The 57,671-nt window shown below is 60.8% G+C and carries 44 protein-coding genes (2 of these 44 cut by a window edge); 17 read left to right on the forward strand and 27 right to left on the reverse strand.

Going from position 1 to position 57,671, the window contains the following annotated elements; translation table 11 throughout:
- The 3 genes from ACVWSC_RS06360 to ACVWSC_RS06370 all read left to right on the forward strand — a co-directional run.
- Window positions 1-1,784: the 3' portion of a CusA/CzcA family heavy metal efflux RND transporter gene (locus ACVWSC_RS06360; RefSeq protein ID WP_442112476.1), read on the forward strand. The gene continues 1,378 nt to the left of window position 1, outside the view; only the last 1,784 of its 3,162 coding nucleotides appear in the window; its start codon lies off the left edge, out of view; its stop codon occupies window positions 1,782-1,784.
- Between the two features lie 101 nt (window positions 1,785-1,885).
- The gene (locus ACVWSC_RS06365) at window positions 1,886-3,208 is read left to right on the forward strand and encodes an OprD family porin (RefSeq protein WP_442112477.1); all 1,323 of its coding nucleotides are present in this window, start codon (window positions 1,886-1,888) and stop codon (window positions 3,206-3,208) included.
- A gap of 98 nt (window positions 3,209-3,306) precedes the next feature.
- Window positions 3,307-3,513 carry a hypothetical protein gene (locus ACVWSC_RS06370; protein ID WP_442112478.1) on the forward strand — a complete coding sequence of 69 codons (207 nt, stop codon included), beginning with the start codon at window positions 3,307-3,309 and terminating at the stop codon, window positions 3,511-3,513.
- Between the two features lie 188 nt (window positions 3,514-3,701).
- Here the strand turns inward: ACVWSC_RS06370 and cmoB are convergent, their stop codons facing one another.
- The 3 genes from cmoB to ACVWSC_RS06385 form a co-directional block, all read right to left on the reverse strand.
- Window positions 3,702-4,658: a tRNA 5-methoxyuridine(34)/uridine 5-oxyacetic acid(34) synthase CmoB gene (cmoB, locus tag ACVWSC_RS06375; RefSeq protein WP_442112479.1), complete on the reverse strand. Its 957-nt coding sequence runs from the start codon at window positions 4,656-4,658 to the stop codon at window positions 3,702-3,704.
- Complete coding sequence (gene cmoA / locus ACVWSC_RS06380; protein WP_442112480.1) at window positions 4,655-5,398, reverse strand: carboxy-S-adenosyl-L-methionine synthase CmoA; 744 nt, start codon at window positions 5,396-5,398, stop codon at window positions 4,655-4,657. The genes cmoB and cmoA overlap by 4 nt, the downstream gene beginning before the upstream one ends.
- A gap of 84 nt (window positions 5,399-5,482) precedes the next feature.
- The gene (locus tag ACVWSC_RS06385) at window positions 5,483-5,881 is read right to left on the reverse strand and encodes a protease inhibitor I42 family protein (RefSeq protein ID WP_442112481.1); all 399 of its coding nucleotides are present in this window, start codon (window positions 5,879-5,881) and stop codon (window positions 5,483-5,485) included.
- Window positions 5,882-6,003: 122 nt separating this feature from the next.
- On the opposite strand from ACVWSC_RS06385, the gene ACVWSC_RS06390 reads away from it, so the two are divergent.
- The 3 genes from ACVWSC_RS06390 (at window position 6,004) to ACVWSC_RS06400 (ending at window position 9,277) form a co-directional block, all read left to right on the forward strand.
- Complete coding sequence (locus ACVWSC_RS06390; RefSeq protein WP_442112482.1) at window positions 6,004-7,167, forward strand: alpha-xenorhabdolysin family binary toxin subunit A; 1,164 nt, start codon at window positions 6,004-6,006, stop codon at window positions 7,165-7,167.
- 10 nt (window positions 7,168-7,177) lie between these two features.
- Window positions 7,178-8,188 (forward strand): alpha-xenorhabdolysin family binary toxin subunit B, encoded by a 1,011-nt coding sequence (locus ACVWSC_RS06395; protein WP_442112483.1) that lies wholly within the window; start codon window positions 7,178-7,180, stop codon window positions 8,186-8,188.
- Window positions 8,189-8,341: 153 nt separating this feature from the next.
- Window positions 8,342-9,277, forward strand: a complete 936-nt coding sequence (locus ACVWSC_RS06400; protein WP_442112484.1) for a hypothetical protein — start codon at window positions 8,342-8,344, stop codon at window positions 9,275-9,277.
- A 67-nt stretch (window positions 9,278-9,344) separates the two neighbouring features.
- Here ACVWSC_RS06400 and lon read toward each other — a convergent pair whose 3' ends face one another.
- The 4 genes from lon to ACVWSC_RS06420 all read right to left on the reverse strand — a co-directional run bounded on the left by lon (window position 9,345) and on the right by ACVWSC_RS06420 (window position 17,985).
- Complete coding sequence (lon, locus tag ACVWSC_RS06405) at window positions 9,345-11,768, reverse strand: endopeptidase La (protein WP_442112485.1); 2,424 nt, start codon at window positions 11,766-11,768, stop codon at window positions 9,345-9,347.
- Between the two features lie 129 nt (window positions 11,769-11,897).
- Complete coding sequence (locus tag ACVWSC_RS06410) at window positions 11,898-14,306, reverse strand: glucose/quinate/shikimate family membrane-bound PQQ-dependent dehydrogenase (RefSeq protein WP_442112486.1); 2,409 nt, start codon at window positions 14,304-14,306, stop codon at window positions 11,898-11,900.
- 30 nt (window positions 14,307-14,336) lie between these two features.
- Window positions 14,337-15,677: a carbohydrate porin gene (locus tag ACVWSC_RS06415; RefSeq protein WP_442112487.1), complete on the reverse strand. Its 1,341-nt coding sequence runs from the start codon at window positions 15,675-15,677 to the stop codon at window positions 14,337-14,339.
- Between the two features lie 262 nt (window positions 15,678-15,939).
- Entirely contained in the window at window positions 15,940-17,985 is a 2,046-nt protein-coding gene (locus ACVWSC_RS06420; RefSeq protein WP_442112488.1) for a TonB-dependent receptor, read from the reverse strand.
- Window positions 17,986-18,165: 180 nt separating this feature from the next.
- On the opposite strand from ACVWSC_RS06420, the gene ACVWSC_RS06425 reads away from it, so the two are divergent.
- Complete coding sequence (locus tag ACVWSC_RS06425) at window positions 18,166-18,387, forward strand: VF530 family protein (protein WP_442112489.1); 222 nt, start codon at window positions 18,166-18,168, stop codon at window positions 18,385-18,387.
- 3 nt (window positions 18,388-18,390) lie between these two features.
- On the forward strand, window positions 18,391-19,044 hold the full coding sequence (locus tag ACVWSC_RS06430) for a Pr6Pr family membrane protein (protein ID WP_442112490.1): 654 nt from the start codon (window positions 18,391-18,393) through the stop codon (window positions 19,042-19,044).
- A 9-nt stretch (window positions 19,045-19,053) separates the two neighbouring features.
- Here the strand turns inward: ACVWSC_RS06430 and ACVWSC_RS06435 are convergent, their stop codons facing one another.
- From ACVWSC_RS06435 to ACVWSC_RS06445, 3 genes are all read right to left on the reverse strand, one after another.
- Complete coding sequence (locus ACVWSC_RS06435; protein WP_442112491.1) at window positions 19,054-19,824, reverse strand: siderophore-interacting protein; 771 nt, start codon at window positions 19,822-19,824, stop codon at window positions 19,054-19,056.
- The gene (locus tag ACVWSC_RS06440) at window positions 19,821-20,390 is read right to left on the reverse strand and encodes a PadR family transcriptional regulator (RefSeq protein ID WP_442112492.1); all 570 of its coding nucleotides are present in this window, start codon (window positions 20,388-20,390) and stop codon (window positions 19,821-19,823) included. Before ACVWSC_RS06440 ends, ACVWSC_RS06435 begins: the two co-directional genes overlap by 4 nt.
- A gap of 169 nt (window positions 20,391-20,559) precedes the next feature.
- Window positions 20,560-23,694, reverse strand: a complete 3,135-nt coding sequence (locus ACVWSC_RS06445) for a transglycosylase domain-containing protein (RefSeq protein ID WP_442112493.1) — start codon at window positions 23,692-23,694, stop codon at window positions 20,560-20,562.
- 437 nt (window positions 23,695-24,131) lie between these two features.
- On the opposite strand from ACVWSC_RS06445, the gene ACVWSC_RS06450 reads away from it, so the two are divergent.
- Entirely contained in the window at window positions 24,132-25,547 is a 1,416-nt protein-coding gene (locus tag ACVWSC_RS06450; protein ID WP_442112495.1) for an amino acid permease, read from the forward strand.
- 153 nt (window positions 25,548-25,700) lie between these two features.
- On the opposite strand, the gene ACVWSC_RS06455 is transcribed toward ACVWSC_RS06450, so the two are convergent.
- The 3 genes from ACVWSC_RS06455 to ACVWSC_RS06465 all read right to left on the reverse strand — a co-directional run bounded on the left by ACVWSC_RS06455 (window position 25,701) and on the right by ACVWSC_RS06465 (window position 33,057).
- Window positions 25,701-26,825, reverse strand: coding sequence for an OpgC family protein (locus ACVWSC_RS06455; protein WP_442112497.1), 1,125 nt, complete (start codon window positions 26,823-26,825; stop codon window positions 25,701-25,703).
- Window positions 26,826-27,000: 175 nt separating this feature from the next.
- Entirely contained in the window at window positions 27,001-28,620 is a 1,620-nt protein-coding gene (locus ACVWSC_RS06460) for an FMN-binding glutamate synthase family protein (protein WP_442112498.1), read from the reverse strand.
- A gap of 141 nt (window positions 28,621-28,761) precedes the next feature.
- The gene (locus tag ACVWSC_RS06465) at window positions 28,762-33,057 is read right to left on the reverse strand and encodes a DEAD/DEAH box helicase (RefSeq protein WP_442112499.1); all 4,296 of its coding nucleotides are present in this window, start codon (window positions 33,055-33,057) and stop codon (window positions 28,762-28,764) included.
- Between the two features lie 187 nt (window positions 33,058-33,244).
- On the opposite strand from ACVWSC_RS06465, the gene ACVWSC_RS06470 reads away from it, so the two are divergent.
- Together ACVWSC_RS06470 and ACVWSC_RS06475 are read left to right on the forward strand one after the other, a co-directional pair.
- Window positions 33,245-33,658 carry an NUDIX hydrolase gene (locus ACVWSC_RS06470; protein WP_442112500.1) on the forward strand — a complete coding sequence of 138 codons (414 nt, stop codon included), beginning with the start codon at window positions 33,245-33,247 and terminating at the stop codon, window positions 33,656-33,658.
- A gap of 27 nt (window positions 33,659-33,685) precedes the next feature.
- Window positions 33,686-34,324, forward strand: a complete 639-nt coding sequence (locus tag ACVWSC_RS06475) for a LysE family translocator (protein WP_442112501.1) — start codon at window positions 33,686-33,688, stop codon at window positions 34,322-34,324.
- 3 nt (window positions 34,325-34,327) lie between these two features.
- Here ACVWSC_RS06475 and metR read toward each other — a convergent pair whose 3' ends face one another.
- On the reverse strand, window positions 34,328-35,245 hold the full coding sequence (gene metR / locus ACVWSC_RS06480; RefSeq protein WP_442112502.1) for a transcriptional regulator MetR: 918 nt from the start codon (window positions 35,243-35,245) through the stop codon (window positions 34,328-34,330).
- Window positions 35,246-35,353: 108 nt separating this feature from the next.
- On the opposite strand from metR, the gene metE reads away from it, so the two are divergent.
- Both metE and ACVWSC_RS06490 read left to right on the forward strand, forming a co-directional pair.
- The gene (gene metE, locus ACVWSC_RS06485) at window positions 35,354-37,663 is read left to right on the forward strand and encodes a 5-methyltetrahydropteroyltriglutamate--homocysteine S-methyltransferase (protein WP_442112503.1); all 2,310 of its coding nucleotides are present in this window, start codon (window positions 35,354-35,356) and stop codon (window positions 37,661-37,663) included.
- Window positions 37,664-37,853: 190 nt separating this feature from the next.
- On the forward strand, window positions 37,854-38,846 hold the full coding sequence (locus ACVWSC_RS06490) for an alpha/beta fold hydrolase (protein WP_442112504.1): 993 nt from the start codon (window positions 37,854-37,856) through the stop codon (window positions 38,844-38,846).
- 70 nt (window positions 38,847-38,916) lie between these two features.
- Here ACVWSC_RS06490 and ACVWSC_RS06495 read toward each other — a convergent pair whose 3' ends face one another.
- The 11 genes from ACVWSC_RS06495 to ACVWSC_RS06545 form a co-directional block, all read right to left on the reverse strand.
- Window positions 38,917-39,243: a GlpM family protein gene (locus tag ACVWSC_RS06495; RefSeq protein WP_442114264.1), complete on the reverse strand. Its 327-nt coding sequence runs from the start codon at window positions 39,241-39,243 to the stop codon at window positions 38,917-38,919.
- A gap of 33 nt (window positions 39,244-39,276) precedes the next feature.
- Complete coding sequence (gene aauR / locus ACVWSC_RS06500; RefSeq protein WP_442112505.1) at window positions 39,277-40,602, reverse strand: two-component response regulator AauR; 1,326 nt, start codon at window positions 40,600-40,602, stop codon at window positions 39,277-39,279.
- Window positions 40,599-42,506 (reverse strand): two-component sensor histidine kinase AauS, encoded by a 1,908-nt coding sequence (gene aauS / locus ACVWSC_RS06505; protein ID WP_442112506.1) that lies wholly within the window; start codon window positions 42,504-42,506, stop codon window positions 40,599-40,601. The genes aauR and aauS overlap by 4 nt, the downstream gene beginning before the upstream one ends.
- Before the next feature lie 69 nt (window positions 42,507-42,575).
- Complete coding sequence (locus tag ACVWSC_RS06510) at window positions 42,576-43,310, reverse strand: amino acid ABC transporter ATP-binding protein (RefSeq protein ID WP_133215490.1); 735 nt, start codon at window positions 43,308-43,310, stop codon at window positions 42,576-42,578.
- A complete protein-coding gene (locus ACVWSC_RS06515; protein WP_442114265.1) occupies window positions 43,307-43,975 on the reverse strand; it encodes an amino acid ABC transporter permease in 669 nt (222 codons plus the stop codon). The genes ACVWSC_RS06510 and ACVWSC_RS06515 overlap by 4 nt, the downstream gene beginning before the upstream one ends.
- Window positions 43,972-44,718, reverse strand: a complete 747-nt coding sequence (locus tag ACVWSC_RS06520; protein ID WP_133215486.1) for an amino acid ABC transporter permease — start codon at window positions 44,716-44,718, stop codon at window positions 43,972-43,974. Before ACVWSC_RS06520 ends, ACVWSC_RS06515 begins: the two co-directional genes overlap by 4 nt.
- Window positions 44,719-44,817: 99 nt before the next feature.
- Window positions 44,818-45,750 carry a glutamate/aspartate ABC transporter substrate-binding protein gene (locus ACVWSC_RS06525; RefSeq protein ID WP_442112507.1) on the reverse strand — a complete coding sequence of 311 codons (933 nt, stop codon included), beginning with the start codon at window positions 45,748-45,750 and terminating at the stop codon, window positions 44,818-44,820.
- A gap of 329 nt (window positions 45,751-46,079) precedes the next feature.
- On the reverse strand, window positions 46,080-47,648 hold the full coding sequence (gene glpD, locus ACVWSC_RS06530) for a glycerol-3-phosphate dehydrogenase (RefSeq protein ID WP_442112508.1): 1,569 nt from the start codon (window positions 47,646-47,648) through the stop codon (window positions 46,080-46,082).
- A 141-nt stretch (window positions 47,649-47,789) separates the two neighbouring features.
- A complete protein-coding gene (locus ACVWSC_RS06535) occupies window positions 47,790-48,545 on the reverse strand; it encodes a DeoR/GlpR family transcriptional regulator (RefSeq protein WP_442112509.1) in 756 nt (251 codons plus the stop codon).
- A gap of 137 nt (window positions 48,546-48,682) precedes the next feature.
- Window positions 48,683-50,182, reverse strand: coding sequence for a glycerol kinase GlpK (gene glpK / locus ACVWSC_RS06540; RefSeq protein ID WP_442112510.1), 1,500 nt, complete (start codon window positions 50,180-50,182; stop codon window positions 48,683-48,685).
- A gap of 66 nt (window positions 50,183-50,248) precedes the next feature.
- The gene (locus tag ACVWSC_RS06545; protein ID WP_442112511.1) at window positions 50,249-51,100 is read right to left on the reverse strand and encodes an MIP/aquaporin family protein; all 852 of its coding nucleotides are present in this window, start codon (window positions 51,098-51,100) and stop codon (window positions 50,249-50,251) included.
- Window positions 51,101-51,428: 328 nt separating this feature from the next.
- On the opposite strand from ACVWSC_RS06545, the gene ybaK reads away from it, so the two are divergent.
- Both ybaK and ACVWSC_RS06555 read left to right on the forward strand, forming a co-directional pair.
- Window positions 51,429-51,899: a Cys-tRNA(Pro) deacylase gene (ybaK, locus tag ACVWSC_RS06550; protein WP_442112512.1), complete on the forward strand. Its 471-nt coding sequence runs from the start codon at window positions 51,429-51,431 to the stop codon at window positions 51,897-51,899.
- Between the two features lie 93 nt (window positions 51,900-51,992).
- Window positions 51,993-52,772 carry a PhzF family phenazine biosynthesis protein gene (locus ACVWSC_RS06555; RefSeq protein WP_442112514.1) on the forward strand — a complete coding sequence of 260 codons (780 nt, stop codon included), beginning with the start codon at window positions 51,993-51,995 and terminating at the stop codon, window positions 52,770-52,772.
- A gap of 60 nt (window positions 52,773-52,832) precedes the next feature.
- Here the strand turns inward: ACVWSC_RS06555 and ACVWSC_RS06560 are convergent, their stop codons facing one another.
- Window positions 52,833-53,942, reverse strand: a complete 1,110-nt coding sequence (locus ACVWSC_RS06560; RefSeq protein WP_442112515.1) for an ABC transporter ATP-binding protein — start codon at window positions 53,940-53,942, stop codon at window positions 52,833-52,835.
- Window positions 53,939-54,859 carry an ornithine carbamoyltransferase gene (argF, locus tag ACVWSC_RS06565; RefSeq protein ID WP_442112516.1) on the reverse strand — a complete coding sequence of 307 codons (921 nt, stop codon included), beginning with the start codon at window positions 54,857-54,859 and terminating at the stop codon, window positions 53,939-53,941. Before argF ends, ACVWSC_RS06560 begins: the two co-directional genes overlap by 4 nt.
- 366 nt (window positions 54,860-55,225) lie before the next feature.
- Here argF and ACVWSC_RS06570 point away from each other — a divergent pair, with 366 nt between their 5' ends.
- Complete coding sequence (locus ACVWSC_RS06570) at window positions 55,226-57,334, forward strand: molybdopterin oxidoreductase family protein (protein ID WP_442112518.1); 2,109 nt, start codon at window positions 55,226-55,228, stop codon at window positions 57,332-57,334.
- A gap of 92 nt (window positions 57,335-57,426) precedes the next feature.
- Window positions 57,427-57,671: the 5' portion of a Grx4 family monothiol glutaredoxin gene (gene grxD / locus ACVWSC_RS06575; RefSeq protein ID WP_028943477.1), read on the forward strand. Its footprint extends 91 nt past the window's final position; the window shows 245 of its 336 coding nt (coding positions 1-245); the start codon lies at window positions 57,427-57,429; its stop codon lies beyond the right edge, outside the window.

Genomic DNA, 57,671 nt, shown 5'->3' on the forward strand with positions numbered 1-57,671 from the left:
TGGTGGTGTACCTGCCGATCTTTGCCCTGAGTGGTGTTGAGGGCAAGATGTTCCACCCTATGGCGTTCACCGTGGTGATCGCCTTGCTCGGCGCCATGCTGCTGTCGGTGACCTTCGTGCCTGCGGCCATTGCCCTGTTTGTCACCGGCAAGGTCAAGGAAGACGAAAACCTGCTGATGCGCAGCGCCAAGCGTGGCTATGCACCGCTGCTGCGTTGGGTCATGGGCCATCGGCCACTGGCGTTCAGCCTGGCTGCAGTGATGGTGCTGTTGTCGGGGGTGCTGGCCAGTCGCATGGGCAGTGAGTTTGTCCCGAGCCTGAGCGAAGGCGACTTCGCCCTGCAAGCCTTGCGTGTGCCCGGCACCAGCCTTAGCCAGTCGGTGGCCATGCAGCAGCAACTGGAGCAGAGCGTGATGAGTCAGGTACCGGAGGTGGAGCGCGTGTTTGCCCGTACCGGTACTGCCGAGATCGCCTCGGACCCGATGCCGCCGAACATCTCCGACAGCTATGTGATGCTCAAACCGCAAGATCAGTGGCCCGATCCAGGCAAGTCGCGCGAGCAGTTGATTGCCGATATCCAGCGTGCCAGTGCGCGGGTGCCGGGCAGCAACTACGAGCTGTCGCAACCCATTCAGTTGCGCTTCAACGAGCTGATTTCCGGGGTGCGCAGTGATGTTGCGGTGAAGGTCTTTGGCGATGACATGGCGCAGCTCAATCGTACCGCCGCGCAGATTTCCGCAACGTTGCAGGCAGTGCCGGGGGCCTCGGAGGTCAAGGTCGAGCAGACCTCGGGCTTGCCGGTGCTGACCATTGAAGTCGACCGCGACAAGGCTGCACGTTATGGCCTGAATGTCGGTGATGTGCAGGACACCATTGCCGTGGCAGTGGGCGGGCGTCAGGCCGGTACGCTGTACCAGGGGGACCGCCGCTTCGACATGGTGGTGCGCCTGTCCGAAACCTTGCGCACCGACATCGAGGGGCTGTCGCAATTGCTGATTCCGGTACCCGCAGGTACCAGTGGCGATGGCCAGATCGGCTTCATTACCCTGGCCGATGTGGCCAGCCTGCAACTGGTTCAAGGCCCCAACCAGATCAGCCGTGAGGACGGTAAACGGCTGGTGGTGGTCAGCGCCAACGTGCGTGGTCGTGATATCGGCTCTTTCGTTGCCGAGGCCGGTGAACGCATCGACGCTCAGGTCAGTATTCCGGCAGGTTACTGGATTCGTTGGGGCGGGCAGTTCGAGCAACTGCAGTCGGCAGCCCAGCGCCTGCAGGTGGTGGTGCCGGTGGCCTTGCTGTTGGTGTTTGCCTTGTTGTTCATGATGTTCAACAACTTCAAGGACGGCCTGCTGGTGTTCACCGGGATTCCGTTTGCCTTGACCGGTGGGGTGGTGGCGTTGTGGCTGCGCGACATTCCGTTGTCGATTTCGGCCGGGGTCGGTTTCATCGCCCTGTCGGGTGTGGCCGTGCTCAACGGCCTGGTGATGATCGCCTTTATCCGTGGCTTGCGTGAGCAGGGGCGCAGCCTGCGCCAGGCCATCGATGAAGGGGCACTGACCCGCCTGCGCCCGGTGCTGATGACCGCACTGGTAGCGTCCCTGGGCTTTATTCCCATGGCACTGGCCACCGGTACCGGCGCCGAGGTGCAGCGGCCGCTGGCCACCGTGGTGATTGGCGGGATTCTGTCGTCTACCGCGTTGACCCTGTTGGTGTTGCCAGCGCTGTACTACCGGGCGCACCGCAAGGACGAGGAGCCTGAGGCGAGTGAAGTGACGAAACTGTAATTTCCCGCTCATCTTCGAGTTATTCAGCCCTTGTCAGGATACCCACGGCGGCCGCATCAGCGGCCGTTGTGCGTATTACGGCGAATAATCAGGAGTTGAAGATGGGGAATAAAACCACAGCCTGTGTAACCGGTGTGCTGGCCCTGGCCAGCTGTGCGGTCAGTAATGCCGCCACGCAGCCTCAGGGCTTTATCGAAGACAGCAGCCTGACGCTGCTCAGTCGTAACTTTTACTTCAATCGCGACTATCGCAAGGGCGAGGTATCACCGACTGGCAAGGCTGGTTATGCCGAGGCCTGGGCCCAGGCGTTCATCGCCCGTTTCCAGTCAGGTTATACCCAGGGCACCGTCGGCTTCGGCCTGGACGCCCATGCCATGCTGGCGCTGCAGCTCGACAGCGGTGACGGCCGCAGTGGCGGGCGCAGTTCGTTCGATATGCTCCCGGTCGACAGTGAGGGGCACACCGCCAATAACTTCAGCAAGCTCGGTGGCGCCGTCAAGGCGCGCCTGTTCGACACCGAAATCAAAGTCGGCGATGTGTTCCCCACCACCCCTGTGGTGCACTTTGGCGACTCGCGCTTACTACCGGAAAGCTTCAGCGGCTGGACCCTTGAGAACACCACGCTGGAAGGCCTGACGGTGCAGGGCGGTCGCCTGCATGCGATGAGCCAGCCACTGTCGAGCAACAACCGCGATGGCTTTGAGACCTTTTATGCCGGCCCGGTCGACTCGCCCTGGCTGGGTTACTTCGGGGGCGATTACCAGGCCACTGATAACCTGAGCCTGAGCCTCTACAGCAGCCGCCTGAAAGATGCCTGGGACCAGTATTACGCCGGGGTCAGCTACCAGTATCCGATTTCCGAACAGCTCAGTGCCTTCACCAGCTTCAACTACTACAAGGCCAAAGACCAGGGCAAGCAACTGCTGGACAGCTTCGACACCGATATCTGGAGTGCGCGGGTCGGCTTCACCTACGGCGCCCACACCCTGGCCTTGTCGCACCAGCGCAACCAGGGTGACAACGATTTTGACTACCTGCGTCAGGCCGATTCGATCTACCTCGACAACTCGATCCAGTACAGCGACTTCAACTCGCCCAAGGAGCGTTCGTGGATGCTGCGCTATGACCTGAACATGGCCAGCTATGGCGTGCCGGGGCTGACCTTCATGACCCGATACGGGCGCGGCAGTGACATTGATTATTCCGACGCCAACTCGGTGTACATGCGCCGTGACGACGCGGGCAACCCGCTGACCGATCAGAAGCGCTGGGAGCGGGATATCGAGGCGAAGTATGTGGTGCAGGAGGGGACCTTCAAAGACCTGTCGTTGCGCGTGCGTCAGGCCACGACGCGGGCGACGGCGTTTGAGTCTGACCTGGACGAGGTGCGTCTGATTGTCGAGTACCCGCTGACCCTGCTGTAGGGCCTTTCTTGCAACACTGTAATGTCCGCCTCACCTTGTCGTTAGCTTGGCCTACGTAAGATTGAACTGTACTGAAATTCAATCACGAGGTGAGCAACATGAGCCTGATCAAGTATGTGTTGATGGGTGTTCTGGCCCTGGGAAGCGGTGCCGCGCTGGCTGAAGGCGGCTCGGAGCGTTCGAAACAGTTCTGGGAGAAGTTTCGCCTGAGCCAGGAGCAGATCCACGGCAAGAAAGATCAGGCGGTTGCTACTTCCGAGGCGCAGAAGCGCAGTGATGCTCAGCAGCAGGTGGCTAAAGAGTAGCTCCATTCACCTTGGTAGCTCCCCGCTCCTTTGGTAAAGGTGAATTTTCGGCGCCCAGATGGGCGCCTTTTTTTTGGGCTCTTCACGGATTGGCTTTGAGGGCTGTGGGCAATTATCCAATTGCTGTGGTGGCACCACTGGCCCCTGCATCCGGCCCTGCCGGTGGGAGCGGGCTTGCCCCGCGATGGCTATTTGCGTGCTACCAACACCGCACGCCGCGGCGCTGGCAGCCCTTCGATGGTACGGCTGTGGTCGTTCGGGTCGAGGAAGTCGCTGAGCGACTGATAACGCATCCACTCGGTGCTGCGCTGCTCTTCAACGCTGGTGACACTGACATCGACGCAACGCACATCACTGAAGCCGGCACGCCGCAGCCAACGCTCCAGCGCCGGTACCGACGGCAGGAACCAGACATTGCGCATCTGTGCATAGCGGTCTTCAGGGACCAGCACCTGATGTTCGTCGCCTTCTACAACCAGGGTTTCCAGCACCAGTTCACCGCCTTTGACCAGGCAATCCTTGAGCGCCAGCAGGTGCTCGATCGGCGAGCGGCGGTGGTAGAACACGCCCATGGAAAACACTGTGTCGAAGCCTTCAAGGTTGGCCGGCAGGTCTTCCAGGGCGAAGGGCAGGTGCCAGGCCGGCAGCTCCGGCAGGTAGCGCTGCACGGCCTGGAACTGGCAGAAGAACAGCCAGTTGGGGTCGACACCAATTACGCTGTCGGCACCGGCACCGAGCATGCGCCACTGGTAGTAGCCGTTGCCGCAGCCGACATCGAGAATGCGCTTGCCCTTGAGGTCCAGGTGCGGGGCGACCCGTGACCATTTCCAGTCTGAACGCCATTCGGTATCGACGTGCACGCCGAACAGATCGAACGGGCCCTTGCGCCAGGGCGACAAGCCCATCAGCGCCTGGCGCATGCGCTCGCGGGTGTCCTGGTCGCAGTCGCAATCAAGGTTCAGGCCATTGACCAGATCGATCTGGCTGGGGAGCAGGGCGGGCAGCGCGTCGAGGGCATTCTGCCAACGCTCCAGGTCACCGTGACCTTTCTCCATTTTCGCGTCGAGTTGCGCTTGCAGGCCTTGCGACCATTGCGCCAGGGGAGTGCCCGCCAGGCGGCGGACCAGAGGGGAAAGATCAATCATGGCAGGGCAATCAACGAGGCAAAGTTAAGGCATTGGAACCACGGCGCGACTTTTGAGAAACCAGCGGCCAGCAGGCGCTCGCGGTGTTCTTCAAGGCTGTCGGGCTTCATCACGTTTTCGATGGCGCTGCGCTTCTGGGCAATTTCCAGTTCGCTGTAGCCATTGGCGCGTTTGAAGGTAACGTGCAGGTCAGTGAGCAGTGCGTGTTCTTCGGGGTCGTTGAAACGCAGTTTCTCCGAGAGGATCAGCGCGCCACCGGGCAACAACGATGCACGGATGCGAGCGAGCAATTGCTGGCGCTGTTCGGGGGCGATGAACTGTAAGGTGAAGTTCATCGCCACCACCGAGGCCGGCTGGAAATCCAGGGCGAGGATATCGCCTTCGATCACCTCGACCGGCAGCAGCTCCTGGAACATCGAGTCCTGGGCCGTGAGGTATTGCCGGCAGCGCTCGACCATGGCTGCCGAGTTGTCGACGGCAATCACCCGGCAACCGTCGCTGCGCACATGGCGGCGCAGGGCTTGGGTCACGGCGCCCAGCGAGCTGCCGAGGTCATACAGGGCGGTGTTGGGCTGTGCAAACTGAGCTGCCAGTACACCGAGGTTTTCGACAATGGTCGGGTAACCGGGCACCGAGCGCTTGATCATGTCCGGAAACACCCGCACCACGTCTTCGTTGAAGGCGAAGTCGGGCACCTGGCCAAGCGGCTGGGCGAATAGGCGATCGGGTTCTTTGCTCACGGGGCAGTCCAGGCGTTGGGCAGTAAAAGGCGGGCATTTTAGCCAAACCGCTCAGTAGATGCATGGTTTGGCTGACCAGCGCAGTTACTTCACGCTGATCACACAGTCGAAGGTCTGCACCGGGCGTACTTCCGGGGCCCAGGGTTGTTGGTACACCAATAGCAAATGCCCTTCACCTGCGGCCTGCGCCTGGAAGCGCCACACCGATTGACCGGCGCTGCCCACTACCCCAGCGTCCTCCGGATGGCTGTACACCTCTGGCCCCAGGCTACGCAGAACGCCTGCCGCCGGATTCTGCACCAGCCAACGATACCCAGTGCTGGGGTTGCTGGGCAGGGTCAAGGTCAGGGTTTGGCCGGTTTCCAGGCGCACAGGGCATTGGCTGAGTTTTTCCAGGACCAGGTTTTCCGGGCGTTCTGGGGTTTGTGAACACGCGGCCAGAAGGGGCAAGCCTAGGGCTAACAACTTGTAGTTGATGTTCATCGACAATCCAGTGGTTCAGGTGGGGATCGGCTTTCAGGAAAACCTGCCCTCTGCAGGGCAAAACCCAGCGCTATTAGTTTGAAGGTCCCGGGCCGTTCTGGCCTATCTGGAGGGACGTGAGCATGAATGATACACAAACTGATTTTGAAACATTGCAGAGCGAGGCTGAAGATCTACCAAAGGCTCTGATTCAGGGGATGGCTCAGCGTGATGGCCCGAATGAAGGCGGCTTGACCCTGACGCGCGAACATATCGTCACCCTAAACCAGTACGCCAATCACGTGTTCAGCCTGCCTGTTGAACAAGCGGAAGTCATTCATTGGTTAGGCTATTCCACCATCGCCGAACCGGACTTGATGCCAGCCAGAATGGCTGAAATGCATCGCCGCTTGCAGGAACATGGGCATCGTTGGACGTCACTGTCCGATAACAGCAAAACACTTGGTTTTCAGTTGGCTACTCATGCCAACAGCATCAATACCACGGGTAACGAGGTGCTGCAGCTTCTCGAAGCGACCAAGACACTGGGCAAGAAGAAGGAGGTATGGGAGACCATTCATTTCGAGCAGCCCATCAGCCTGGGTGCAGACGATAAGCATACCGTCCTGAATCTTGTCGATTACCTGCAAGTGCTGCGTGGTGACGTAGATAGGTTTGCTGAACGCGTACAGACCGTTGGTGATGAGGCCAAACAGTTTCGCGATCAGGCGCGTGAATCGCTGATCCCTTCGGTTGTGAAGAAAACCGAAGCCATCAAGCGACAGCAAGCCAGTGGCCTGACACAGGAGCTGCGTGACGATCTGGCAGAGATCGACAAGGAAATTACCAGGCTTGAAGCCGAGTATGACCAGTATGTCAAAGCGGCGTTGAGTGGTCTGGCAGCCGGCGTGTTGGGTGTTGTGATTACCGGATCAATTTATGGTTCAAAGGCAGAGAAAGCCCGCAAACGCCGCAATGAGTATCAGCAGCGCCGCCGTGAGGTAAGCCAGCAACTGAAAGCCGCCGTCAGGTTGGAGGGACTGGTGGAAGAATTGAGTACGCAGATGGGGCAAATGGAAACACGGCTGCGTGATGTTGTAACGGCTTCCGCTCACTTGCACTCTGCCTGGGCGCTTATTGGTAATTATATTGATGCTTCGATTGAGCAACTCGGTCGAATTGAGTCGAATCAGCAGTTATTTAAGTTTGCAATATTTTTCAAGCGCTTTATCAGTCAGTGGGGCGATATTGAAAGGTTCGCCAAGCACATGAATAAAGTATTTGACGACACTATCGCAGCAAAATGAGGGGCAGGAAATGAATGACAATGTTGCTGTGCTTAATACGGCTTTGCAAAAACCTGATATGACTAAAGTTCTGGCTGCAGCCAGTGCATATGCTGCGTTCTGGGAAAAGAATACCTTTGAGTTTTTACCGCTGCTGCATACCTCGATAGAACGGCATTACAAAGGATTTGTTAAGTATTTTGACGACTTTTCAAAACTTGCCGGAGACCTCGCTACCAGCATCAAGTCTGAACGTGTGGAAGAGTCACTTAGTGCACTTCAGGGGGCAGCGATCGATCAAGATGAGAGGGACTTTTACTTTGAAGAGGTCCAGCGCGCCGCAGGCGTTATTGGTAAAAAACTGGATGTACTGCTAGTGAGTGTCGAGGACTCTACAACGTCGATTGCCAGCCTCCCGGTTTATGACGTGGAGCGCGACCGCGTTAATTATGCGCAGACTCATGAACGCTTGAACAACGCCTTGCAACTGCTCGACAGCACGCTGGCCAGTAAGCGAAATGAACTGGCAGAGCTGGAAAAAGCGATTGCGGTGCTTGAGGCAAATGGCATTGAAAGCCAGTTCGAAGGCCAACTGCCAAGCGTTGAGCAAATTCAGGGGCTGGTGACTCAAGGCGCCACTACCGCAGGCGCGGCCATTGCGATCGAACAAGCCCTGGAGGCAGTGAATAAAATCCTTGGCGGTCTACAGGATGGACTGCGCTATTCACAGCTCCAAGATCAGCGTCGTGCACTGCAGGCTCATGTGCAGGACATGGTCGTCCAGCAGCGCGAACAGCAACAACTCGAACGCCAGGCACGCAGCAATATCGAGGCGCTTGAAGCCTATCTGCCGTTGGTTGCTATGCGTGCAGAATGGCTGGCTGAGAAAAGTAAAATCTATATTCAAATTAAAAATGAACGTAACAAGCTAGGTGCTATTTCGCTGAATGATGTAGAACATGTTCAGGCGTTGATCAGGCTGTTGCTGGGCTTGGTCGAATACGCACAGCATATCGTTAGCGTCTATCGCGAAGCATTCTAATGTCTCTCGGGTGTCGGCTTGCTTGCCGGTGCCCGGGATTGGTTTTTTTTCTAGTGTGGTGGATGTAATAAAAAAGCATTAGGTTGAATAAATATGGTCGTGTACGTGGATGCTAACTGGCAAGTGTGTTCTTCAGGTCTGCCAGGAGATTTTTTGAAACTGATGGATGAAAGCCTGGATACAGGGGCAATGACCTTGTCATCTGCGCATATAAGCAGCCTGAACCAGTATGTATGTGCTGTACGCAAATTACCGCAGTCAACTCAGGATTTGCTGCGCTGGTTGGGTTCAGCTGCAGGGAAAGTTGAAATAATAGTGTTGATTGGCGTGATGTCGAGCAGCCCCCAGCTAAGTCCGGATAATATTCTTTCTTTTATTCGTAACGTGAAGGCGCACGCCAACCGTTGGCAGCCGCTCTTCGCAAAAAATCTGCAACTGGCAATGGCGTTGACCGAGACTGCCGGAAAAATAAGTATGATCGGCCCCGTCATTCTAGAAGTATGCTCAAAAACCAAAGCATTGGGTAAACGACGAGAAGCCTGGGATGAACTGTTAGTTGATACATTGACCCCGCTCAGCCCGGAAGATAAGCAGATCATTTCAACCTTGCCCAAGCAGGTGATCGCGCTCAAGCGCTTGGTGTCCGAGTATGACAGGCAGGTCGAGCATGTGCGCGATGAATGCACGGGGTTTCGCGATGACGCCAGGACGCAATTGGTGCCTGCGGCAGTGAAAATCCTGCAGGCGCTGGACAAGCTCAGAGGGCCGACGAGCAAAGATTTCAGCACTACCACAATGGCGAAAATAGCATTGAAAACGCGCATTGCCGAGCTGTCAGATCCGCTACGGACGCTGGAACAAATGCTCAGAGAGGTGCTGACGGCTTCTTCACATTTTCATTCGGCCTGGCAGAGCTTTGATAGTTACATCGACGCTTCGCAGGATAAAATTCAGGAAATCACCAGCCAGCAGCAGTTGGCGTTTTTCGCGATTTACTTCAGCCAGTTTCTCGGGTTGTGGCGTGACATCGAGCAAAGTACCAAGCAGATGACAGACAAACTGTCTTCGTTGCAGTTGTCTGCGGCATGAAAGGGTTCGCCAGGTTGAGATAAACCTGATGCGAGCTTTGCCGGCCCGCATACAGGTTCAAGCGATCTCAGCCGAACAGTACCTTTGCCACATCACCAAAGCGTTTGGCGAAATGCACGCTCAGGCCTTCCTTGAGGTAGTCAGGCAGCTCTTCGAAGTCGCCGCGGTTGGCTTCCGGCAAGATCAGTTCGAAGATCTTCTGCCGCCGTGCAGCAATCACCTTCTCTCGCACCCCGCCAATGGGCAGCACTTGCCCGGTCAGGGTCAGTTCGCCGGTCATCGCCACGCCTTTCTTCGGTGCCTGGTCGCGGGCCAGGGACAGCAGGGCGCTGGCCATGGTGATCCCGGCACTTGGGCCATCTTTCGGGGTGGCGCCTTCGGGCACATGCAGGTGGATAAAGGCTTCGTTGAAGAATGCCGGTTCGCCTCCGTACTTCTTGAGGTTGGCACTGACATAGCTGTAGGCGATTTCGGCCGACTCCTTCATTACATCGCCCAGTTGCCCGGTCAGTTTGAAACCGCGGTTGAGGGTGTGAATGCGCGTGGCTTCGATCGGCAGGGTGGCGCCGCCCATGCTGGTCCAGGCAAGGCCGGTGATCACGCCTTTGCCCGACAGCACCTGTTCACTGCGGAACACCGGCATGCCCAGCGAAGCTTCCAGATCCTTGGTGCCGATCTTGATTTTCGCCTCGGGGTTTTCCAGCAGTTGCATCACCGCCTTGCGCACCAGTTTGCCCAGTTGCTTTTCCAACTGGCGCACACCGGCTTCACGCGCATAGCCTTCGATCACGGTGCGCAGTGCGCCATCGCTGATACTCAGGCTGGACTTGGCAACCCCGGCTTTTTCCAGCTGTTTTGGCCACAGGTGACGCTTGGCGATGGCGAGTTTTTCTTCAGTGATGTAGCCGGACAGGCGAATCACTTCCATACGGTCGAGCAACGGCCCGGGGATCGAGTCGAGGGTGTTGGCGGTGCACACGAACAGCACTTTCGACAGGTCCAGGCGCAGGTCCAGGTAATGGTCGAGGAAGTCGACGTTCTGCTCGGGGTCGAGGGTTTCCAGCAAGGCCGAGGCGGGGTCGCCTTGGTAGCTCTGGCCCATTTTGTCGATCTCGTCGAGCATGATCACCGGGTTCATCACTTCGACGTCTTTGAGTGCTTGTACCAGTTTGCCGGGCTGGGCGCCGATGTAGGTGCGCCGGTGGCCTTTGATTTCCGCCTCGTCACGCATACCGCCAACACTGAAGCGATAGAACGGACGCCCCAGGGACTGGGCGATGGACTTGCCGATACTGGTTTTACCCACCCCAGGCGGGCCGACCAGCAACACAATCGAACCGCTGATCTCGCCTTTCCAGGCGCCGATAGCGAGGAACTCAAGAATCCGGTCCTTGATGTCGTCGAGCCCGGCATGGTGCTGGTCGAGGACCTTGCGTGCGTGCTTGAGGTCGAGCTTGTCCTTGCCGTAGACGCCCCAGGGCAGGGCGGTGGCCCAGTCCAGGTAGTTGCGGGTGACGGCGTATTCCGGTGAGCCGGTTTCCAGAATCGCCAGTTTGCCCATTTCTTCGTCGATACGCTTTTTCGTCGCGGCCGGCAGGGTTTTGCCTTCCAGGCGCTGTTGGAACTGCTCCAGGTCGGCGCTGCGATCGTCTTTGGTCAGCCCCAGTTCCTGCTGGATGACCTTGAGCTGTTCCTTGAGGAAGAACTCGCGCTGATGCTCACCGATCTGGCGGTTCACCTCGGCGGAGATTTCATTTTGCAGGTGAGCGACTTCGACCTCTTTGCGCAGCATCGGCAGGACTTTCTCCATGCGCTTGAGCATGGGCACACAGTCGAGCACTTCTTGCAGCTGATTGCCGGTGGCCGAGGTCAGTGCTGCGGCGAAGTCGGTCAGAGGTGACGGATCGTTGGGACTGAAGCGGTTGAGGTAGTTCTTCAGTTCTTCGCTGTACAGCGGGTTGAGCGGCAACAGTTCCTTGATCGCGTTGATCAGGGCCATGCCATAGGCCTTGACCTCATCGGTCGGCTCGCTCGGCTGGTGCGGGTATTCGACCTCCACCAGGTAAGGCGGGCGATGGTGTTTGAGCCAGGTACGGATGCGCACTCGGGTCAGGCCCTGGGCGACAAACTGCAGCTTGCCGTTTTCGCGGCTGGCGTGGTGAACCTTGACCAGGGTGCCGTACAGCGGCAAGGCCGAGGTGTCGAAATGGCGGTGATCTTCGGGCGGGGTGTCCATGAAGAACAGCGCCAGGGAGTGGTGCGGGGTTTTGGCTACCAGATCCAGGGTTTCGGCCCAGGGTTCTTCGTTAACGATGACCGGCAGCACTTGCGCCGGGAAGAACGGGCGGTTGTGAATCGGGATGACATAAACCTTGTCCGGCAGTTGCTGGCCGGGCAGGGCGAGATGATGGCCGGTGTGTCGGGAAGCTTCAGGGTGCTCGACTTCGGCGTGGTCCTCGGGATGTTCGGGTAGATCCTGCTGATCGCTCATGGGGCACCTGTGCAAATGACTATGGTGCTTAGATGGGGCGGCTTTCTGGTGGTTTCAATGGTTGGGCAGATCGCGGGGCAAGCCCGCTCCTACAAACGCCTGTAGGAGCGGGCTTGCCCCGCGATGAATTTACTCAGCCAATTTGTAAGCGATTACGTAATCGCCCATTTTGGTTCCCAGCGAACCATGGCCACCGGCGGTAACCAGCACGTACTGCTTGCCGTCCTTGCCGGTGTAGGTCATCGGCGTGGCCTGGCCACCTGCTGGCAGGCGCGATTTCCACAGCTCTTTGCCGGTGTTGCTGTCGTAAGCACGCAGGTACTGATCCAGGGTGCCACTGAGGAAACCCAGGCCACCCGCGGTGACGATCGAGCCACCCATGCTCGGTACGCCAATCGGCAGGCCGATCGGAATCGGCGAACTGTCGCGGCTGGTGCCGTTCTTGTGTTTCCACACCACCTGGTTGGTGGTCAGGTCGATACCGGCCACATAGCCCCAGGCCGGGGCCTGGCAGGGCACGCCCAGCGGCGACATGAACGGGTGCATGATCACCGCATACGGCGCACCGGTGTTGGGTTGCACGCCGCTGGTCTCACTCTCGCGCTTGCTGCCCGCCGCCACTTCTGCGCGCGGTACCATCTTCGAGACGAAGGCCATGTAGTTCGGCGAGGTGAACAGCATTTGCCGCACCGGATCGACCGAGACGCTGCCCCAGTTGAAGACACCGACGTTACCTGGGTACACCAGGCTGCCCTGCAGCGACGGCGGGGTGTACTGGCCTTCATAGCGCAGCTCGCGGAACTGGATGCGGCAGAGCATCTGGTCGAACGGGCTGGCGCCCCACATGGCTTGTTCGGTCAGGTCCGGGCCGAGCAGGTTGAGGTCGGAGCGGGCCTGGGTCGGGGCCGTGTGGTCGCCTTCAACGGCGCCTTGCGGGGCCGGGATTTCGCGGATCGGCACGATCGGCGTGCCGTCACGACGGTCGAGCACGTACAGGCTGCCCTGTTTGGTCGGGGCGATCAGCGCCGGTTTCACGCCGTCAGCGGTTTTCAGGTCGAGCAGGGTCGGCTGGCTGCCGACGTCCATGTCCCACAGGTCGTGGTGGGTGAACTGGTAGTTCCAGCGCACTTTGCCATTGGTCAGGTCGAGGGCAACGATGCCCGCGCTGAACTTCTCGGCGCCCGGGGTGCGGTCGGCGCCCCACTGGTCCGGAGTCTGGTTGCCCAGCGGCAGGAAGACCATGCCGAGTTTTTCATCGACACTGGCCAGCGACCACATGTTCGCCGAGTTGCGGCTGTAGGTCTTGCCTGGCGCCAGTGGTGCGGTGTCGTCCGGGTTGTTGCTGTCCCAGTTCCATACCAGGCGGCCATCGTGTACGTCATAGGCGCGGATCACCCCGGACGGCTCGTTGGTCGACTCGTTATCGGTAACATGGCCGCCGATGATCACCAGTTCGCGGGTAATCGCTGCAGGTGAAGTGGAGTAGTAACCGCCGGCCGTGAACGGGCCGATACCTGTGGTCAGGTCGATCACACCCTGGTTGCCGAAACCTTCACAGACCTTGCCGGTGTCGGCGTTCAGGGCAATCAGACGCGCATCGGCAGTAGGCAGGTAGAGGCGGCGCGGGCAGGCGCGGGCGACGATCTGGCCGGCGTCGGAGATTTTCGGTGCCGGGCTGCCGTCGACGCTGAGGTAGTTGTTCTCGTCGTAGTACGAGACACCGCGGCAGGTCATGTGGGCAAAGCCCTTGAAGCCGGTCGGGCTTTTGATCTGCGGGTCGAAACGCCAGATTTCGGCGCCGGTGTCCGGGTCCAGGGCCAGCACTTTGCTGTGCGCGGTGCAGGCATAGAGCATGCCGTTGACCTTGAGCGGGGTGTTCTGGTTGGTCAGCTCGACCGGGTCGTTGTCGGTCGGCAGGTCACCGGTACGGATACGCCAGGCTTCCTGCAGTTTATGCACGTTGTCCGGGGTGATCTGGCGCAGCGGCGAATAGCGGTCGCCGAATTCGGTACGACCGTAGGCTTGCCACTCGCCATCGGGCATCTGCGGCGCGGTGCTGCTCAGGCCGGTGCTGTCGCGACCCAGCTTGCCTTTGATTTCACCCGGGTGAGTGAATTGGCTGGCCACGGCGGTGGCACCCGACAGGACCACGGCCAGGCTGAGCAGCGCCGGGTTGATTTTCGACGGGTTGCCCAGCAGCGGGCGACGCGCCCAAGGCAGCAGCAGGACCACACCGAGGGCGAACCACAGCGCCAGACGTGGCACCAGTTGCCACCAGTCCAGGCCGACTTCCCACAGCGCCCACAGGGTGCTGCCCAGCAACACCAAGCCGTACAGGCCCAGGCCATGGCGACGCAGGGCAATCAGGAGGATGCCGGACAGGGCGAAGCCGATACCGGCAATCAGGTAATACAGCGAGCCGCCGAGCTGGCTCAACTTGATGCCGCCCGCCAGTAGGGCCAAGCCCATCAGCAGCAACAGCACGCCAATCAGGCGCGGCAGCCAGCGGGTTCTACTCAAGGCACCTTCTGTGCTCATCGTATGTTCTCCGTAAGGTGGAAGGGGTGATTAAAAACTGCTCTGAATCTTGATCCCGCCGATCAGCGCGTCGTCGACCTGGCTCACGCCACCGGGGTGGCGGATGTACTGCAGGTTCGGGCGCACGGTCAGCCAGTCCGCCAGGTGAATGCCGTAATACAGCTCGGCGCTGTACTCGGTGTCCTGGATCGGACGGAACAGGGGATCGTTGTAGTCGCTGACGCCGTTGGCCTGATTGAGCGCTTTGGCGTTCTTGCGATAGGCAGGGTTGACGTGCACGCGGGCCAGGGCGAAGCCGATATCGTCCTGCGCGCGGGCGTCGAAGGGCCCCTTGTACACCACACCTGCCGAAACATAGTTGTCGATGGCATTGGTCTTCTTGTCGTGCACCGTGGCGTTGGCGAACACACTCAGGCCACGGGAGTGGTCGGAAGCCTGCGACGTAACCTGCTGCTGGGCGCCGAGCCAGAAACCATGTTTGCTCGAACTGCTGCGATAAGCCTGGCCGCTCAGCGCTGCCGGTTGGTCGTTGCTGTCTTTGTAAACGTCGGTTGCGTTGGCATTACTGTAGTAGTAACCCGCGCGATATTCCCCTTTCAGGCCATTGAGCGCCGGGCTCCAGACCAACTCGACGGGTATCACGGCACCCTGGGTGCCGCTGCCGCTGAGCTTGAAGCCGTTGTCACGGTCCAGGTTCGAAGGGTTTTGCTCGAAAGCGCCGATTTGCGCATACAGCTCGGGTGTGAGGTTGTATTTGACCCGCAGGGCCCACTGGCTGACGGGCCAGTTGTACCAGATGTCACCGGCCCAGTTGCCCACCTGGGATCCGCAGAACGCCAGGTTCTGGAAGTCGCAGGGGAAGCTGTTGAAGTCTTCACCCTGACCGAAGCGGCCGAATTTCACATCCAGGGCACCGTCGAAGTACTTCTGCTTGATCCACATCTGGGTCAGCCGCCAGGTTTGGCCGCGGCCCCAGACTTCCTGCGCCGAGGTAAAACCGCCGACCCGTGGGTCGTTGATCCGGTCGTTGCTGATGTTGTCACCGTGGCGCTCGGTCACGGTGAGCTGGAACTCAGCGTCGTGCCAGCCAAGAATTTTTTGCAGGTCCAGGTGTGTGCCGAGCGCGAACTGGCCGCTGTAGCGCGCAGTTTCGTCGTCGTCATACCCGCCGTGCAGGTTGGCACCCATTTCGCCGGTGTAGCCGAGGGTGAAGTCGTAGCCGCGCTCGGCCAGTCCGCTGCGCGTACCACCCCAGTCGCCGAGCATCCAGGGGGAGTCGCTGGCAAAGGGCGCGGCGGCTTGGGCGCTGGGGGCCAGGCAAGTGAAGGCCAACAGGGCGGGGAATAGGCGAGAACGATGAATCTGAGGCATGAGATAGCGCTATCTTTTGATTATTGAAAAACGGCAAGCGCGCCGGATCCTGAGGAACTTCGGCGAAAAGGCTTTAGGGATGGATAACTGAAGCGGTTCAGCTTGCGGCGCAGAGGATATAGGTGAATTTGTAATAAAAAAAGTCAAATCAATAAGAGGGACCGTTGCCGGATCGGTAACAGTCCGTAGGCGCGGGCTTGCCCCGCGATTGCGGTGTATCTGGTACACCGCGATCGCGGGGCAAGCCCGCTCCTACTGGAGGTTAGAAGGTGGTGCGCAGGCCTACTTCTACACTGCGCCCCGGCGCCGGGGCGATGTCGCGCAGGATCGAGCTGGCGTAGCGCACAGTCTGGTCCGTCAGGTTTTCACCCCGGACAAACGCCAGCCACTGACTCTGCCCGATGTCAAAGCGATAACCGAGGCTGGCGCCCAGGGTGGTGTAGCCGTCGGTGCTGGTTTCGTTGGCCGGCTTGTGGTGCTGGGCACTGGCATGTTGCACGTCGATCCGCGCCTGCCAACGCTCCAGTTCCCACAACAGGCCGCTGTTCAGGCGCAGCGGGGCAATGCGTGGCAGGTCTTCGCCGGAGTCGAGGTTTTTCGCCCGGGTGTAGTCGCCAGACAGCTCCAGGGCAAAACTACCCAAATGGTTCTGCACCAATTGCCAGCGGTCCTGAGCCTCGATGCCATAGAAGCGGGCTCGCACCCCCTTGTACACATACTCGGGTACCTCGGCGCCGTGGTCATGATCATGATCGTGATCGTGGTCGTGGTCTTCATGGCCATGGTTGTGATCATGCCCCTCGCGCAAGTTGCCACTGGCCAGCAGGCCGATGTAGTTGCGGAAATGGCTGTAGAACACCCCGACGCTGCCTTTGTGTACGCCGTTGTCAAAGCGCAGGGCCAGGTCACTGGAGATGGCTTTTTCTTTGCTCAGGTTCGGATCGCCGACTTCATAGGTGCCGGTGGCGACGTGCGCGCCATTGGCATACAGCTCGTAGAAGGTCGGTGCGCGCTCGGTGTAGCCCAGGGTTGCAGCCAGCGACCAGATCGGCGTCAGCTCATACACCGCGCCAGAAGACAGGCTGGTGGCGGTGAAGCTGCTGGCGCTGTCGGCCTGGGCAAAACGCTCACTGCCCTGGCTGTCGGGGTTGATGCGGGTGTGCTCCAGTCGGCCACCCAGACTCAGATTGAGGCGTTCGCTGGCTTGCCATTGTTCGAGCATGAACAGCGCCAGGCTGTTGGTATCGGATTGCGGCACAAAGGCTTCTTCACCGAGGGCCGAGAATTCGTTGCGGCTGGCCTGAACGCCAATCACACCTTCCACTGCGCCCCAGGGCTGATGGCGCGCTTCAACCCGTGCTTCGTAGCCCTTGTTCTTGAACGTGGTATGTACCTCGCCACCTTCCAGTTCGCGGTGCTGGTAGTCGGTGTAGCCGACATCGAACTTCAGCGCGCTGAACGGGCCATCGAGATCGCGCAGTTCCGAGGCGAAGCCGTAGTGATCCTGTTGCATGTCCAGGCGCACACCCGGCTCAGCCACCGAGCCATAGTTCGAATCGTAGCGGCTGTACGACAGCCCGGTGTAACCATGATCCCAATGATAGGCACCACCGACCGCACCGCCATGCTGGCGGCCATCGCTGTTTTCCAGCGTATGCCGGCTGCCCGGCTCGTCGGTGTCGCGGACCTTGGAACTGCGGGCGTAGCCGGGAATGCGCAGGTCGTTGAACTGACGGCTGTTGGCGTCCACATGCAAGGCGAAACGGCCATCACCGGCCTCGAGTTTGCCCGCACTGCTGCGGGTCGTGTCGGCGCCGCCGTAACGCAGCTCACCGGCGCCGTGAATACCGTCGACCGGTGAACTGGGAATGCGGTTATCGAAACTGTTGACCACCCCGCCAATGGCGTTGCCGCCATACAGCAAAGCCGCCGGGCCACGGACAATTTCGATGCGGTCTACGGTGGCTGGGTCCAGCGGTACGGCGTGATCGTAGGACAGTGACGAGGCATCCAGGGCGCCAACGCCATTGCGCAGAATGCGAATACGGTCGCCGTCCAGGCCGCGAATTACCGGGCGGCTGGCGCCGGGGCCAAACCAAGTGGACGCCACACCGGGCTGGTTGCTCAGCGTTTGGCCGAGGCTGCCTTTTTGTTGCAGGGTCAGGTCATCGCCTTCCAGCACTGTAGTAGCGGAGGCCAGTTCGCTGTTGCCCAGCGGGTTGGCGGTGACGATTTGCGGGTCCAGTTCTACGGCCTGGCTCAGCGGGGTAGCGAGGTAGAGAGCGGCGGCGAGGGGCAAGCGACGCATGGGGTTCCTTAGGGGTGAGGTGTTTTCGATATAATATAACGTTTCATTTGCATTTTGGTAGGAGCGGGCTTGCCCCGCGATTGCGGTGTGTCAGGTGCGTCGCTATCGCGGGGCAAGCCCGCTCCTACAGCACTAGAATGTTTGTTAAGGTGCGCATCTTTGATTCGCTGGAGCACAGGCATGTCTACCGCCAACCCCAATCCGCTGCATGGCGCGACCCTGGAGCAGATCCTCAACGCCCTGGTGGCGCACTACCAATGGGAAGGGCTGGCCGAACGCATCGACATCCGTTGCTTCAAGAGCGACCCGAGCATCAAATCGAGCCTGACGTTCTTGCGCCGTACGCCGTGGGCGCGAGAGAAGGTCGAGCGCTTGTACTTGAAGTTGCAACGCGGCCGTTGATTGATGCGCCAGCGCGAGGTCGTGATCGGCCTGGCCGCCTGCCTGGGTTGGAGCGCTCTGGCGATCCAACTCTATCTGGTGTTGTTGGCGCGTTGGCAGGAGCAGGCCAGCCTGATCGGCGGCCTGATCAATTTTTTCAGTTTCTTCACCGTGCTGACCAATACCCTGGTTGCAGTCGTACTCACTCAAGCGGCCTTTGGCAGGCCGTCTGCGGCACAGCGCTGGTTTTTGTCTGCGCCAGTCAGCTCGGCTATTGCCGCCAGCATCGTGCTGGTCGCGTTGGCCTACAGCCTGCTGTTACGTCACCTGTGGCAACCACAAGGCTGGCAGTGGCTGGCTGACGAACTGCTGCACGACGTCATGCCGCTGGTGTTCGTGGGTTACTGGTGGTGTTGTGTAGAGAAGGGCAGTTTGCGCCTCAAGCATCTGTTGGCCTGGTTGCTGTATCCGCTGGGGTACTTTGCCTTGGCGTTGATGCGCGGACAGTCGATAGGGGTGTATCCCTATCCGTTCATTGATGTGGCCAGGTTGGGGTATGCGCAGGTCCTGCTCAACGCGCTGGCGATTTTGCTTGGCTTTATTGTCATCAGCCTGTTGCTGTTAGGCCTGGATCGCTGGCAGGGCGGGCGCCTGGCCAAGGCCAGGACGCAACCCTGAGGGTGCCGGTTACGCGTCGTCGTGCGGGTCGAGGCGCCAGTACGCAGCAGCCTTGATCTGCTCCTCTTTCAGACCTTTTTCGTCGATCAACAGACGCTTGGTTGCGCGGGTCAGGGCTTTTTCCAGTGCCACCCAGGCGTACAGTCGGCCTTCAGGCAACGTCAGGCCTTTGACCACGTTCAGCAGGTGCTGCTGGTGGCGCTGGACCCAGATCACCTCCAGTTGCGCCTGGCTGTGCAAAGGCTGCTGCTCCTGCGCATCTTCAATCTCGATGACGGCCAGGACCTTGCGGCTGCCGGGCAGTTCTTCCAGGCGCCGGGCAATGGCCGGGATGGCAGTCTCGTCACCGATCAGTACATAGCTGTCGAAGATGTCCGGCACCACCATCGAGCTGCGCGGACCGGCAATGTTAAGCACCTGGCCGACTGCTGCCTGGGCCGCCCAGGTCGACGCCGGGCCATCACCGTGCAGGACGAAGTCGATGTCCAGCTCACCCGCTGCCAGGTCAATGCGCCGCGGGGTGTATTCGCGCATGGTGGGGCGCACGCCGTCGCGGCTGAAGTCGAGGTTATCCAATGCCGCCTGTTCTTCTGCCGAGCAGGCGAACAGCAGTTTGATGTGATCGTCGCTACCGACGCTGGTGAAGCCTTGCAGTTGTGGCCCGCCAAGGGTGATACGGCGCATGCGCGGGGTCAGCTCGGTGACCCGCAGCACCTCCAGGCGGCGATGTTTGATCTCATGGTTGACGCGATGAATCGTGGCGTTTTCGCTGACACTCATTCGGTAGTCTCCGTGGGGGTCGCAGCAGGCCCTGCGACGATGGCTTTGGCAGTGTTGTTGAGCAAGGTACGCACCCGCTCGATTTCTGCCGGGTTCCAGCGGCCACTGTGCATCTGCAGGGCATGACGCAGGTTGTGTACCGCTTCGTGGATTTCCTGCGGGCGGTCGTGGCCGCACAGTGAGCGCTTGCTGACTTCGATGCGCATGCGCACGCCGTCGAGGGCGACCGCTTGTTCGGCCAGCGATTCAAGCCCGGCAGCCGTGACGCTGTAGAGCTTCTTGCTGCCGTGGACCTGGCCGACGATCAATTCGCTTTCTTCCAGGAACGTCAGGGTCGGGTAGATCACCCCCGGGCTTGGGCTGTAGTTGCCGCCGAACAGGCTTTCAATCTGGCGAATCAGGTCATAACCGTGGCGCGGCTGCTCGGCCACCATCGACAGCAGCAGCAATTTCAGATCGCCCGGGGCGAAGACCCGCGGACCGCGATCGCCACGCTCGCGGCTGTGGCGGCGTTCGATACCGTCATGGCGTTCGCCATGTTCACGGTGAGGATGATGTTCACGCATGGAGGACTCCGTTTGCGTTAGAGATGTCTTTAGATATTACTCAAGATATATCTTAGTGCAAGGGTGAGAGTGAGAATAATTCTCATAATTCGCAGTTAGGGGATGAACGGTACTGCAGACAAAGCAACGCCCAGGCGCTGGATAAGTGCCTGGGCGTTGCTTCAGAGGACTACTGCTGCGCCACTTGCGGTGATTTGCACAGGGTGTGGCTGCCCGGTTGCAAGTAAGGCGTGAGGATCGGTGCCATTCCCTTGAGCACCTGCACCGGCAACGCCGAGGTGAACTTGAACGACTCGGCAGCACGCCCCGGTACGAAGGCGGTGAGGGTGCCAAAGTGGTTATCGCCGAGGAAGAACACAAAGGTCGCGGTACGGTTGATCGCTTTCGAGCCAAGCAGGCGGCCACCGGCGCCCCAGCTTTCGATGCGGTTGTCGCCGGTGCCGGTTTTGCCGCCCATCACCATCGGCGTGCCGTCATTGAGTTTGAAGCTGCCAGACACCCGTCGTGCGGTACCGGCATCGACCACCTGCGACAGTGCACCGCGCAGCGCGCGCGCCACTTCCACCGAGAGCACTCGCTGGCCCAGATCGGGGTCACCGGCCAGGCGCGTCTCGTAAGGGGTGTCGGCAGCAAAGTGCAAGGTATCGATGCGCAGCGTCGGCAGGCGAACACCATCGTTCTGAATAATCCCGACCAACTCGGCCAGGGCGGCCGGGCGATCACCCGAACTGCCGATGGCGGTAGCCAGCGAAGGCACCAGGTGGTCGAACGGATAGCCGACACGCTTCCAGCGCTGATGGATATCGAGGAAGGCTTCGATCTCTACCAGGGTGCGGATGCGGCTGTCACGGGCGCCTTTGTGGCGGCTCTTGAACAGCCAGCTGTAAACCTCCTGGCGCTCGAACTGGCTGGCTTGCGCGGCGTCCTGGAAGCTGGCGTTGGGGTTGTTGAGCAAATAGCCCAACAGCCAGAGGTCGAGTGGGTGGACCTTGGCAACGAAGCCTTGGTCCGGCAAATCGAATTTGCCGGGGCCATAGGCGTAGTACAGGTCGTCCAGACGCTGGTCGGTGACCGAGTCCTGTTTGGTCGGTTTGCGCTTGGTGTCTGCCAGTTCCTTTTTCATGTGAGCACGAACGAAGGCATTGAACGTGGCCTGGTCGGCTTCGGGGAACAGGTAACGGTGGACCGCCGCCAGGCGGATAGGCGTGACGCGCAAACTGTCGAGGAAGGTGTCCAGGCGTTGTTGCGAGGTTTTGCGCTGGTACTTTTTCCAGAACCTGCGCATGTAATCGGTGCCTTCTTTGTCGGCGAAGCGCGCCAGGTACTCCTGACGGCGTGGCTCGGCATCGTCTTTGAGCAGTTTGGCGCTGTTGCCCGGTGCCTGATAGGTGCTGTAGCGCACCAGGTCACGCATCAGGCGAATGAACGGCAGGTTGATCGACTCGCGCAAGGCGTCCTTGAGGGTTGGAATGCGGTTGTTGTCTTCCTTGCGGAAGTTATTGAACACATGCATGCCGCCGCCGGTGAAGAAGGCTTCGCCGGGGCTGGCCGAATACTTGCGATTGAGTGCGGCATCGAGCATCGCGGTGACGTTGCGGTCCTTGTTCTGGATCAGGTAGTCGATGGCCCAGCGGGTGATGAAGTCCAGTTCGGCGACCTCGACTTTTTTCAGGTCGGCGGCGGGCGTATTGGCGTACTTGTCGTGCAGCTCGGCAATGATCTCCAGGTAGCTGGTCAGCACCCGCAGTTTGGCGGTAGAGCCCAGTTCCAGTTTGCTGCCTTCGTTGATGTCGAACGGCTGGTCGGTACTGTCGGTTTGTACCCGCACCCGTGAACCGTTGGCGGTGCGTTCCAGCAGGGTAAAGCTGTAACGCACCTGGGTGGTGCTGGTGGGGGTCAGCAAGCGTTCGCCAAACAGCCCGACTTTTTCTGCAACGGCCGGGTCGGCAAGGTCCTTGAGGTACTGACTGACCTGGCCTTGCAAGTCCGATTGCAAGGTGCTGGTGGCCGACAAGTCCAGGCGGTCGAGGTCATACAGCGGGCGGGCCAGGGCCAGGGACAGGCGGCTGCGGGCCACGCTGATGCCTTTGTTGGTCACGATCGGCTGGATGGTCGGTTGTGCCACCCAGTCGCGGTAGATCGCCTTGCTGGCCAGTGCCGCGTCGGCCAACGGACGGTCGACGATGTTGCTGGCGGCCAGAACGCGGATATGGCTGTCGGTGAGCTCGGCCAGTTCGTTGCGGCCTTTGGATAGAAAATGTGAAGGGCGGCGCTGGGCAATCATCAGCGACAGCACTTGCCGCAAGGCCAGGCCACGCGCGGCCATGCTGGCAGGATCGGTTTCCGTCGAGGCCAAGGCCTGGTTGACCTGGGCAAAGTCGGCGCCATACCAGACCCGCAGCCCTTCGGCCATGCCATGTACTTCACCATGCCCGGGCACCGCCGACAGCGGCACGCTGTTGAGGTAGTCGCGCACGATGCGCTGACGCGCCTCAAGGGTTTGCGGGCCGCCCTGGTAAGCGCGCACGCTGGCAGAAATCATCTGGCGTATTTTTTCGCTGCCGGAAACGGTCAGGCCGTCAGGCGAGTGACGGTACTTCTCCAGTTGCGTGGCCAGGGTGCTGCCGCCAGCGGACTGGCCGGGCAGGGCCAGGTACTTGGCGACCTGGCTGTAGGCCGCTTTGGCAAAACGCGGCCAGTCCACGGCCGGGTTGGCGTTGGGGTCGTTGGGGTCGAGCAGGTCGCGGTTTTCGATGAACAGCAGGCTGTTGACGATCACCGGCGGGATGGAGTCGAAGTCCGGGTACAGGTATTGCGGGTAGTGGTACTGATAGAGCACGTCGCCTTTGCAATCGGTGATCGACAGGCCGGACTGAATCTTTTCTTTGTAGGGCACGAATAAACCGTGCTCGGTGTAGTCCATCAACGCCGGAGAAAAGTGCACCTGCTCGCTGATCACGTAGTCGCGCTTGAGCAGACGCGGCAGGAACTCGCCCAGCGCGCTGTAGCCCAGGCGTTTGTCGAAGGGCCCGTCACCCGGATAGACGATGGCATCGCTCGGCCCGGGTTGCAGCGAGTAGGTCAAGGTCGAGGCGAGTTGACTCAGTTCGCGAGATTGCAGGCGCGAGGTGTGCATTTCGTTGACGATGGCATAGCCCAAGGCAATCAGGGCGAGCAGCAGCACCAGCCAGACCAGCCGCCACCACAGATGACGTTGGCGGGGGCTTTTCGGCGATGGCGATTCTTCAAGGGATTCAGTGGGAGTTTCCTTACTCGTTGGTTCCGATTGCCACAATGCGCCCATAGTGTTTTGCCCGGCTACGTATTTTCGTCTTGCTTGCCTGAAGCTTAGACGGTGAGCGCATTTGGTGAAAAATTTGTGAGGCCTGTAAGGCACTTCCTGTAATTGAGTGGGATGTTCTCCTTTGGTGGAAGGTTGTAATGCCCTGTTTTGGTGCTATGTTAGCCGCCCTGTTGGCCATCCATGAAAAAACACGGGAAAAGCCTTCGATAAATAGGGTCTTTATCCAGAAATCTCGCTAAATATCCTGCTCTTTATAGTGAAATGCCCTGCATGGGCCTTTCTATACTGCTCGGCCCTTTCGCTCTGCCCGCGCCTTTAACGCGGACAGGCGGGTCCGCCCACAAGGTGGTACCCGGCAAGGCAGCGTATTCGCCTATCGGCGGTGCCAGGCCTGCACGAACGGTTTATATCCAATAACAAAATGAGGTTGTATTTCTATGCCAGTCGGCAACCCTTCTTCTCACGCTGAGACCGCCCAGGGCGGCCCGCTCAAGCGAGAGCTCGGCGAGCGCCACATTCGCCTGATGGCGCTGGGCGCCTGTATCGGTGTCGGCCTGTTCCTGGGCTCGGCCAAGGCCATTGAAATGGCCGGCCCGGCAATCATGCTGTCGTACATCATTGGTGGCCTGGCGATCCTGGTGATTATGCGCGCCCTGGGTGAAATGGCCGTACACAATCCGGTCGCAGGCTCGTTCAGCCGTTACGCTCAAGACTACCTTGGCCCGTTGGCGGGCTTCCTCACCGGCTGGAACTACTGGTTTCTGTGGCTGGTGACCTGCGTGGCCGAGATTACCGCCGTGGCCATCTACATGGGCATCTGGTTCCCCGATGTACCGCGCTGGATCTGGGCCCTGGCGGCCTTGGGCAGCATGGGTGCGATCAACCTGATCGCGGTCAAGGCCTTTGGTGAGTTCGAGTTCTGGTTCGCCCTGATCAAGATCGTCACCATCATTGCCATGGTCCTCGGTGGCATCGGCATCATTGCCTTTGGCTTTGGTAACGATGGCGTGGCCATGGGTATCTCCAACCTGTGGAGCAACGGCGGCTTCATGCCCAACGGTGTGACCGGCGTGTTGATGTCGCTGCAGATGGTGATGTTCGCCTACCTGGGCGTAGAAATGATCGGCCTGACCGCCGGTGAAGCGCGCAACCCGCAAAAAACCATTCCACAGGCCATCGGTTCGGTGTTCTGGCGCATCCTGTTGTTCTATGTCGGCGCGCTGTTCGTGATCCTGTCGATCTACCCGTGGAACGAAATTGGCAGCCAAGGCAGCCCGTTCGTGATGACCTTCGAGCGTCTGGGCATCAAAACCGCCGCCGGTATCATCAACTTCGTGGTGATCACCGCAGCGCTGTCGTCGTGCAACGGCGGTATTTTCAGCACCGGGCGCATGCTCTACAGCCTGGCGCAGAATGGTCAGGCGCCGGCAACCTTCGCTCGTACTTCCAGCAATGGCGTACCGCGTAATGCCTTGCTGCTGTCCATTGCAGCGTTGCTGCTGGGCGTGTTGGCCAACTACCTGGTGCCCGAGAAAGTGTTCGTCTGGGTCACCGCGATTGCCACCTTCGGGGCGATCTGGACCTGGGTGATGATCTTGCTGGCGCAGCTGAAGTTCCGTGCCGGCCTGAGCAATGCCGAGCGGGCCGCGCTGAAGTACCGCATGTGGCTGTGGCCGCTGAGCTCCTACCTGGCGCTGGCGTTCCTGATCCTGGTGGTGGGCCTGATGGCGTACTTCGAGGAGACCCGCGTGGCGCTGTACATCGGCCCTGCGTTCCTGGTCATGCTGACGGTGCTGTATTACGTGTTCAAGCTGGCGCCGAAAGCTGACAACGTAGAGCTGGCGCGTACGTAACAGCAATCGCGGGTAAACCCGCTCCTACCGGTAGGAGCGGGCTTGCCCCGCGAACACGGGCGCAGCCCGTGCCATTCACCGCAGTGCTCGCTTCGCGGGGCAAGCCCGCTCCCACAGCGTCTGTAATTCCAAGTGGGCTTGCCCCGCGATCGTTCAGGACGCCGCCACCGTCACCGGCCGGTTCAAGCGTTTGTTCAGGTCCAGCCAGACCGCCAGTAACATCATCAAGCCCACGCCCGTCAGTGCGGTCAGTAACTGCATGGCCCAGTGTTCGTCCGCCAGGGCATTGCCCATGTCGGCCAGCGGCGCGAGCAGTACGCCAAAACAGAACACTTCCAGCGAATAGCGGCCCATCCGGCAACTCTGTTGCGCCAGCCAGCTCTGCACCCAGGCGCCTTGTGGCAACAGCTTGGCCGTGCAATAGGCCAAGGCCAGGAAGTGCAGCAGGCGCGCAGGCGACAGGTTGGTCTTGCTGATCGGGTACAGCCATTCGGCCAGCTGCCGCGGCATCAGCGCATCGTGCAGGGCAGGCCAGCGCCAGGACAGGGCGATGGCGGCACACACCAGCAAATAGCTCGCCGCCGCGATGAACAGTGGCTGCCGCCAAGCCGGGCGCAGGTCGGCAGGTTGCGGGCGTTGGCTATGCAAGGCCGCCGCGCCACCGAGAATGAACAGCAACTGCCAGGCCAGTGGGTTGAAGAACCACACGCCACCCTCCTGGGCCGCCAGGTTCCATTGGAACATCGGCGCCAGCAGATACAGCGCCGCCGACAGCCCGACCACGATCTCGACTTTGCGCAGCATCGCAGGCAGCACCAGGGGCAAGCCGAGCAGCAGCAGAATGTACAGCGGCAACGGGTCCATCAGGTTGGGTTTGAAGCGCAGCAGCAGTTCATCCACCAGCGCTTGCTGCGGATTGGCGAGGAAGTAATTGAGGCCCATCTCCTGAATCATGTCGCGGGTCTGCACATGATTGTTGGCGACAAAGACGATGCCCATCAGCAGCACCAAGAGGAAAATGTGCACGACATACAGCACCCAGGCCCGACGCAGTATGCGCACGCAGGCCACCAGCCAGCCATCGCGCAGGGCGATCTTGCCGTAGGCCAGCACGGCAGCGTAACCGGCCAGGAACACGAAGATTTCCGCCGCGTCGCTGAAGCCGACATTGCGCACCGTCAGGTTGGCCAGCGGGTTACCCGGTATGTGATCCCAGAAGATGAAGATCAGCGCCAGTCCGCGAAAGAAGTCGATGCGATGGTCGCGACCGTTGTTCATGATCAGAGCCTTGCGAGGGTGTTTCAATAGAGGATAGGCGCCCGCAGGCGTGGGTTCCGCGCCGTCGGCGCAAGCCGATCGGCGGCGGGAGGGTTACAAGTTTTGTCGGCGAATGCAAAGTGAGGGTATTTCCGGATGTCTCTACCTCACTCTGCATTGCGCTGCGGTTCTCGGCTTAGGCCGCCACCTCACTGTTCGGCTCAAAGCTGTCGGCCCGGGCCAGTTGCCACATCCGCGAATAGAACTCGCCACTGATGTTGCCACTGAGCAGCTCACCGGGTTTGAGGAACACATGCATCTGTGAAAACAGCTTGATCTCGGTGGCTGAAACCCGGCGTACCAGGTGCTTGGCTTCCAATTGCGAGGGGTGGTCCAGGCCCGCGGCGGCGAGCATCTCGGCCAGGGCCTTGAGCGTGCTGTGGTGGAAGTTGAACACCCGCTGCGCTTTGTCGGGCACCACCAGCGCCCGCTGGCGCAGGGCGTCCTGGGTGGCGACGCCGGTGGGGCATTTGTTGGTGTGGCAGCTTTGCGATTGAATGCAGCCGATGGCGAACATGAAGCCACGTGCCGAGTTGGCCCAGTCGGCACCGATCGCCAGTACGCTGGCAATGTCGAAGGCGCTGACGATCTTGCCGCTGGCGCCGAGTTTGATCTTGTCGCGCAGGTTCAACCCGACCAGGGTGTTGTGCACAAACAGCAAGCCTTCGCGCAGCGGCACGCCGATATGGTCGGTGAATTCCACGGGTGCGGCGCCGGTGCCGCCTTCCTTGCCATCGATGACGATAAAGTCCGGCAAGATGCCGGTTTGCAGCATCGCCTTGGCAATCCCCATGAACTCCCAGGGGTGGCCAAGACAGAACTTGAAGCCCACCGGCTTACCGCCCGACAGCTCACGCAACTGGGCAATGAACTGCATCATTTCGATCGGCGTGGAAAAGGCACTGTGGCGCGACGGTGAAATGCAGTCTTCACCCATCATGACCCCGCGGGTTTCAGCGATTTCGCGGGTGACCTTGTGCTTGGGCAGGATACCGCCATGGCCAGGCTTGGCGCCTTGGCTCATCTTGATTTCGATCATGCGCACCTGCGGGCTGCGCGCCTGTTCGGCAAATCGCTCGGGGTCGAAGCGCCCGTCGGCGGTACGGCAGCCGAAGTAGCCGCTGCCCAGTTCCCAGGTCAGGTCGCCGCCATGTTCACGGTGATAAGGGCTGATGCTGCCTTCACCGGTGTCATGGGCAAAGTTGCCCAGCTTGGCTCCCTGGTTCAGGGCACGGATGGCATTGGCGCTGAGCGAGCCGAAGCTCATCGCCGAGATATTGAACACCGAAGCCGAATAAGGCTGGCTGCACTGCGGGCCGCCGACAATCACCCGGAAGCTCGACGGGTCGCTCAACGGTGCCGGGCGCATGGAATGGCCGATGAACTCGAAACCGGACTGATAGACATCGATCAACGTACCGAAGGGCTTGTCGGACGCTTCGTTCTTGGCCCGGGCATACACCAGCGAGCGCTGCGCCCGCGAAAATGGCAGGGCGTCGCTGTCGGCTTCGAGCAGGTATTGGCGTATTTCCGGGCGAATGCCTTCCACCAGATAACGGATATTGCCGAGGATCGGGTAATTGCGCCGCACCGCGTGACGGCTCTGCAGCAGATCGAACAGGCCGAGCAGGCTCAGTAGCGCGGTGGTCAGGGTAAATGGCCACAGCCATTCATGCTGCAGGAAAGGCAGGCTCACCACGGTGAACAGAACACAGGCGGCGAAGAAGGCATAGCGGCTGAGAAGTGACAGGCTCATACGGGTTCCTTGCGATGGCACGGTCAGGCTCAGGGCCTGGACAATCTTCGACCATAGCCCGGTTGCCCGCGCTAGCGCCAGCCCGTAAAGATGAAGCTTTCCAGCTCGGTTGCGGAGTGAAAATCATTCGCGCAGTTGTCGTCAGCAGGGGTGTCCCGTCTCCCGGATCAATCGCTCGCGCAGTGAGTTTTGTTGTGCGGGCTCTACCTCGATCAGGAATTCCGGGGTACCGGCAATCAGCGTGGCGCAGGGCAGGCCATCGCGATAGAGCAGGCGGTTACCGCTCAGCGCGGGCACTTTGGTGCCGGGAAGCAGGGTGCCCACCAGGTTCAACGGGTCGCTGGCGCTGACGGCCACCAGGCTGCCGTCCAGCGGTCGGCGCCGCACTTCGCGCAGCAATGCCACCGCTTCAGGCAGGGCAAACTGTTCACCCGCCAGGCCGCTGATGAAGCGTCCGCCACGGATTTCGCCGCGCGCTTCCAGGCGGTGATAGCAGCGCAGCAGTTCGCGCCAACTTGGTAGCCAGTCGGCCTCGCGTTCGAGCAAGCGCCAGCAGATCACACCGTAGCGGCGCAGCAAGGTGCGGGCGATGTGTTCCAGGCTGTCGTCACGCTTGTCCGCACTCGATGGTTTGCGCAGCAGCGCCCATCGACCGGCATCTTGCATGCCGCCGAACAGCGGCCCGCGCCCACGTCGATGGCTACGGTTCTGACGCTTGCTGGCGGGAGTGATCAGCGCGCGCAGGCCGGCGAAGCTGTCGGCGCTGACCAGCCCGGCGGCGACCAGTTCTTGCAAGGCGACCTCCAATTCACTGGGCAGCAGGTGGGCATCGCTGACCAGTTCGTCGAAAAACAACGCACCGTGCTCGCTCAGGGCGCCATGCACCTTTTGCGCCCTCAAGCTCAAGTCTTCACAGGCCAGCGCCGGGCCAAGTGCGCGCCACAGGTTCAGCTGCGCGCGCGGTAGCAGCACCAGCGGCGTGCTGCGCAAGGTGCTGCTGGCGGCACTCGGGGCCAGGCGTGCCCAGGCATGCCTACCCGCACGACAGCTTTCATCGAGCCACAACGGGCTGTAGTCCTTGATTCGTCCTGGCAGCAAATCGGCTTCCCAGGCTGCAGCCGCTGCCGGGTATCCTTCGAACTGGCCCAGCACTTCACTCAGGGCTGCCGGGCCTTGCAATTGAGCGGCGGGCGCCACGTGTTGCCAGTCGAACAGGTAACGCATGAAGTCCTGCAGGCTGACCGGTTCGATTTCCCGGCGCAGACGTTTGACGGTGTAGCGGTGGATGCGTGCCAGCAAGTGCCGCTCGCACCACTGCAGGCGCTGCTCGCCAGGGCGAAAGTAGCCGCGCATGACATAGCCTTCCGACTCCAACTGCAGCAGGGCCTGTTCGACTGAGCGAGCAGGTAACTGCATTGGTTCGACCAGTTGTTCCAGGGCCAGCGGCCCGAAGCCACTCAAGCGTGCGCGTACCACTTCGAGCAGCGCCGCCTCAGGCTCGACCGGCTGATCGAAGCCAGGCAGCGCGGCACAGTCAGGCGTCCGCTGCCGATCAGGCAACAACGCACTAAACAACATCAGGCGTTCGCGCGCCAGCCACAGGCAGGCCGTTGCATTCAGTTGCAGGCAGCAGGCTCGGCCTGTGCGCTCAAGCGCTTCCAGCCATTGCAGCCAGCCGGGGTTGGCGTTCACCTCGGCCTGGCTGATGCAGGCCAGGCTCATCAAGGCTTCATGCATCTCATCGGCGCGTGTGGGGTTTGGCCAGGTTTCCAGTTCTACAGCGTGAATGGCCTCGGCATCCAGGGCACCGAGGTCATCGCTGCTGTTTACCTCGCTCCAGCGCCGGCTCTGAACCGCCTGGGTGCGGCGCTCTTCCAGCGGCGCATCGTCGAGAAAAGTGTAGGGTCGGGCATTGAGGATCGCAGCGGCGAGCGGCGAGGGTGCTGGCAGGTCGCGGCTGATCAGGGTGATCTGACCCTGTTCGATACGCCGCAGCAACTGCAGCCAGCCTTCACAGTCCATGGCCTGGTGCAGGCAATCGTCAAGGGTTTGCTCGACCAGAGGGTGATCGGGGATCTGCCGTTCGCCGACGATGTTTTCCAGGCAGGCGATCTGGTCAGGGAACACTGCGGCAATCAAGTCTTCGCTTTTCATCCGCTGGATCTGCGGCGCCACCTTGCGTCCGCCGACAAAGCGCGGCAACGCCAGGGCAACGCCGGCGTTCCAGCGCCAGCGCACGGCAAACAATGGCGCATCGAGCAGGGCCTGGACCAGCAGTGATTCAGCGCTGTTGCTGGACAGATAACGCCACACCTCGTCCAGTGCAAAGCTGTGGCTGGTGGACAGCGACAAGACGATGGCGTCTTCGCTGGCGGCCGCCTGCAGTTCGAAGTTGAAGGTACGACAGAAGCGCTTGCGCAAGGCCAGGCCCCAGGCGCGATTGATCCGGCTGCCGAACGGGCTGTGAATGATCAGTTGGGTGCCGCCAGACTCGTCGAAGAAACGCTCCATGATCAGGGTGTCTTGCGAGGGCAGGGCGCCTAGCACCTGGCGGGTATGGGCGAGGTAATCGAGCAATTGCTCGGCGCTATCTGCGGCCAGGCCGAGGGTGTCCTGCAACCAGCTCAGTGCGGCGGGCAATCCATCGGCCGACTCGCTCAGACGCTGGTCGATCTCGCCCTGCAGGCGGGCGACCGCGAACGACAACTCGTCACTGCGCCCCGGCGCTTCACCCAGCCAGAACGGGATGCTTGGTGGCAAGCCTTTGGCATCTTCGACACGCACCTTGCCGCTTTCCACACGCAAGATGCGGTACGAGGTATTGCCCAGCTGGAAGATGTCGCCGGCAATGCTTTCCACCGCAAAGTCTTCGTTGACGCTGCCGATGTTCAAGCCCTGGGGTTCGAGCAAAACCGCATAGTCGGCGTTGTCGGGGATGGTGCCGCCGCTGGTCAGTGCGGTCAGCTGGCTGCCACGGCGTCCACGCAGGCTGTGGTTGACGGCATCGCGGTGCAGGTAGGCGCTGCGCACACCCTGACGGCCGTTGAAACCTTCGGCGAGCATGCGCAGCAGTGCCTGGTAGTGCGCGGGGTCCAGTGCGGCATAGGGCGAGGCCTTACGCAGGCACTCGAACAGCGCTTGCTCTTGCCACGGTTGGCAGCTGACTTCGGCAACGATCTGTTGCGCCAACACATCCAGCGGTGCCTGCGGGACGTGCAGCAGGTCCAGCTCGCCGCGGCGTACGCAGTCGAGCAAGGCGGCGCACTCGATCAGGTCGTCACGTGACAGGGGAAACAGACGGCCCTTGGGCGTACCTTCGACCTGATGTCCGGCACGTCCGACCCGTTGCAGGAACGCGGCGATCGAGCCGGGCGAACCGATCTGACAGACCAGTTCGACTTCGCCGATATCAATCCCCAGCTCCAGTGAGGCAGTCGCCACCAACACCTGCAGCGCCCCGCTTTTCAGACGCTGTTCAGCATCCAGGCGGTATTCCTTGGCCAGGCTGCCATGATGGGCCGCCACCGCCTCGGTGCCCAGGCGTTCGCTCAGGTGACGGGTCAGGCGCTCGGCCAGGCGCCGGGTGTTGACGAACACCAGGGTGGTGCGGTGTTCTCGGGCCAGGGCTGCCAGGCGGTCATATACCAAGTCCCAGACATCGGTGGCCATCACCGCACCCAGGGGCACGGGCGGTACCTCCAGAGCCAGGTCTCGCGTGCGCGCATGGCCGATGTCGACAATGGCACAGCTGCGGCCTTGGCCGACCAGAAAGTCAGCCACCCGCTGCAGCGGGCGCTGCGTAGCCGACAGCCCGATACGCCGCAGCGGCCGGGCGCACAACGCCTGCAGGCGCTCAAGGCTCAGGGCCAGATGGCTGCCGCGTTTGTTGCCCGCCAGGGCATGGATCTCGTCGACGATAACCGTGTGCACACTGGCCAGGCCCTGGCGTCCGGAATCGGAGCCGAGCAGCACATAAAGGGACTCGGGGGTGGTCACCAGAATATGCGGCGCCTGTCGGCGCATGGCGGTGCGTTCCTTTTGCGGGGTATCGCCACTGCGTACCGCCGTGCGGATTGCCAGCGCTTCGTGGCCTTGCTCGATCAGCGCTTGATTGATGCCGGCCAGCGGCGCTTGCAGGTTGATCTGAATGTCGTTGGACAGCGCCTTGAGCGGGGAGACGTAGACCACTTGGGTCTGGTCGGGCAGTTGTCCGTTGGTTAGGCCTTGCTCGAACAGCTCGTCGAGGATCGCCAGAAAGGCCGTCAGGGTTTTGCCGGAGCCAGTGGGTGCGGCCACCAGCAGTGACTGACCGTCACGAATCAGCGGCCAGGCTTGTGCTTGAGCTGCGGTCACACTCGGGAAGCGGCGCTGGAACCAGGTGCGCACGGCGGGGTGGAAGGCTTGCAGTTCCGGGTGATTCAGAGCGGGCAGGTTCATGGCCTGTTTATGCGGCCAATGCACCCAGGTTGCAAGCCACGTTCGTCCGGAGCCGTAGGAGCGGGCTTGCCCCGCGATGCGGTGTGCCTGACAGACCGCCATCGCGGGGCAAGCCCGCTCCTACATAAGGTTGTTCGGTTTTTCTCTACATGGGATCCTAGCGCGCCTTCACCGCGACGAGTTTCCCATGCGCAAAACCATTCATATCGCCGCCGCGTTGCTGCTCGATCCCCAGGGCCGTACCTTGCTGGTGCGCAAACGCGGTACCAAAGCCTTCATGCAACCAGGCGGCAAGATCGAGGCCAATGAGCCGCCGGTCGCGGCCCTGGCCCGTGAACTGTTCGAAGAACTCGGCTTGCGCATCGACGCAGAAGACGCCCACTACCTCGGCCAGTTCAGCGCTCCGGCTGCCAATGAGCCCGGCTTTGAAGTTCAGGCCGAGCTGTTTCAAGTACACACCGCAATGCTCGTCGAGCCAGCCGCAGAGATTGAGGAAGTCGTGTGGGTCTCGGCACGTAAGCCGTTGACGCTAGAGCTGGCCCCGCTGACGCGCGACCAGATTCTGCCACTGTACCGGCGCCTACCGCGCCAACCCGCCTAAGCGTTTTATCAGTGCAAAGGAATGCCTATGATCCCCGTGAATGAGTGGTTGTTGTTTACCGGTGCCGCACTGTTGATGGTCCTGACCCCGGGACCCAACATGATCTACCTGATCTCACGCTCGATCTGCCAGGGACGCATGGCCGGGATTACGTCGTTGCTGGGCGTGGTGGCCGGGTTTCTGGTGCACATGACAGCGGCGGCAGTGGGGCTGACCGCCTTGTTCATGGCTATCCCGCTGGGATACGAGCTGCTCAAATGGGCAGGTGCCGCCTATCTGTTGTGGATGGCCTGGCAAGCGGTCAAGCCGGGGGCGCGCTCGCCGTTCGAAGCCCGTGAGCTGAGCCCTGACTCACCGGCCAGGCTGGTGATGATGGGCTTTCTGACCAGCCTGCTGAACCCTAAGGTGGCGATGTTCTACCTGTCGATCCTGCCACAGTTCATCTCCCCGGAGCATGGCTCGCTGCTGGCTCAGAGTCTGATCCTGGGGCTGACCCAGATCACCGTGAGCTTCTCGGTGAATCTGCTGATCGCCTTGTTCGCCGCCGGGCTGTCGGCCTGGTTCGTGCGCTACCCGCTGTGGCTGATGGTGCAGCGCTATGTGATGGGCTTCGTCCTCGCGGGCCTGGCGCTGCGTCTGGTGCAGGAGCAGCGCAAGCTGGCTTGAGGCTCAGCGTACGGCGCTGACACCGTCGAGCGTGGAGAACGAGGTGTCCTTGGCCGTCAGCAGGAAATCACGCATGTAGGGCGCATCGAGCATGTCGGTGCGCACTGCTGCGTACAGCGTGGCGAACAAACCTTTCTCGCCCAGGCGTTTACCTTTCACGTAGCCCCGTGAGCTGTACTCATGCAGCGCCCAGTGGGGCATACCGCAGACACCACGGCCGCTGGCGACCAATTGCATCATCATCACCGTCAGCTCGGCAGTGCGCACTTGCGCCGGTTCGACGTCGGCGGGCTCGAGGAAACGGGTGAAAATATCCAGGCGGTCACGCTCCACCGGGTAGGTGATCAGCGTTTCTGCGGCCAGGTCATCCGGCACGATGTAGGGCTTGCTGGCCAAGGGGTGCTGGTTGGCCACCGCCAGCATCGCTTCATAGGTGAACAGTGGCACGTAGGTCAGGCCGGCCAGTTCCAGCGGGTCGGAGGTCACCACCAAGTCCAGATCGCCACGGGCCAGGGCCGGGAGCGGGGCAAAGGCGAAGCCTGACGCCAGGTCCAACTCAACCTCCGGCCAGGCATCGCGGAACTGATCGATGGTGGGCATCAGCCACTGGAAGCAGCTGTGGCATTCGATGGCCATGTGCAGACGCCCGGCAGTGCCACCGGCCAGGCGGGCAATGTCACGTTCGGCCGTGCGCAGCAGGGGCAGGGTGGCATCGGCCAGTTGCAGCAAGCGCAAGCCGGCACTGGTGAAGCGAATCGGCTTGGTTTTGCGCATGAACAGCTGCATCCCCAGGCGCTCCTCCAGCTCCTTGAACTGGTGCGACAGCGCCGACTGCGTCAGGTGCAGGCGTTCCGCCGCTTCGACCAGGCTGTCGGCCTCGCGCAGGGCATGCAGAGTTTTGAGGTGGCGAATTTCCAGCACTGCGTGCTCCATGAATTAATTTTGAGATCAACACGAATTTATTGAGTTTGTCTCATGTTGCCCTGCCTGTCGACAATAGCGCCATCTTTTACATGGAGCACGATTGTCATGGCACTGGCCCACAACCTTGGTTTTCCGCGCATCGGCGCTGACCGCGAACTGAAAAAAGCGCAAGAAGCCTACTGGAAGGGTGATATCGATCAGGCCGCGTTGCAGGCCGTGGGCCGTGAGTTGCGTGCGCGTCACTGGCAGGTGCAGAAAGATGCCGGTATCCAGTTGCTGCCAGTCGGCGACTTTGCCTGGTACGACCAGGTGTTGAGCCATTCGCTGGCCTTCGGTGCGATTCCTGAGCGATTCGCCAACACCTTGGGCAGCAACGGCCTGCCCACCCTCGACACCCTGTTCGCCATGGCCCGGGGCGCCACCACCTGCTGCGGCGGCGAGCATGGCCAGACGCAATACGCGCAAGAGCTCACCAAGTGGTTCGATACCAATTACCACTACCTGGTGCCGGAATTCACTGCCGACCAGCGCTTCCTGCTGAGCTGGGAGCAACTGTTTGAAGAAGTCGCAGAAGCTCAAGCCTTGGGCCACGCGGTCAAGCCGGTACTGATCGGGCCGCTGACCTACCTGTGGCTGGGCAAGACCAAGGGCGCAGACTTCGACAAACTCGACCTGTTGGAGCGCCTGTTGCCGGTTTACGGCGAGATCCTCAGCCGTCTGGCGCGTCAGGGTGTGGAGTGGGTGCAGATCGATGAGCCGATTCTGGGCCTCGACCTGCCGCAGGCGTGGAAGAATGCCTTCGAGCGCGCTTATCACATTCTGCAGTACTCGCCGCTGAAAAAGCTGGTAGCCACCTACTTCAGCGCCCTGGAAGACAACCTCGGCCTGGCGGTGAGCCTGCCGGTGGACGGTCTGCACATCGACGTTGTGCGTGCCGCAGAACAATTGCCAGCGGTGCTGGATCGCCTGCCTACCTATAAAGTGCTGTCGCTGGGCGTGGTCAACGGCCGCAACGTCTGGCGTTGCGACCTGGAGCAGGCGCTGGAGCAACTGCAGCAGGCCAAGCAACGGTTCGGCGCCAATCTCTGGGTCGCCGGTTCCTGCTCGCTGTTGCACAGCCCGGTGGACCTGGCGCGTGAAGACAAGCTCGACACGGAACTGAAAAGCTGGCTGGCCTTCGCCGTGCAGAAGTGCGAAGAAATTGCCCTGTTGTCCAAGGCACTGGAGGTGCCCCACCTGCCCGCAGTGCAAAGCGCACTGGCCAGCAGCCGCGCTGTTCAGCTCAACCGTGCGCAATCGCCACGCATCCACAAACCGCAGGTCCAGGCGCGTCTGGCAGCGGTCAGTGCTGGCGATCGTCAGCGTCAGTCAGCCTTTGCCCAACGCATTGACGCCCAGCGTCAACGCCTACAGTTGCCAGCGTTCCCGACTACCACCATTGGCTCGTTCCCGCAGACCTCGGCCATCCGTCTGGCGCGTCAGGCTTACAAGCAGGGCAAGCTGTCGGCCAATGATTACACCGACGCGATGCACAGTGAGATTCGCCATGCCGTACAGGTGCAGGAGCGCCTTGGCCTGGACGTGCTGGTGCATGGCGAAGCCGAGCGCAATGATATGGTCGAGTATTTTGCCGAACAACTCGACGGCTACCTCTTCACCCGCTTTGGTTGGGTACAGAGCTACGGCTCGCGTTGCGTGAAACCGGCGATCATCTACGGTGACCTGAGCCGGCCGCAGCCGATGACAGTGGCCTGGATCGAGTACGCCCAGCGCCAGACCAACAAGGTCATGAAAGGCATGCTGACTGGGCCGGTGACCATGCTGATGTGGTCGTTCCCACGCGAAGACCTGTCGCGCCAGGCTCAGGCCGAGCAACTGGCGCTGGCCATTCGCGACGAAGTACAGGACCTGGAAGCGGCCGGTATCAAGATCGTGCAAATCGATGAGGCAGCGTTCCGTGAAGGCCTGCCGCTGCGCCGTGCGCAATGGCAGGCGTACCTAGACTGGGCAGTTGCAGCCTTCCGTTTGTGCTCCAGTGGCGTGCGGGATGAAACGCAGATTCACACGCATATGTGCTACAGCGAGTTCAACGACGTGATCGAGGCTATCGCAGCCATGGATGCTGACGTGATCACCATCGAGACGTCACGTTCGGACATGCAGTTGCTGGAGGCTTTCAAAGCCTTCGACTACCCCAACGACATTGGTCCGGGCGTGTACGACATTCACTCACCGCGCGTGCCGGACACCGCTGAAATGGTCAAACTGATGAGCAAAGCGGTCGAGCGTATTCCGGCCGAACGCTTGTGGGTCAACCCCGACTGCGGCCTCAAGACCCGGGCCTGGCCGGAAACCGAAGCGGCGTTGGTGAATATGGTGGCTGCGGCCCGGCAACTTCGCAGCCAGTTGGCTTGACGATATCGCGGGGCAAGTCGGGTCGCCGCACCGCCGCTCCCACCGGCTGGCAACTGTGGGAGCGGGCTTGCCCCGCGATAATGACCACTGAGCGCCTGTCATCAAACGGTCACGGTTTTGTGGCAGCGCGCCCGCATGAAAGTCATCAGACTCCCGCTCTACTGGGGATTTGCATTCTGGTGTTTCTTTCATGCGGGCATTTTTGTTTTTTCTGGTGCTGATCAGCGCCTTACCTTCCGTTGCAGCGTCACGTTGCGACACCAACGTGCCGACCCAACACGCCGACCTGGCACAGCTGAGCGTGGCCTATCAAAGCATTGGCCGAGACTCAGACCCGGCACTGCTGTTGGTCATGGGCCTGGGCGGGCAGTTGATCCACTGGCCGGATGAGGTGGTGGCGGCGTTGTGTCAGCAAGGCTTTCGGGTGATTCGCTACGACAACCGCGATGTTGGCCTGACCCACTGGACCCAGGCACCGGCCAGCGCCAACCTGACCTACCAATTGTTGCGCTACAAACTCGGGCTTTCGGTCAGCGCGCCTTATAGCCTCACCGATATGGCTGAAGACGGCCTGGGCTTGATGGACGTCTTGGGGATTGAGCGCTTTCACGTCATGGGTGTGAGTATGGGCGGCATGATCGCCCAGCACCTGGCGGCCATGGCGCCGGCGCGGGTGGAAAGCCTGACCTTGATCATGTCCAGCTCAGGTGCCCAAGGCTTGCCGACGCCCAGCCCTGCCTTGGTGCAGTTATTGGCACGGCGTGAGGCGCCGAACCGCGCAGTGGCTATCGAGCAGCAAGCTGACCTGCTGGCTGCGCTGGGTAGCCCGCAGGTCGAGGATGATCGTCAGGCCCTGCTGGAACAGGCGGCGCAATCCTATGACCGCGCATTCAACCCGGAGGGAGGCAAGCGCCAGATTCTGGCGATACTGGCGGAACCGAGTAGGGTTGAACTGCTCAACCACCTGCGCCTGCCGACGCTGGTGGTGCATGGCACCGCCGACCCTTTGTTACCGGTGATGCATGGCGTGCACCTGGCTGCGCATATTCATGGCAGCCAGTTGAAGTTGATTCCAGGTTTGGCTCATCGTTTTCAGGAACAGTTCAAAGTACCGTTGCTGGCCGCAGTGCTGCCTTACCTGAAAACCCAGCGCCTGGCCGATACGCACCTGGCGGCGTACTGACCGTGTAGGAGCGGGCTTGCCCCGCGAGGCAATTTCACTGACACACCGCAATCGCGGGGCAAGCCCGCTCCTACTGAAACTTCACCCAGACGCTGACCAGCACCGTGGCCGCCACAAGCCAGGCCACCGCTGCCAAGGCCAGCGACAGCTCCAGGCGCATGCGATCCACCAGCACATACAGCGCCGCCAGGTAGACGAAGTACGGGATGATCGACCACATGCCAAACAGGATGGTGGTTTTCAAATCGTCCAGCGAACGGCCCTTGCCGACGATGTAATGGGCAATCAGGGCAAAGGTCGGAAAAAGCGGGACCAGCCCGGCGATGTAGTAATTGCGGGTTTTCGCCAGCGCAGCAAGGATCACCACCACTGCTGCGCCCAGGCAGGCTTTGAGTATCAGGTCCACAGGTTTTCTCGAGGCAGCGGCCGGTCAACCCAGGCCATATTTTTTCACTTTGTCGAACAGCGTGGTCTTGGCCATGCTCAGCTCCTGGCTGGCCTGGCTGAGGTTGCCGCCGGTACGTTGCAGGGCATCGCTGATCAGGTTGCGTTCGAACGCCTCAACCGCTTCGGCAAAGCCCAAGCCCTGGCTGGCACTGGCGCCAACTTTCTTGAAGGCCGGTAAGCCAAGGGCGAAGCGTTCGGCGACGTTGCGCAATTCACGTACGTTGCCCGGCCAATCATGGGCCATCAGGCGCGACAGTGTCTGGCTGTCCAGTTGCGGTGTCTCGCGGTCGAAGCGCAATGAGGACAACTGCAGAAAGTGTTCGAACAGCTGCAGGATGTCTTCACGGCGTTCACGCAGCGGCGGCAGTTCCAGGGTCACCACGTTGAGGCGGTAATACAGGTCGCTGCGAAACTGGCCGCTCTGGCCGAGGGCGGCCAGGTCGGATTTGGTCGCGGCAATTACCCGGCAATCGATCGGTATGCTCTGGTTCGAGCCCAGGCGTTCGAGGGTACGCTCCTGCAACACGCGCAGCAGTTTGATCTGCAGGTTGATCGGCATGCTTTCGACTTCGTCGAGAAACAGCGTGCCGCCGTTGGCGTGTTCGATCTTGCCGATGCGCCGTTTGCCCGCGCCGGTAAAGGCGTTGGCCTCGTGGCCGAAGATTTCGCTCTCGAACAGGTTCTCCGGCAGGCCACCGCAGTTGAGGGCCACGAAGGGTTGGCCCTGGCGCCGGCTGAAATCGTGCAGGCAACGGGCGACCAGCTCTTTACCGGTGCCGGTTTCGCCTTCGATCAAGACATTGGCCGAGGTGTCGGCGACGTTGGCGATCAGGTCACGCAGGTTCTGCATGGCTGGCGAGCGGCCAATGATGCGGCCCTCCAGGGTGCTTTGCTCCGCCAGTTGGCGGCGCAAGGCGAAGACTTCCCGCGACAGCCCGCGTTGTTCCAGGGCGCGGCGTACCACTTCGACCAGACGCTCCGGGGCGAAGGGTTTTTCCATGAAGTCGTAGGCGCCATTGCGCATCGCGCCAACGGCCATGTCGATGTCGCCGTGGCCGGTGATCAATACCACCGGCAGGCTGCTGTCGCGGGCCTTGAGGCGGCTCAGCAGTTCCAGGCCGTCGATGCCGGGCAGGCGAATGTCGCTGACCACAATCCCGGCGAAGTCATCACCGATGCGCTGCAGGGCTTCTTCGGCGCTGCCGACGCCTTCGCAGGCAATGTCTTCCAGCGCCAGCGCCTGCTGGCAGCCGAGCAGCACATGCGGGTCGTCTTCGACGATCAGGACAGTAAGGGGCGCTTGGTTCATAGGCACTCGGCAGATTCTCCAGGGGCAGTGACCAAGGGCAGGGTGAGGACGAACGCGGTACCACCATTGGCGGGATGTTCGACGCTCAGGTTGCCCTTGGCGGCAGCGGCGAGGCTGGCAGACAGAGTCAGGCCCAGGCCCAGGCCGTGCTCTCCTGGTTTGGTGGTGAAGAAAGGTTCGAACAGGTGCTTGCGTGCTTCAGCGTCGATGCCGTGGCCGTTGTCGCGCACCCGCAGGCGGTATTTGTCGCCTTGCAGCTCGCCTTCGAGCCAGAGTTCGGGCAAGGGCTGGGCGGCCATGGCGTCGAGCGCGTTGCCGATCAGGTTGACCAGAATCTGCTCAAGGCGGGTCTGGTCGATCGCCAGTTGTTGATCTTCGTACTGATGGTTGAGCTTCAGGTGGCAACCGGCAACGCGCGCGCCCAGTACCTGCAGGCTGGCTTCCACCGCTTTGCCCAACGAAGCCTGGCCACTGTCGTCACCACGACGGGCAAACGAGCGCAGGCTGGCGGTGATCCGCCCCATGCGGTCGATCAGGTCATTCATGGTCAGCAGGTTGGCGCTGGCGGTTTCCAGGGCGCCACGTTCGAGGAAGCGTACGGTGTTGCCTGATAGGGTACGCAACGCGGCCAATGGCTGGTTCAGCTCATGGGCAATGCTGGTGGACATCTGCCCGATAGCCGCAAGCTTTCCGGCCTGGACCAGTTCGTCCTGGGCATGGCGCAGGGTCTGCTCGGCCTGCCGGCGTTCACGAATCTGGCCCTTGAGGCGGTCGTTGCTGGCCCGCAAGTCAGCGGTGCGCTCGGTAATTTTGCGCTCCAGCTGGCTGTTGGCCTCTTCAAGTGCCTCACGGGCGGCCAGGCGGGTGGCAATGACTTTACGCCGCTCGTTCCAGGCAATCAGCACAATGGTCAGCAAGGCGAAGGCGACCGCTACCAGCACGCCCTGGATGATCGATTCACGACGCAAGTCCTGCAAGGGTGTGAGCAGGGTGAAGTGCCAGGGCGTGTCACTCAGACGCCGGGTCTGGGCCAGGTAGGCGACTTCGCGGCGACCATCACCCAGTTCTGCATTGGCCGGGAAGCTCAGCTTCTCCAGGCCATCGGCGAGCTTTTCCCGCGACAGGGGTTGCAGTTCATTGAGCGGCCACCAGTAGTACTGCAGGCTGCGCGCCAGGCGTTCCTTGATGTCCGGGGTCAGCGGGCGTACCGACTTGAGGCGTCGGGCCGGGTCGCTGGAAAGAATGATGATGCCATTTTCGTCGCTGACGAAGGCTTCCAGGCGTGCGCGCTGCCAGCGCTCTTCCATGTTTTCCAGGCGGACTTTGATCACCGCCACGCCAATGATTTTGCCGTGTTCTTCCAGGCCATGGGCGAGGTAGTAGCCTGGCTCGCCGGTGGTGCTGCCAATGCCGTAGAAACGCCCGGGCTGGCCGCGTACGGCGTGCTGGAAATAGGCACGGAACGACAGGTCTTCACCGAGAAAGCTGTCGACGTCACGCCAGTTGCTGGTGGCCTGGACCCGGCCCGTGGTGTCGAGCACGAAGATGGCTCGACTGCGGCTGCGCCGGTTCAGGCCTTCGAGGTATTCGTTGACCGTCTGGCGGTGTTCGCCTTCAGGATCGGTCAGCAGGCTGGAAACGCTGCTTTCCAGTTCCAGCACGCTGGGCAGGTAGGTGTATTTGCTGATTTCGCTTTCGACGCCGCGGGCGTGCAGCTCAAGCTGGCGCTCGCCAGACTCGCTCAAGGTGCGAATGCCGTTGTGCTCGCTGATCATGAAGCCAGCCACACCCAGACCGATCATCAGCAGAATGATCAAAGGCGGGATCAGCAGTTGGCGAAGCAAACGGGGTTTCACGGCAAGAGCAGGCTTGGCTGGGCGAAAGAGCGTGGGATCGCATTTCATCACAGTGGCCTTTGAACGGCCAGCACCCAATGTCCGCTACAGGTCGGACAGTGGGCGCTGGTCATCACCTCAGTGTTGCAGGATTTTGCTGAGGAAGTGCTGGGTACGCTCATGGCGGGCGCTTGGGTCACCGAAGAACTCTTCCTTCTGGCAGTCCTCGATGATCTTGCCCTGGTCCATGAAAATCACCCGATTGGCGACTTTGCGGGCGAAGCCCATTTCGTGGGTCACGCACATCATGGTCATGCCTTCGTGGGCCAGTTCCACCATCACGTCCAGTACTTCATTGACCATTTCCGGGTCCAGTGCCGAGGTCGGTTCGTCGAACAGCATGACGATCGGGTCCATCGACAGGGCGCGGGCAATCGCCACACGCTGCTGCTGACCACCGGAGAGTTGCCCCGGGTGCTTCTTGGCGTGGGCGCTGAGGCCGACGCGGTCGAGCAGGGCCAGGCCCTTCTTGGTGGCTTCTGCTTCACTGCGGCCCAGTACCTTGCGCTGGGCAATGGTCAGGTTCTCGGTGATGCTCAGGTGCGGGAACAGCTCGAAATGCTGGAACACCATGCCGACCCGTGAGCGCAGCTTGGGCAGGTTGGTCTTGGGGTCGGCGATCGAGGTGCCGTCCACCACGATGTCGCCTTTCTGGAACGGCTCCAGGGCGTTGACGCATTTGATCAGGGTCGACTTGCCCGAACCCGACGGGCCACAGACCACAACCACTTCACCTTTCTTGACCTCGGTGTTGCAGTCGGTCAGAACCTGGAAGTCGCCGTACCACTTGTTGACGTTCTTGATGGAAATCATACGGTTATCCTTTTCTGCAGACGCTTGACCAGCCAGGAAGCGGAGAAGCTGATGACGAAGTACACGATGCCGGCGAAAATCAGGAACTCGTTGGAGCGCCCGATGATGTCGCCACTGGCCCGTGCCGAGTTGAGAAAGTCCACCAGGCCGACGGTGTAAACCAGCGAGGTGTCCTGGAACAGGATGATGCTCTGCTGCAGCAGCAGCGGGGTCATCTTGCGAAACGCCTGGGGCAGGATGATCAGGCGCATGGTTTGCCCGTAGGTCATGCCCAGCGCTTGTGCCGCACCCATCTGGCCTTTGGAAATCGACTGTACGCCTGCACGGACGATTTCGCAGAAGTAGGCGGCCTCGAACATCATGAACGCCACGACGCAGGAGGTGAAGGCGCCGACTGGCGTGTCTTCGCCGGTGATCCAGCGCAGGATGAACGGCACCGCCAGGTAGAACCAGGTGATCACCAGCAGCAGCGGGATCGAGCGGAAGTAGTTGACGTAAACGCCGGCGAAGTTCGACAGCAGCTTGTTCGACGACAGGCGCATCAGTGCCAGGATGGTGCCCAGCACGATACCGCCGACAACCCCCATGACCATCAGTTGCAGGGTCATCAGCATGCCGTTCCACAGGCTCGGCAGGGCGGGAATGATTCCACTGAAGTCCATTATTTGCCCCCCACGGAGATCAGGCCGGGTACCGCGACTTTCTTCTCGACCATGCGCATCAGCAGCATCAGGCCCATGTTCAGGGTGAAGTAGATCAGCGTCGCCAGGGTGAAGGCTTCAAACAGGTTGGCCGAGAACTCGGCGGTTTGTTTGGTTTGCGCCAGCAGCTCCATCAGGCCGATCAGCGAGGCCACCGAAGAGTTCTTGAACACGTTCAAGAATTCCGAGGTCAGCGGCGGAATGATGATTCGGTAGGCTTGCGGCAGCAGTACGTTCCAGTAGATCTGCGGCAGGCTGAAACCCATGGCGCGTGCGGCCGACTCCTGGCCACGCGGCAGTGCCTGGATACCGGTACGCACTTGTTCGCACACCCGTGCGGCGGTGAACAGGCCCAGGCAGATGACCACGCTGATCAGCGCCGAAGTGGTCGGGTTGAGGTCTTGTTTGAACCATTCCTGCAGGCCTTCAGGCAGCAGGTCGGGTACCAGGAAGTACCAGATGAACAGCTGCACCAGCAGCGGCACGTTACGAAACAGTTCCACGTAAGCTGTGGCGATGCCCGATACCAGGCGGTTCGGCACCGTACGCATGACGCCGAGCACCGAGCCCAGCAGCAATGCAATGATCCACGCCGCAATGGCAATGGCGATGGTCCAGCCCAGGCCGGTGATGTACCAGTCAAGGTAGATCTCGTTGCCGATGCCGGTGGACTTGAAGAAAACGCCCCAGTCCCAGTTGTAATTCATCGGGATTTCCCCTCAGATCAGTTGTTTCACGGGCACCTTCGAGCATCCGAGGGCACAAGGCACCCTCGGATGAAAGGTTAGACACTAACTAGCTGGGGATCAGGACTTCTTTTCGTCTGCAGCTTTGTCGGTAGGAGTGGCGATCAGCGCCTTGAGCTCGTCGCTCATCGGGAAGTTCAGGTTCAGGCCCTTTGGCGGTACAGGTTGCATGAACCACTTGTCGTAGATCTTGTTGATCTCGCCCGACTTGTAGAGGTCGACGATGGCCTTGTCGACAGCTGCCTTGAACGCTGGGTCGTCCTTGCGGACCATGCAGCCGTAGATTTCATAGGACTGTGGCGTACCGACGATGGCCCAGCCTTTTGGATCTTTGGCTTTCGCCATTTCACCTGCCAGCAGCGCGTCGTCCATCATGAAGGCGACAGCGCGGCCGGATTCGAGCATCTGGAACGACTCGCCGTGGTCTTTGGCCGAGATGACGTTCATCTTCATCTGCTTGTCGGCGTTCATGGCCTTGAGGATGCGCTCGGACGTGGTGCCTGCGGTGGTCACGACGTTCTTGCCAGCCAGGTCAGCGAAGTCTTTGTACTTGGCATTTTCAGGCTTGCCGTCTTGGGCTTTGGTCAACAGACGGGTACCGACTTCGAAGATACCAACCGAGAAGGCTACTTGCTGCTGGCGCTCGACGTTGTTGGTGGTCGAACCACACTCAACGTCAACGGTGCCGTTTTGCACCAGCGGGATACGGGTCTGGGAAGTGACGAGGTTGTATTTGACCTTCAGGTCTGGCTTGTTCAGGTCCTTTTTCAGGGCCTCGACGATTGCCAGCTGGATGTCATGGGAGTAACCGACGGGTTTACCCGAAGCGTCGGCGATGTAGGAGAACGGGATAGAAGCGTCGCGGTGCCCCAGAGTAATGGTGCCCGAGTCGTTGATTTTCTTCAGGGTGCCGGTCAGCTCTGCGGCGACAACTGGCGAACTGATCAAAGCGGCCGTGATGGCTGCGCCCAACAGGTGGGGAACGATACGCATCAAAATTTCCTCGACGTTGTTTTTTTTATTGAGCCGTTGGCGGGCTCTTTCGTTCAGCGAACACTGCAATGAAGCGGTTTGCGCATTCGGGTACTGAGTGTAGAGCATGACTCATGCCAAGCCCTGACATTGATCATAAAGCCTTGAGAAATCAGGCCATTAAACTTTTCTGACGCCTAAGTGGCTGTAGGATTCGTCCGGGCGGCCGAATGCGAGGATGTGTAACGTTCGGAAATCCGAATATAGCGCTGTAGGAGCGGGCTTGCCCCGCGATCGCGGTGTGACAGGTAAACCGCAATCGCGGGGCAAGCCCGCTCCTACACGGTGGTTCAGGCTGCGCGATGCAGCTCCAGGCGTTGCAGGTAGTCGCGCAGGGCCTGTTGTTCGGCGGCGGTGGTGAACAAGCCGAGCTTGCTGCGGCGCCAGAGGATGTCGTCGGCGCTGACGGCCCACTCTTCGCTGCACAGGTAATCCACCTCGCGGGTGAACAATCCACCACCGATGGCATCGCCCAGGTCTGCCGGGCCTTGCACGCCTTCAAGCAGGCGCCAGACGCGGCTGCCGTAGGTCAGCGCCCAACGCTTGGCGATGTCGGCTGGCAGCCAGCCACATTGGGTCAGGATGCTATCGGTCAGGGCTTGCGCGGTGGTCATGTTCTCGCCACCCGGCAGGGCGGCGCTGGCGGTCCAGCTGCCACGCATCTGGGTGAAGAACGGTGCGAGTTCGCTCATGGCCGACTCGGCCAGCTTGCGGTAGGTCGTCAGCTTGCCACCGAATACCGACAGCAGCGGGGCATCACCGCTGCTGGCCGAGAGGGCCAGGGTGTAGTCGCGGGTAACGGCCGAAGGGTTGTCCGACTCGTCGTTACACAGCGGCCGTACACCGGCAAAGGTGTGCAGGATATCGGCACGGCTGAGCTGATGGTTGAAGTGCGCGTTGACCACGTTGAGCAGGTAGTCGGTTTCGCCTTCGGTGATCGCGACCTTGGCCGGGTCGCCAGTGTATTCACGGTCTGTGGTACCGATCAGGGTGAAGCGTTCCAGATACGGAATGGCGAATACGATGCGTTGGTCTTCGTTCTGCAGGATGTAGGCGTGCTCACCGTCATACAGCTTCGGCACGATCAGGTGGCTGCCCTGAATCAGACGAATGCCGTACGGGGCGTCGAGTTGCAGGTCATCTTTGATGAACTTGGCCACCCACGGGCCGGCGGCATTGACCAGGGCGCGGGCGCGGATCGACTGCTGGCTGCCATCGGCGTTTTCGAGCAGCACGTCCCACACGCCATCGACACGTTGTGCGCGAACGCAGCGAGTGCGGGTGCGGATGTCTGCGCCTTTTTCGCGCGCAGCCATGGCGTTGAGGACTACCAGGCGGGCGTCATCCACGGCGCAATCGGCGTATTCGAAACCACGGGTGATGTTGGCCTTGAGCGGGTTGCCCGGGCCGAAGCGCAGGCTGCGCGAGGCGCCGAGTTTTTCGCGTTTGCCCAGGTGATCGTAAAGGAACAGGCCGGCACGGATCATCCACGCCGGGCGCAGGTGCGGGCGGTGCGGCAGGACGAAACGCATCGGCTTGACGATGTGCGGAGCCTTGGCCAACAGCACTTCGCGCTCGGCCAGCGCTTCACGCACCAGGCGGAACTCATAGTGTTCCAGGTAGCGCAGGCCGCCGTGGATCAGCTTGCTGCTGGCCGACGAGGTGTGGCTGGCGAGGTCGTCTTTTTCGCAGAGGAATACCGACAGGCCGCGTCCAGCCGCGTCGGCGGCGATACCCACGCCATTGATGCCACCGCCAATGATGGCGAGGTCATAGATGTCGGCAAGGGCAGGCGATGACAAGCTGGATTGCGGCACGGGCGGCTTCCTTAAATACTTTCTAACATCGAATTTGAACATTGATGTTCATTTTCGAAAATATTAGCGCAACGGAATGGGGTCTGCCAGTCGCTTTCCATAGAAAATACTGATCGGATGACAAATAAATGAAAAATAGTGAACATTTGCGCTGCCACCGTTGCGGTGGCAGCGGATCACGCCTCAGACCACTTCGAGGCGAATCTTGTACTGGCTGAGCAATTGGCTGAGGGCGGGTACTGGCGCCTGATCGGTCACCAGGCAATCGATCAGGCTGATCGAGCCCAGGCGCACCATGGCGTTGCGTCCGAACTTGCTGGAGTCGGCGGCGAGGATCACCTGGCGGGCATTGGCGATGATCGCCTGGGAAACCCGTACTTCCTGGTAGTCGAAATCGAGCAGGCTGCCGTCTTCGTCGATACCGCTGATACCGACCAGGGCAAAGTCGACCTTGAACTGGTTGATGAAATCGACACTGGCCTGGCCGACCACGCCACCGTCACGCCGCACCGTACCGCCGGCCAGTTGCACTTCGAAGTCATCCTTGGCGCTGAGGATCGAAGCCACGTGCAGGTTGTTGGTGATGATCTTCAGATGGTTGTGATTGAGCAGGGCGCGGGCAATCGATTCGGTGGTGGTACCGATGTTGATGAACAGCGAGGCATGGTCGGGGATCTGTGCGGCGATGGCTTCGGCGATGCGCTGCTTCTCGTCACGCATCTGGTCGGCGCGCATGGCATACGCGGTGTTTTCGATGCTCGAGTCATAGGCAGCGCCACCGTGATAGCGGCGTAGCAGATTGACTTCAGCAAGCTGGTTGATATCGCGGCGAATGGTTTGCGGGGTGACAACAAATAGCTGCGCCATCTCATCGATACTGACGTAGCCGCGTTCGCGGACCAGTTCGAGGATTTGTTGTTGGCGAGGGGGCAGGTTCATGGGCGGTCCTTTGGGGCTGCCGGGCAAATAGCGCCATGATGCCGCAGGAATTGCCTGACAGCCAGCCGAGTGAAGCGATCGCGAGGCAAGCCCGCTCCCACCGAGTCCGGTGGGAGCGGGCTTGCCTCGCGAAAACCTTACTCCTCGTGCGGCTCCCAATCGCGCGTGCGATCTACCGCCTTCAACCAGCCGGCATACAGCTTCTCTTTCTGTGCTTCGTCCAACTGCGGGCTGAACTCGCGCTCGATCACCGCCTTGCCGCGCAGTTCATCCAGGCCACTCCAGAATCCGCACGCCAGACCGGCCAGGTAGGCCGCGCCCAGTGCCGTGGTTTCGCGCATTTGCGGACGCTCGACGCAGGTGCCGAGGATGTCGGCCTGGAACTGCATGAGGAAGTTGTTGGCCACGGCACCGCCGTCAACCCGCAGCTCGCTCAGGCGCTGGCCGCAATCCTGCTGCATGGCGTCGAGAACGTCGCGGGTCTGATAGGCGATGGATTCCAGCGCCGCACGGATGATGTGATCGACCTTGACCCCACGGGTCAGGCCGAACAACGCGCCACGGGCGTAAGGGTCCCAGTAGGGTGCACCAAGACCGGTGAACGCCGGCACCAGGTACACGCCGTTGCTGTCTTTGACCTTGCTGGCGAAGTACTCGGTGTCGTGGGCGTCATTGACGATTTTCAGCTCATCGCGCAGCCATTGCACGGTGGAACCACCGTTGAATACCGCACCTTCCAAGGCGTAGGCCACTTCGCCGCGCGGGCCGCAGGCGATGGTGGTGAGCAGGCCGTGGGAAGATTTGACCGCCTTGTCACCGGTGTTCATCAGCAGGAAGCAGCCGGTGCCGTAGGTGTTCTTGGCCTGGCCGGGTTCGACGCACATCTGGCCGAACAGGGCTGCCTGCTGGTCACCAGCAATACCGGCGATGGCGATGCCGCTCTTGGTGTGGCCGTACACTTCGGAGGAGCTGTGAACCTGCGGCAGCATCTGCCGCGGAATTTTCAGCACTTCAAGCATCTTCTCGTCCCACTGCAGGGTGTGGATGTTGAAGAGCATGGTGCGCGAGGCGTTGGTGTAGTCGGTGACATGCACCTTGCCGCCGGAAAATTTCCAGATCAGCCAGCTGTCGACGGTGCCAAACAGCAGGTCACCGCGCTCGGCGCGTTCGCGGGCACCTTCGACGTTGTCGAGGATCCACTTGAGCTTGGTGCCGGAGAAGTACGGATCAGTGACCAGGCCGGTGGTTTCGCGAATGTAGTCCTGCAGGCCGTCGCGCTTGAGCTGCTCGCAGATCTCGGTGCTGCGTCGGCATTGCCAGACGATCGCGTTGTACACCGGGCGTCCGGTTTCCTTATCCCAGACCACCGTGGTTTCACGCTGGTTGGTGATGCCGATGGCGGCCACTTGGTCGTGGCTCAGGCCAGCCTGCGCCAGGGCTTCGACCATGGTCGCGCTCTGGGTAGCGAAGATTTCCATGGGGTCGTGCTCGACCCAGCCGGCTTGCGGATAATGCTGTGCGAATTCGCGCTGCGAGGTGCCTACCACGTTGGCATCGCGGTCGAAAATGATAGCCCGCGAACTTGTCGTGCCCTGGTCCAGGGCAATGATGTAGTTCTTGTTGTGGGTGTCTGTCATGTCGTTGGCCTTGCACTCAATAGGGTAGTTATCAGGGCAGGGCGAGCGTGGCTCGCCAAACAGGCATCAGGATGCCTGGGTCTTGCCCTGAGGATTGGCATCGATCTGGGCGTTTTCGCACTCGGCAACCGGCAGGTTGCGGGCAATCACACCGCGATACAGGGCGGCACCAAGGCTCGCCCCTATGATCGGCGCAAAAATCGGAATCAGGAAATAGGGAATATCACGGCCGCCAGTAAAGGCGATTTCGCCCCAGCCGGCGAGGAACGCCATCAGTTTCGGCCCAAAGTCTCGCGCCGGGTTCATCGCAAAGCCGGTCAGCGGGCCCATGGCGCTGCCAATCACGGCGATCAGCAGGCCGATCAGCAGTGGCGCCATAGCGCCGCGCGGCAGGCCGTTGTTGTCGTCGGTCAGGGCCATGATCACCGCCATCAATACGGCGGTGATGATCACCTCGACCAGAAACGCCTGGCCAGTGGACAGCGCCGGGTGCGGGTAAGTGGAGAACACCGATGCCAGCTCAAGGCTGGCCTGGCTGCCGCGAACCATGGCATGTGCTTGTTCGTAATCGAAGAACAGGTTGCTGTACAGCGTATAAACCAACGCGGCACCACAGAATGCCCCGGCAATCTGGGCGACGATGTAAAACGGTAGTTTGCGCTTTTCAAAACCGGCGAACAGCCACAGGGCGATGCTCACAGCCGGGTTCAGATGCGCGCCGGACACCCCGGCGGTCAAGTAAATCGCCATGCTTACGCCGACACCCCAGATGATGCTGATTTCCCACAGACCGAAGCTGGCACCCGCAACTTTGAGCGCGGCCACGCAGCCGGTACCGAAGAATATCAACAGGGCGGTGCCGAGAAACTCGGCCATGCATTGGCTGGATAAGGTTGGTTGTCGTAGAGCTGTCGTCATTCGTTACCTCGGTTTTTGTTGTTGTGAGGCGCAGTGAGCGCTCGACAAAAGCCCGACAGAAATCCCCATTTCGGTCGGGCGGGCGGCAAAAATGCACCTAAAAGGGGCATTGGCGGTATTCAGATTCGAAAAAATATAGACAAGAAACGCTTATGTCAAAGGTCGAAAGTGAACGATTGGCCACATTCTGACTATTGGCCGGGCCAATGGTAATCCGTAGACGCAAACGGTTGCGTGTAATGCCGTGTCGCGCATCGGTGGTTGGGGTGATGGATTTGCCCTACAGTAGCGAGCGAAAACGTGTTGATCCTCTTACATGGAGTCCTGCATGACGCCCGCCCTGGATTTGTTGAAAAAAGTTCGTGCTGAACATCGCATCCACAGTTACGAGCACGACCCCAAGGCGGCGTCGTATGGCTTGGAAGCAGCTGAAAAGCTCGATCTTGAGCCGGTGCGAGTGTTCAAGACGCTGCTGGCCAGCAGCGAGAAGGGCGAGTTGCTGGTAGCGGTGGTGCCGGTGATCGGCAGCCTCGATCTGAAGGGCCTTGCCCACGCCGCGGGTGTGAAGAAATGTGAGATGGCAGACCCCGCCGCCGCCCAGCGTTCAACCGGTTATTTGCTGGGTGGCATCAGCCCACTGGGACAGAAGAAGCGTTTGCGCACTTTTATTGATCAGTCCGCCCAAACTTTTGAAACCATTTTTGTCAGCGCCGGCCGTCGCGGACTGGAAGTGGAGTTGGCGGCTGCGGTGCTGGCCGAACACACTAAGGCCACCTTCGCCGCGATTGCCCGCGACTGAAATCTGTATGCCCAAAATCCTGCGCCTCTGTCTCTGTTAGCGCCTGCCCGGTAACGGGCATGCTCTGGGTCCAACAACACAGAGAGTCGTCGCATGCAGCTGGAATTTCATCAGGTTGACGCGTTCAGTGAACGCCCCTTCGCCGGTAACCCGGCCATGGTCTATCGCCTTGATCAGTGGCTCAGTGACGCGTTGATGCAGCAGATCGCCGCTGAGCACAACCTGGCCGAAACCGCTTTTGTCGTACCTGACGGCGAGCAATGGCACATACGCTGGTTCACCCCGACCACTGAAGTGCCCTTGTGTGGCCATGCGACGTTGGCCAGTGCGCATGTGTTGTTTGAGGTCTACAAGGTGCCTGGTGAGCGATTGGCGTTCCAGAGCATGTCTGGGCCGTTGAGTGTCAGCCGTGAAGGCGGGCGCCTGCTGCTGGACTTCCCGCGTATCGATCCGCAGCCGATTCACGAGCCGTTGCCGGTAGCGCAAGCCTTGGGTTGTCCGGTAGTCGAGGTGCTGCAGACCAAGGAATTGCTAGTGGTGCTGGAGTCGGAGCAGGCGGTACGTGATTGTGTGCCGGACATGGCGGCAGTCGCGAAGTTGCCTGGCTTGGGTGTGATCGTTACCGCGCGCGGCGAAAGCCACGACTTTGTATCGCGCTACTTTGCGCCGGGGATTGGCATTCCTGAAGACCCGGTGACCGGATCGACTCACTGCTGCCTGATTCCCTATTGGGCTGAGCGCCTGGGGAAAACCGAACTTGTTGCCTTTCAGCGTTCGAGTCGGGGTGGTGAGCTGTATTGCCGCCTGGAGGGGCAGCGGGTGAGGATCGGTGGTTATGCCCGGCGTGTGGCGAGCGGTTCGTTGTATCTGTGAATCATCGCGGAGCAAGCCCGCTCCTACGGTAGGAGCGGGCTTGCTCCGCGATCACTGCAATCACACCGCCGAGCTGTACCGGCGAACACCGTTCTCCGGCACTGGCAACTGCGCCGCGACGCTGCCCGGCACGGCAAACAGCACCAGATGATCGGCGGCCACTTCAATCCCGACTTCAGTTCCGACCTGATGGTCGATATGGCTTGGGAAAATCGCCTCAAGCTGGCTGCCGGTTGGCAGTTGCAGACGATACAGGGTCGATGCACCGAGGAAGCTCTTGCCGGTGATCTGCGCTTTGAGCGCACTGTGCGGTGCGTGAATGATGTCATCCGGACGCAATAGCACATCGACCGCACTGCCTGGGGTAAAGGTGTAGGCACGGTTGCCACGCAGTTCGCCCAGTTCGGTCTGCACCGATTCCGGACTGGTCAGCTGGCCGCGAATGAAATAACCCTGGCCAATAAAGCTGGCGACGAACGGGGTAAGCGGCTCGTGATAGAGGTTATACGGGGTATCCCACTGCTCCAGACGGCCTTCCTTGAACACCCCGACATGATCGCTGACGGCGAACGCTTCTTCCTGGTCGTGGGTGACCAGAATAGCACTGGTGCCCCGGCTCTTGAGGATGTCGCGCACCTCATGGCTGAGACGGCGGCGCAGTTCCACATCGAGGTTGGAGAACGGTTCGTCGAGCAACAGTAGCTGCGGCTCGGGTGCCAGCGCGCGGGCCAGGGCCACGCGTTGTTGCTGGCCGCCAGAGAGCTCATGCGGGTAGCGCTTGCCAAGCCCGCCAAGCTTCACCAGCTCAAGCATCTCGGTCACAACCTGTTGCTGCTGTGGATGCTTGCCGATACCGAAGGCAATGTTTTCGGCGACCGTCAGGTGCGGAAACAGGGCATAGTCCTGAAACACCATGCCGATCCTGCGCTTCTCCGGGGCCAGGGTAAAACCGGCCTTGGAGATGACGTCGCCCGCCAGCTGAATCTCGCCTTCGTGCACCGGCTCAAAGCCGGCGATGGCGCGCAGGGTGGTGGTTTTGCCACAACCCGACGAGCCCAGCAGGCAGCCGATGTCACCCGCGTTGAGGTGCAGGTTGAGGTTCTGGACGATGCGTTGCTCGCCATAGCCGCAGGCGAGGTTGCGCAGGTTAAGCAGTAAAGGTTGACTCATGCGTGGTGGTAGGCCGGTTCTACAAGGTATTCGAGAAGCGCCTTCTGTGCATGCAGCCGGTTTTCGGCCTGATCCCAGGCGACCGAACGCGGGTCGTCGAGCAGGTCCAGGCTGATCTCCTCGCCACGGTGGGCGGGCAGGCAGTGCATGAACAGGGCATCGGGTGCTGCCAGGTCGAGCAGTTCGCGGGTTACCTGATAAGGCGCGAACAACTCCAGACGCCGTGCAGTTTCCTCCTCCTGACCCATGGAAGTCCAGACATCGGTGCTCACCAGGTGTGCGCCCTGCACTGCATCCTTGGGTTCACGGAAGATCTGTACGCGGTCACCGGCGTTGGCCAGGAACTTTGGATCGGGCGCAAATTCGGCCGGGCAGGCGATGCGCAGCTGGAAGTCGAACTGGATCGCCGCTTCTATATAGCTGTTGCACATGTTGTTGCCATCGCCGATCCAGGCCACGGTTTTGCCCTGGATCGAACCGCGATGCTCAAGGAAAGTTTGCATGTCGGCGAGCAACTGGCACGGGTGCAGGTCGTCCGACAGGCCGTTGATCACCGGCACGCGGGAGTTGGCGGCGAACTCGGTCAGGGTGCTGTGGGCGAAGGTACGGATCATCACCGCATCGAGCATGCGCGACATGACGATGGCGCAGTCGCCAATCGGCTCGCCACGCCCCAGTTGGGTGTCGCGCGGGGACAGGAAAATCGCCTGGCCGCCGAGCTGGATCATGCCCGCCTCGAACGACAGCCGGGTACGTGTCGAGGATTTTTCGAAGATCATCCCCAGTACGCGGTTCTTCAAGGGTTCGAACAGTACGCCGCGGTTACGCAGGTCCTTCAGCTCGATGCCTCGACGGATCACACTGAGCAGTTCGTCGGGTGTGAAATCCATCAGGGAGAGAAAGTGCCTAGCGCTCATGTTTGACTACCTTTTTGCAACAGACCGCAGATCAACAATGCCGGTTTTCAGAAACAACGGAAGTGACCTGCGGCGAAAGCCGCACGGGGCGACGAAATAAGGGAAGACGCAATACTATAATTAAATGTCGCGTCATACCAAGAGGGGCGTTCACTGACTGCAGGGCGGGCAGTGTCGTAACTCATTGGTTGGCTGATTTTTTTGTTCGCTACACAGGGGTTTTACACTGCCCGCTCAGGCCTTGGCAAACACTCGCGCGTATCGCTGCGCCTGATGCCACTAGATTCACCGGGTAAAACTCGCTGGTGGTCATGCTCGCGCAAGCCCATAGTCGGCTGCATCAGCAGACACCCGCAAGAGGTGGCCATGAACAAGACCTTGCATCACCGCGCCTGTCATCTGTGCGAAGCCATCTGTGGCTTGAACATTGAAATTACCCACGAACCCGGCGTGGCGCCGACGATCAGCTCGATCAAGGGCGACCCGCAGGACAGCTTCAGCCGCGGCCACATTTGCCCCAAGGCCGTGGCCCTGCAGGATATCCAGAATGATCCAGACCGCTTGCGTGCGCCGCACAAGCGCGTAGGTGAAGATTGGCATGCCATCAGTTGGGAAGAAGCCTTCGAGCTGGCCGCGCAGAAACTCTGGGCTATCCAGCAAGCCCACGGGCAGAACGCCGTCGCGGTCTACCAGGGCAACCCCAGCGTGCATAACTATGGGTTGATGACCCACAGCAACTACTTTCTCGGCCTGCTCAAAACTCGCAACCGCTTCTCTGCCACGTCGGTTGACCAACTGCCTCAGCACCTGACCAGCTATCTGATGTATGGCCACGGCTTACTGCTGCCCATCCCAGACGTCGATCACACCGATTTCATGCTGATCCTCGGTGCCAACCCGCTCGCGTCCAACGGCAGCATCATGACCGTGCCCGATGTCGAAAAGCGCCTCAAGGCGATCCAGGCCCGGGGTGGCAAGCTGGTGGTGGTCGATCCGCGGCGCAGCGAAACCGCAGCGATGGCCGACCAGCATATCTTTGTCCGCCCCGGTGGGGATGCCGCGCTGCTGTGTGGTGTGCTCAATACCTTGTTTGGCGAAGGGCTGGAGCGTGCTTCGAGCTTGCCGGTCGATGGTCTGGACGAGGTGCGTACCGCCATTGCACCGTTCAGCGCTGAATCGATGGCGCCGCTGTGCGGTGTCGATGCGTTGGTTATACGGCAATTGGCGCGCGACTTTGCAGCGGCCGACAAGGCCGTGTGCTACGGCCGTATGGGTGTTTCGACCCAGGCGTTCGGCACGCTTTGCCATTGGCTGGTGCAATTGATCAACCTGGTCAGCGGCAACCTCGATCGGGTTGGCGGCGCCTTGTGTACCGAGCCTGCAGTGGACCTGGTGGCGAGCACTGCGGGTGGCCATTTCAATGCCTGGCAAAGCCGTGTCTCTGGCTTGCCGGAGTACGGCGGAGAGCTACCGGTGGTGGCGCTGGCCGAAGAAATGCTCTGTGAGGGGGAGGGGCAGGTGCGCGCGCTGGTGACCGTGGCCGGTAACCCGGTGCTGTCCACGCCCAACGGGCGGCAGCTGGAACGGGCGCTGGCAGGGCTTGAGTTCATGCTCAGCATCGATCTGTACATCAACGAGACCACGCGTTATGCCGACCTGATCCTGCCGTCCACTTCCGCATTGGAGAACGATCACTACGACACCACCTTCAACCTGCTTGCGGTACGCAATGTCAGTCGTTTCAACCGGGCGATTTTGCCCAAACCGCAAGGTGCATTGCACGATTGGGAAATTTTCGTTGGCTTGGCTCAAGCCTTTGCCAGGCTTGCTGACAAACCCTTGAAGCCGACGTTGCCACCGGCGCAGCTCATTGATCTTGGCCTGCGCCAAGGGCGCTACGGCGAGCAGTCGCCCTTCAACTTGTCGATAGAGACGTTGGCGCAGTACCCGCACGGCATTGACCTGGGGCCGTTGCAGCCTAACCTGACAGCGCGGCTGAAGACGGACAATCAACGTATCCAGACGGCACCGGCGCAGATTCTTGACGATCTGCAACGATTTGCTGCCCAGCCTGCTGCCGGGCCTGAGCAATTGCTGCTGATTGGTCGTCGCCATGTCCGCAGCAACAACTCCTGGATGCACAACTTCCACCGCCTGGTGAAGGGCAAGCCGCGGCATCAGTTGCTGATGCACCCGGACGACCTGAAAGGCCGGCAGTTGCACGACGGGCAGCGCGTCAAGGTCAGCTCGCGGGTGGGTAGCATCGAGGTGGAAGTGCAGGCCTGCAGTGACATGATGCCGGGAGTGGTCAGCCTGCCGCATGGCTTTGGTCATGCCCGGCCGGGTGTGCAGATGGAGATTGCGTGCAATCAGCCCGGTGCCAGCGCCAATGACTTGACCGATGAACACCACCGGGATGCGGTGTCGGGCAATGCTGCGCTCAATGGCGTGCCGGTGCAGGTGGTTGCCGCCTGATATCGGCAAGGCCGAGCACCGCGCTCGGCTTTCCGATACAATGCGTCACCGTGCCGACAACCAGGTCGGAAAGTTCAGCCGCGAGGTGCTTCATGGATATCATCGAAACAATCAAAGAGCAGATTGCCAACAACACCATTCTGCTTTACATGAAAGGCTCGCCGAATGCCCCGCAGTGCGGTTTTTCGGCCAAGGCGGCGCAAGCCGTAATGGGTTGTGGCGAGAAATTCGCTTACGTGGATATCCTGCAAAACCCGGAAATCCGTGCCAACCTGCCAAAGTACGCCAACTGGCCGACCTTCCCGCAACTGTGGGTAGCCGGTGAGCTGGTTGGCGG

This window comes from Pseudomonas sp. NUPR-002 (genome assembly GCF_056322725.1).

Excerpts from the sequence above, each read along its gene's own strand:
- ACVWSC_RS06365 (WP_442112477.1), top strand. The coding sequence starts at position 1,886 with ATGGGGAATAAAACCACAGCCTGTGTAACCGGTGTGCTGGCCCTGGCC.
- ACVWSC_RS06370 (WP_442112478.1), top strand. The coding sequence starts at position 3,307 with ATGAGCCTGATCAAGTATGTGTTGATGGGTGTTCTGGCCCTGGGAAGC.
- cmoB (WP_442112479.1), bottom strand. The coding sequence starts at position 4,658 with ATGATTGATCTTTCCCCTCTGGTCCGCCGCCTGGCGGGCACTCCCCTG.
- ACVWSC_RS06385 (WP_442112481.1), bottom strand. The coding sequence starts at position 5,881 with ATGAACATCAACTACAAGTTGTTAGCCCTAGGCTTGCCCCTTCTGGCC.
- ACVWSC_RS06390 (WP_442112482.1), top strand. The coding sequence starts at position 6,004 with ATGAATGATACACAAACTGATTTTGAAACATTGCAGAGCGAGGCTGAA.
- ACVWSC_RS06395 (WP_442112483.1), top strand. The coding sequence starts at position 7,178 with ATGAATGACAATGTTGCTGTGCTTAATACGGCTTTGCAAAAACCTGAT.
- lon (WP_442112485.1), bottom strand. The coding sequence starts at position 11,768 with ATGAGCGATCAGCAGGATCTACCCGAACATCCCGAGGACCACGCCGAA.
- ACVWSC_RS06410 (WP_442112486.1), bottom strand. The coding sequence starts at position 14,306 with ATGAGCACAGAAGGTGCCTTGAGTAGAACCCGCTGGCTGCCGCGCCTG.
- ACVWSC_RS06415 (WP_442112487.1), bottom strand. The coding sequence starts at position 15,677 with ATGCCTCAGATTCATCGTTCTCGCCTATTCCCCGCCCTGTTGGCCTTC.
- ACVWSC_RS06420 (WP_442112488.1), bottom strand. The coding sequence starts at position 17,985 with ATGCGTCGCTTGCCCCTCGCCGCCGCTCTCTACCTCGCTACCCCGCTG.
- ACVWSC_RS06425 (WP_442112489.1), top strand. The coding sequence starts at position 18,166 with ATGTCTACCGCCAACCCCAATCCGCTGCATGGCGCGACCCTGGAGCAG.
- ACVWSC_RS06430 (WP_442112490.1), top strand. The coding sequence starts at position 18,391 with ATGCGCCAGCGCGAGGTCGTGATCGGCCTGGCCGCCTGCCTGGGTTGG.
- ACVWSC_RS06435 (WP_442112491.1), bottom strand. The coding sequence starts at position 19,824 with ATGAGTGTCAGCGAAAACGCCACGATTCATCGCGTCAACCATGAGATC.
- ACVWSC_RS06440 (WP_442112492.1), bottom strand. The coding sequence starts at position 20,390 with ATGCGTGAACATCATCCTCACCGTGAACATGGCGAACGCCATGACGGT.
- ACVWSC_RS06445 (WP_442112493.1), bottom strand. The coding sequence starts at position 23,694 with ATGGGCGCATTGTGGCAATCGGAACCAACGAGTAAGGAAACTCCCACT.
- ACVWSC_RS06450 (WP_442112495.1), top strand. The coding sequence starts at position 24,132 with ATGCCAGTCGGCAACCCTTCTTCTCACGCTGAGACCGCCCAGGGCGGC.
- ACVWSC_RS06455 (WP_442112497.1), bottom strand. The coding sequence starts at position 26,825 with ATGAACAACGGTCGCGACCATCGCATCGACTTCTTTCGCGGACTGGCG.
- ACVWSC_RS06460 (WP_442112498.1), bottom strand. The coding sequence starts at position 28,620 with ATGAGCCTGTCACTTCTCAGCCGCTATGCCTTCTTCGCCGCCTGTGTT.
- ACVWSC_RS06465 (WP_442112499.1), bottom strand. The coding sequence starts at position 33,057 with ATGAACCTGCCCGCTCTGAATCACCCGGAACTGCAAGCCTTCCACCCC.
- ACVWSC_RS06470 (WP_442112500.1), top strand. The coding sequence starts at position 33,245 with ATGCGCAAAACCATTCATATCGCCGCCGCGTTGCTGCTCGATCCCCAG.
- ACVWSC_RS06475 (WP_442112501.1), top strand. The coding sequence starts at position 33,686 with ATGATCCCCGTGAATGAGTGGTTGTTGTTTACCGGTGCCGCACTGTTG.
- metE (WP_442112503.1), top strand. The coding sequence starts at position 35,354 with ATGGCACTGGCCCACAACCTTGGTTTTCCGCGCATCGGCGCTGACCGC.
- ACVWSC_RS06490 (WP_442112504.1), top strand. The coding sequence starts at position 37,854 with ATGCGGGCATTTTTGTTTTTTCTGGTGCTGATCAGCGCCTTACCTTCC.
- aauR (WP_442112505.1), bottom strand. The coding sequence starts at position 40,602 with ATGAACCAAGCGCCCCTTACTGTCCTGATCGTCGAAGACGACCCGCAT.
- aauS (WP_442112506.1), bottom strand. The coding sequence starts at position 42,506 with ATGAAATGCGATCCCACGCTCTTTCGCCCAGCCAAGCCTGCTCTTGCC.
- ACVWSC_RS06510 (WP_133215490.1), bottom strand. The coding sequence starts at position 43,310 with ATGATTTCCATCAAGAACGTCAACAAGTGGTACGGCGACTTCCAGGTT.
- ACVWSC_RS06520 (WP_133215486.1), bottom strand. The coding sequence starts at position 44,718 with ATGAATTACAACTGGGACTGGGGCGTTTTCTTCAAGTCCACCGGCATC.
- ACVWSC_RS06525 (WP_442112507.1), bottom strand. The coding sequence starts at position 45,750 with ATGCGTATCGTTCCCCACCTGTTGGGCGCAGCCATCACGGCCGCTTTG.
- glpD (WP_442112508.1), bottom strand. The coding sequence starts at position 47,648 with ATGTTCAAATTCGATGTTAGAAAGTATTTAAGGAAGCCGCCCGTGCCG.
- ACVWSC_RS06535 (WP_442112509.1), bottom strand. The coding sequence starts at position 48,545 with ATGAACCTGCCCCCTCGCCAACAACAAATCCTCGAACTGGTCCGCGAA.
- glpK (WP_442112510.1), bottom strand. The coding sequence starts at position 50,182 with ATGACAGACACCCACAACAAGAACTACATCATTGCCCTGGACCAGGGC.
- ACVWSC_RS06545 (WP_442112511.1), bottom strand. The coding sequence starts at position 51,100 with ATGACGACAGCTCTACGACAACCAACCTTATCCAGCCAATGCATGGCC.
- ybaK (WP_442112512.1), top strand. The coding sequence starts at position 51,429 with ATGACGCCCGCCCTGGATTTGTTGAAAAAAGTTCGTGCTGAACATCGC.
- ACVWSC_RS06555 (WP_442112514.1), top strand. The coding sequence starts at position 51,993 with ATGCAGCTGGAATTTCATCAGGTTGACGCGTTCAGTGAACGCCCCTTC.
- ACVWSC_RS06560 (WP_442112515.1), bottom strand. The coding sequence starts at position 53,942 with ATGAGTCAACCTTTACTGCTTAACCTGCGCAACCTCGCCTGCGGCTAT.
- argF (WP_442112516.1), bottom strand. The coding sequence starts at position 54,859 with ATGAGCGCTAGGCACTTTCTCTCCCTGATGGATTTCACACCCGACGAA.
- ACVWSC_RS06570 (WP_442112518.1), top strand. The coding sequence starts at position 55,226 with ATGAACAAGACCTTGCATCACCGCGCCTGTCATCTGTGCGAAGCCATC.